Annotated in this window: 54 protein-coding genes, 1 tRNA gene, 2 pseudogenes and 1 riboswitch (2 of these 58 running past the window's edge); of the genes and pseudogenes, 29 read left to right on the top strand and 28 right to left on the bottom strand. The window is 72.6% G+C overall.

All coding sequences use genetic code 11. From position 1 onward, the window contains the following. Positions 1-1,114, top strand: the 3' portion of a protein-coding gene (locus J7F03_RS18225) for a prolyl oligopeptidase family serine peptidase (protein WP_214950648.1). 947 nt of this gene lie to the left of the window's left edge; 1,114 of the gene's 2,061 nt are visible here — the last part of the coding sequence; the start codon falls outside the window, past its left edge; its stop codon occupies positions 1,112-1,114. Positions 1,115-1,138: 24 nt separating this feature from the next. Here the strand turns inward: J7F03_RS18225 and J7F03_RS18230 are convergent, their stop codons facing one another. Next, on the bottom strand, positions 1,139-1,852 hold the full coding sequence (locus J7F03_RS18230; protein WP_308379702.1) for a hypothetical protein: 714 nt from the start codon (positions 1,850-1,852) through the stop codon (positions 1,139-1,141). A gap of 342 nt (positions 1,853-2,194) precedes the next feature. Between J7F03_RS18230 and J7F03_RS18235 the strand changes: the two genes are divergently transcribed. Then, a complete protein-coding gene (locus J7F03_RS18235) occupies positions 2,195-3,094 on the top strand; it encodes an arginase family protein (protein WP_214950650.1) in 900 nt (299 codons plus the stop codon). A gap of 105 nt (positions 3,095-3,199) precedes the next feature. On the opposite strand, the pseudogene J7F03_RS41065 reads toward J7F03_RS18235, so the two are convergent. Further along, positions 3,200-3,289 (bottom strand): annotated as a pseudogene (locus J7F03_RS41065) (DUF664 domain-containing protein); the annotation flags it as partial. Positions 3,290-3,551: 262 nt separating this feature from the next. On the opposite strand from J7F03_RS41065, the gene J7F03_RS18245 reads away from it, so the two are divergent. Next, positions 3,552-5,522, top strand: coding sequence for a DUF5107 domain-containing protein (locus J7F03_RS18245; protein ID WP_214950654.1), 1,971 nt, complete (start codon positions 3,552-3,554; stop codon positions 5,520-5,522). Between the two features lie 47 nt (positions 5,523-5,569). On the opposite strand, the gene J7F03_RS18250 is transcribed toward J7F03_RS18245, so the two are convergent. Continuing rightward, a complete protein-coding gene (locus J7F03_RS18250; protein ID WP_214950656.1) occupies positions 5,570-5,989 on the bottom strand; it encodes a hypothetical protein in 420 nt (139 codons plus the stop codon). Positions 5,990-6,125: 136 nt separating this feature from the next. Continuing rightward, a complete protein-coding gene (locus tag J7F03_RS18255; RefSeq protein WP_214950658.1) occupies positions 6,126-6,566 on the bottom strand; it encodes a nuclear transport factor 2 family protein in 441 nt (146 codons plus the stop codon). Positions 6,567-6,672: 106 nt separating this feature from the next. On the opposite strand from J7F03_RS18255, the gene J7F03_RS18260 reads away from it, so the two are divergent. Together J7F03_RS18260 and J7F03_RS18265 are read left to right on the top strand one after the other, a co-directional pair. Next, on the top strand, positions 6,673-7,242 hold the full coding sequence (locus J7F03_RS18260) for a PadR family transcriptional regulator (protein WP_214950660.1): 570 nt from the start codon (positions 6,673-6,675) through the stop codon (positions 7,240-7,242). Positions 7,243-7,303: 61 nt separating this feature from the next. Next, positions 7,304-8,092, top strand: coding sequence for an SGNH/GDSL hydrolase family protein (locus J7F03_RS18265; protein WP_214950738.1), 789 nt, complete (start codon positions 7,304-7,306; stop codon positions 8,090-8,092). 71 nt (positions 8,093-8,163) lie between these two features. Here J7F03_RS18265 and J7F03_RS18270 read toward each other — a convergent pair whose 3' ends face one another. After that, on the bottom strand, positions 8,164-9,009 hold the full coding sequence (locus tag J7F03_RS18270) for a class I SAM-dependent methyltransferase (protein WP_214950661.1): 846 nt from the start codon (positions 9,007-9,009) through the stop codon (positions 8,164-8,166). Between the two features lie 252 nt (positions 9,010-9,261). Here J7F03_RS18270 and J7F03_RS18275 point away from each other — a divergent pair, with 252 nt between their 5' ends. The 3 genes from J7F03_RS18275 (at position 9,262) to J7F03_RS18285 (ending at position 12,413) form a co-directional block, all read left to right on the top strand. Continuing rightward, complete coding sequence (locus tag J7F03_RS18275; RefSeq protein ID WP_214950662.1) at positions 9,262-9,834, top strand: TIGR03086 family metal-binding protein; 573 nt, start codon at positions 9,262-9,264, stop codon at positions 9,832-9,834. A 111-nt stretch (positions 9,835-9,945) separates the two neighbouring features. Continuing rightward, positions 9,946-11,226, top strand: coding sequence for an aminotransferase class I/II-fold pyridoxal phosphate-dependent enzyme (locus tag J7F03_RS18280; protein WP_214950740.1), 1,281 nt, complete (start codon positions 9,946-9,948; stop codon positions 11,224-11,226). Between the two features lie 35 nt (positions 11,227-11,261). After that, a complete protein-coding gene (locus tag J7F03_RS18285) occupies positions 11,262-12,413 on the top strand; it encodes an MBL fold metallo-hydrolase (RefSeq protein WP_214950663.1) in 1,152 nt (383 codons plus the stop codon). Positions 12,414-12,471: 58 nt separating this feature from the next. Here J7F03_RS18285 and J7F03_RS18290 read toward each other — a convergent pair whose 3' ends face one another. Next, on the bottom strand, positions 12,472-13,107 hold the full coding sequence (locus J7F03_RS18290; protein ID WP_214950664.1) for a DedA family protein: 636 nt from the start codon (positions 13,105-13,107) through the stop codon (positions 12,472-12,474). Continuing rightward, complete coding sequence (locus tag J7F03_RS18295; protein WP_214950665.1) at positions 13,104-13,892, bottom strand: MBL fold metallo-hydrolase; 789 nt, start codon at positions 13,890-13,892, stop codon at positions 13,104-13,106. The genes J7F03_RS18290 and J7F03_RS18295 overlap by 4 nt, the downstream gene beginning before the upstream one ends. Before the next feature lie 125 nt (positions 13,893-14,017). Here J7F03_RS18295 and J7F03_RS18300 point away from each other — a divergent pair, with 125 nt between their 5' ends. From J7F03_RS18300 to J7F03_RS18310, 3 genes are all read left to right on the top strand, one after another. Continuing rightward, positions 14,018-14,422 (top strand): hypothetical protein, encoded by a 405-nt coding sequence (locus tag J7F03_RS18300; protein WP_214950668.1) that lies wholly within the window; start codon positions 14,018-14,020, stop codon positions 14,420-14,422. A gap of 152 nt (positions 14,423-14,574) precedes the next feature. Beyond that, positions 14,575-16,665 (top strand): phage holin family protein, encoded by a 2,091-nt coding sequence (locus tag J7F03_RS18305; protein WP_214950670.1) that lies wholly within the window; start codon positions 14,575-14,577, stop codon positions 16,663-16,665. 108 nt (positions 16,666-16,773) lie between these two features. Beyond that, positions 16,774-17,223: an SRPBCC family protein gene (locus J7F03_RS18310; RefSeq protein ID WP_214950672.1), complete on the top strand. Its 450-nt coding sequence runs from the start codon at positions 16,774-16,776 to the stop codon at positions 17,221-17,223. Positions 17,224-17,403: 180 nt separating this feature from the next. Here J7F03_RS18310 and J7F03_RS18315 read toward each other — a convergent pair whose 3' ends face one another. Together J7F03_RS18315 and J7F03_RS18320 are read right to left on the bottom strand one after the other, a co-directional pair. Next, positions 17,404-18,975: an RNA polymerase sigma factor gene (locus tag J7F03_RS18315; RefSeq protein WP_214950674.1), complete on the bottom strand. Its 1,572-nt coding sequence runs from the start codon at positions 18,973-18,975 to the stop codon at positions 17,404-17,406. 213 nt (positions 18,976-19,188) lie between these two features. Next, the gene (locus J7F03_RS18320; protein WP_214950676.1) at positions 19,189-19,950 is read right to left on the bottom strand and encodes a methyltransferase domain-containing protein; all 762 of its coding nucleotides are present in this window, start codon (positions 19,948-19,950) and stop codon (positions 19,189-19,191) included. Positions 19,951-20,041: 91 nt separating this feature from the next. Continuing rightward, positions 20,042-20,135, top strand: a riboswitch (ZMP/ZTP riboswitch). Positions 20,136-20,163: 28 nt separating this feature from the next. Here J7F03_RS18320 and J7F03_RS18325 point away from each other — a divergent pair. Then, a complete protein-coding gene (locus J7F03_RS18325) occupies positions 20,164-21,078 on the top strand; it encodes a bifunctional 5,10-methylenetetrahydrofolate dehydrogenase/5,10-methenyltetrahydrofolate cyclohydrolase (RefSeq protein WP_285440470.1) in 915 nt (304 codons plus the stop codon). Between the two features lie 182 nt (positions 21,079-21,260). Here the strand turns inward: J7F03_RS18325 and J7F03_RS18330 are convergent, their stop codons facing one another. From J7F03_RS18330 to J7F03_RS18345, 4 genes are all read right to left on the bottom strand, one after another. After that, positions 21,261-22,445, bottom strand: a complete 1,185-nt coding sequence (locus tag J7F03_RS18330; protein ID WP_214950678.1) for an MAB_1171c family putative transporter — start codon at positions 22,443-22,445, stop codon at positions 21,261-21,263. Beyond that, positions 22,442-23,875 carry an NAD(P)/FAD-dependent oxidoreductase gene (locus J7F03_RS18335; RefSeq protein ID WP_214950680.1) on the bottom strand — a complete coding sequence of 478 codons (1,434 nt, stop codon included), beginning with the start codon at positions 23,873-23,875 and terminating at the stop codon, positions 22,442-22,444. Before J7F03_RS18335 ends, J7F03_RS18330 begins: the two co-directional genes overlap by 4 nt. 104 nt (positions 23,876-23,979) lie before the next feature. Next, positions 23,980-24,543, bottom strand: a complete 564-nt coding sequence (locus J7F03_RS18340) for a toxin-antitoxin system, toxin component (protein WP_214950682.1) — start codon at positions 24,541-24,543, stop codon at positions 23,980-23,982. Then, on the bottom strand, positions 24,540-25,721 hold the full coding sequence (locus J7F03_RS18345) for a hypothetical protein (protein ID WP_214950684.1): 1,182 nt from the start codon (positions 25,719-25,721) through the stop codon (positions 24,540-24,542). The genes J7F03_RS18340 and J7F03_RS18345 overlap by 4 nt, the downstream gene beginning before the upstream one ends. A gap of 292 nt (positions 25,722-26,013) precedes the next feature. On the opposite strand from J7F03_RS18345, the gene J7F03_RS18350 reads away from it, so the two are divergent. Further along, positions 26,014-26,436: a hypothetical protein gene (locus J7F03_RS18350; RefSeq protein ID WP_214950686.1), complete on the top strand. Its 423-nt coding sequence runs from the start codon at positions 26,014-26,016 to the stop codon at positions 26,434-26,436. Here the strand turns inward: J7F03_RS18350 and J7F03_RS18355 are convergent. Continuing rightward, entirely contained in the window at positions 26,422-27,210 is a 789-nt protein-coding gene (locus J7F03_RS18355) for a helix-turn-helix domain-containing protein (RefSeq protein WP_214950688.1), read from the bottom strand. The two genes, J7F03_RS18350 and J7F03_RS18355, sit on opposite strands and share 15 nt — an antisense overlap. A gap of 77 nt (positions 27,211-27,287) precedes the next feature. Further along, positions 27,288-29,099, bottom strand: a complete 1,812-nt coding sequence (locus tag J7F03_RS18360) for an FAD-dependent oxidoreductase (protein WP_214950690.1) — start codon at positions 29,097-29,099, stop codon at positions 27,288-27,290. Positions 29,100-29,323: 224 nt separating this feature from the next. On the opposite strand from J7F03_RS18360, the gene J7F03_RS18365 reads away from it, so the two are divergent. Further along, on the top strand, positions 29,324-29,629 hold the full coding sequence (locus tag J7F03_RS18365; protein ID WP_214950692.1) for a 4a-hydroxytetrahydrobiopterin dehydratase: 306 nt from the start codon (positions 29,324-29,326) through the stop codon (positions 29,627-29,629). A gap of 17 nt (positions 29,630-29,646) precedes the next feature. Continuing rightward, positions 29,647-30,387, top strand: a complete 741-nt coding sequence (locus J7F03_RS18370; protein ID WP_214950744.1) for a class I SAM-dependent methyltransferase — start codon at positions 29,647-29,649, stop codon at positions 30,385-30,387. A gap of 3 nt (positions 30,388-30,390) precedes the next feature. Here the strand turns inward: J7F03_RS18370 and J7F03_RS18375 are convergent, their stop codons facing one another. From J7F03_RS18375 to J7F03_RS18405, 7 genes are all read right to left on the bottom strand, one after another. Further along, entirely contained in the window at positions 30,391-30,831 is a 441-nt protein-coding gene (locus J7F03_RS18375) for an RICIN domain-containing protein (protein WP_214950694.1), read from the bottom strand. 68 nt (positions 30,832-30,899) lie between these two features. Continuing rightward, positions 30,900-31,706 carry an aldo/keto reductase gene (locus tag J7F03_RS18380; protein ID WP_214950746.1) on the bottom strand — a complete coding sequence of 269 codons (807 nt, stop codon included), beginning with the start codon at positions 31,704-31,706 and terminating at the stop codon, positions 30,900-30,902. A 187-nt stretch (positions 31,707-31,893) separates the two neighbouring features. After that, positions 31,894-32,667 carry an ABC transporter ATP-binding protein gene (locus tag J7F03_RS18385; protein WP_214950696.1) on the bottom strand — a complete coding sequence of 258 codons (774 nt, stop codon included), beginning with the start codon at positions 32,665-32,667 and terminating at the stop codon, positions 31,894-31,896. Next, positions 32,664-35,402 carry an ATP-binding cassette domain-containing protein gene (locus J7F03_RS18390; protein ID WP_214950697.1) on the bottom strand — a complete coding sequence of 913 codons (2,739 nt, stop codon included), beginning with the start codon at positions 35,400-35,402 and terminating at the stop codon, positions 32,664-32,666. The genes J7F03_RS18385 and J7F03_RS18390 overlap by 4 nt, the downstream gene beginning before the upstream one ends. Positions 35,403-35,418: 16 nt before the next feature. Further along, positions 35,419-36,681 carry an ABC transporter substrate-binding protein gene (locus J7F03_RS18395; protein ID WP_214950698.1) on the bottom strand — a complete coding sequence of 421 codons (1,263 nt, stop codon included), beginning with the start codon at positions 36,679-36,681 and terminating at the stop codon, positions 35,419-35,421. 123 nt (positions 36,682-36,804) lie between these two features. Further along, positions 36,805-38,628, bottom strand: coding sequence for a long-chain fatty acid--CoA ligase (locus tag J7F03_RS18400; RefSeq protein ID WP_214950699.1), 1,824 nt, complete (start codon positions 38,626-38,628; stop codon positions 36,805-36,807). 208 nt (positions 38,629-38,836) lie between these two features. Beyond that, positions 38,837-39,688, bottom strand: coding sequence for a LysR substrate-binding domain-containing protein (locus J7F03_RS18405; RefSeq protein WP_214950700.1), 852 nt, complete (start codon positions 39,686-39,688; stop codon positions 38,837-38,839). A 205-nt stretch (positions 39,689-39,893) separates the two neighbouring features. Here J7F03_RS18405 and J7F03_RS18410 point away from each other — a divergent pair, with 205 nt between their 5' ends. Together J7F03_RS18410 and J7F03_RS18415 are read left to right on the top strand one after the other, a co-directional pair. Then, the gene (locus J7F03_RS18410) at positions 39,894-41,000 is read left to right on the top strand and encodes a bile acid:sodium symporter family protein (protein ID WP_214950749.1); all 1,107 of its coding nucleotides are present in this window, start codon (positions 39,894-39,896) and stop codon (positions 40,998-41,000) included. Positions 41,001-41,009: 9 nt separating this feature from the next. Next, on the top strand, positions 41,010-41,441 hold the full coding sequence (locus J7F03_RS18415) for a (2Fe-2S) ferredoxin domain-containing protein (protein WP_214950701.1): 432 nt from the start codon (positions 41,010-41,012) through the stop codon (positions 41,439-41,441). Between the two features lie 134 nt (positions 41,442-41,575). Here J7F03_RS18415 and fdhD read toward each other — a convergent pair whose 3' ends face one another. Next, positions 41,576-42,409 carry a formate dehydrogenase accessory sulfurtransferase FdhD gene (fdhD, locus tag J7F03_RS18420; protein ID WP_214950702.1) on the bottom strand — a complete coding sequence of 278 codons (834 nt, stop codon included), beginning with the start codon at positions 42,407-42,409 and terminating at the stop codon, positions 41,576-41,578. 205 nt (positions 42,410-42,614) lie between these two features. Here fdhD and J7F03_RS18425 point away from each other — a divergent pair, with 205 nt between their 5' ends. Continuing rightward, the gene (locus J7F03_RS18425; protein WP_214950704.1) at positions 42,615-43,556 is read left to right on the top strand and encodes a beta-ketoacyl-ACP synthase III; all 942 of its coding nucleotides are present in this window, start codon (positions 42,615-42,617) and stop codon (positions 43,554-43,556) included. Positions 43,557-43,657: 101 nt separating this feature from the next. Here the strand turns inward: J7F03_RS18425 and J7F03_RS18430 are convergent, their stop codons facing one another. Further along, positions 43,658-43,810, bottom strand: a complete 153-nt coding sequence (locus J7F03_RS18430) for a hypothetical protein (protein WP_214950706.1) — start codon at positions 43,808-43,810, stop codon at positions 43,658-43,660. Positions 43,811-43,927: 117 nt separating this feature from the next. Here J7F03_RS18430 and J7F03_RS18435 point away from each other — a divergent pair. After that, a tRNA-Leu gene (locus tag J7F03_RS18435) sits at positions 43,928-44,012 on the top strand. A gap of 154 nt (positions 44,013-44,166) precedes the next feature. Here the strand turns inward: J7F03_RS18435 and J7F03_RS18440 are convergent. Beyond that, the gene (locus tag J7F03_RS18440) at positions 44,167-44,889 is read right to left on the bottom strand and encodes a transposase (protein ID WP_251072109.1); all 723 of its coding nucleotides are present in this window, start codon (positions 44,887-44,889) and stop codon (positions 44,167-44,169) included. A gap of 8 nt (positions 44,890-44,897) precedes the next feature. Beyond that, positions 44,898-45,461, bottom strand: a complete 564-nt coding sequence (locus J7F03_RS18445; RefSeq protein WP_214950709.1) for a TetR/AcrR family transcriptional regulator — start codon at positions 45,459-45,461, stop codon at positions 44,898-44,900. 104 nt (positions 45,462-45,565) lie between these two features. Between J7F03_RS18445 and J7F03_RS18450 the strand changes: the two genes are divergently transcribed. From J7F03_RS18450 to J7F03_RS18460, 3 genes and pseudogenes are all read left to right on the top strand, one after another. Further along, entirely contained in the window at positions 45,566-45,874 is a 309-nt protein-coding gene (locus tag J7F03_RS18450; RefSeq protein WP_214950711.1) for a hypothetical protein, read from the top strand. A gap of 85 nt (positions 45,875-45,959) precedes the next feature. Next, positions 45,960-46,682, top strand: a complete 723-nt coding sequence (locus J7F03_RS18455; RefSeq protein WP_214950714.1) for a VOC family protein — start codon at positions 45,960-45,962, stop codon at positions 46,680-46,682. Between the two features lie 49 nt (positions 46,683-46,731). Beyond that, a pseudogene (locus J7F03_RS18460) lies at positions 46,732-46,923 on the top strand (IS5/IS1182 family transposase); the annotation flags it as partial. Positions 46,924-47,134: 211 nt separating this feature from the next. On the opposite strand, the gene J7F03_RS18465 reads toward J7F03_RS18460, so the two are convergent. Further along, positions 47,135-47,530, bottom strand: coding sequence for a helix-turn-helix domain-containing protein (locus J7F03_RS18465; RefSeq protein ID WP_214940178.1), 396 nt, complete (start codon positions 47,528-47,530; stop codon positions 47,135-47,137). Between the two features lie 63 nt (positions 47,531-47,593). Between J7F03_RS18465 and J7F03_RS18470 the strand changes: the two genes are divergently transcribed. The 5 genes from J7F03_RS18470 (at position 47,594) to J7F03_RS18490 (ending at position 51,969) form a co-directional block, all read left to right on the top strand. Next, positions 47,594-48,418 carry an MBL fold metallo-hydrolase gene (locus J7F03_RS18470; protein ID WP_214950717.1) on the top strand — a complete coding sequence of 275 codons (825 nt, stop codon included), beginning with the start codon at positions 47,594-47,596 and terminating at the stop codon, positions 48,416-48,418. A gap of 622 nt (positions 48,419-49,040) precedes the next feature. Then, positions 49,041-49,706: a transposase domain-containing protein gene (locus J7F03_RS18475; RefSeq protein ID WP_214950719.1), complete on the top strand. Its 666-nt coding sequence runs from the start codon at positions 49,041-49,043 to the stop codon at positions 49,704-49,706. A gap of 155 nt (positions 49,707-49,861) precedes the next feature. Then, positions 49,862-50,380 (top strand): MarR family winged helix-turn-helix transcriptional regulator, encoded by a 519-nt coding sequence (locus J7F03_RS18480; protein WP_214950753.1) that lies wholly within the window; start codon positions 49,862-49,864, stop codon positions 50,378-50,380. 148 nt (positions 50,381-50,528) lie between these two features. Continuing rightward, on the top strand, positions 50,529-51,002 hold the full coding sequence (locus J7F03_RS18485) for a hypothetical protein (protein ID WP_214950721.1): 474 nt from the start codon (positions 50,529-50,531) through the stop codon (positions 51,000-51,002). 100 nt (positions 51,003-51,102) lie between these two features. Beyond that, positions 51,103-51,969, top strand: a complete 867-nt coding sequence (locus J7F03_RS18490) for an NmrA family NAD(P)-binding protein (RefSeq protein ID WP_214950724.1) — start codon at positions 51,103-51,105, stop codon at positions 51,967-51,969. A 627-nt stretch (positions 51,970-52,596) separates the two neighbouring features. Here the strand turns inward: J7F03_RS18490 and J7F03_RS18495 are convergent. Further along, positions 52,597-53,391 carry an agmatine deiminase family protein gene (locus tag J7F03_RS18495; protein ID WP_308379707.1) on the bottom strand — a complete coding sequence of 265 codons (795 nt, stop codon included), beginning with the start codon at positions 53,389-53,391 and terminating at the stop codon, positions 52,597-52,599. 321 nt (positions 53,392-53,712) lie between these two features. On the opposite strand from J7F03_RS18495, the gene J7F03_RS18500 reads away from it, so the two are divergent. After that, positions 53,713-54,285, top strand: coding sequence for a TetR/AcrR family transcriptional regulator (locus J7F03_RS18500; RefSeq protein WP_214950726.1), 573 nt, complete (start codon positions 53,713-53,715; stop codon positions 54,283-54,285). 10 nt (positions 54,286-54,295) lie between these two features. Continuing rightward, on the top strand, positions 54,296-54,876 hold the 5' portion of the coding sequence (locus J7F03_RS18505; protein ID WP_214950728.1) for a GNAT family N-acetyltransferase. The gene runs 151 nt beyond the window's last position; only the first 581 of its 732 coding nucleotides appear in the window; its start codon is at positions 54,296-54,298; the stop codon falls past the right edge of the window.

The following is a 54,876-nucleotide window of genomic DNA, read 5'->3' on the forward strand; positions in this document are numbered from 1 at the left end:
TGGTGCCGGTGGTGCCGGTGGTTCCGGGGGAGGGGCCCTCGCCGTCCTGCACGGTCAGGGCTCCTGCGTGCTCGGCGTGCTCGACCCGGAGAGCGGCGACCTGGTGGACGCGGCCGGGCCGTGGACGGCCTGGCAGCCCACCCTCGCCGTCAGCGGCACCCGGGTCTACGGGGTCGCGGCCAGCCCGCGCAGCGGGTACGAGGTGGTGGAGCTGGACACCGCCACCGGGCACGCCCGGGCGGTCGGCGTCCGGGGCTCGCCGCGGACGGACCCGGTGGACCCGGCGTACTACCCGGAGCCGCAGAGCAGGACCTTCGCGGGGCCGGGCGGCCGGGAGATCCACGCCCACGTCTACCCGCCGCACCATCCCGTACTGCGGGCCCGGGCGGACGAGCTGCCCCCGTACGTGGTGTGGGCGCACGGCGGCCCCACCGACCACGTGCCGCCCGTACTCGACCTGCACATCGCCTACTTCACCTCGCGGGGCATCGGCGTGGTCGAGGTCAACTACGGCGGCTCCACCGGCTACGGACGCGCCTACCGGGAGCGGCTGCGCGAACAGTGGGGCGTCGTCGACGTCGAGGACTGCGCGGCCGTGGCGCGCGCCCTGGCCGCCGAGGGCACCGCCGACCCGGACCGGCTCGCGATCCGGGGCGGCAGCGCGGGAGGCTGGACGGCGGCGGCCTCGCTGGCCGCCACCGGCCTGTACGCGTGCGCGGCGATCATCTACCCGGTGCTGGACCTGCTCGGCTTCGCCGAGGAGACCCACGATCTGGAGTCCCGCTACCTCGACGGCCTCGCCGGGCCGCCGCAGACCCTGGCCCTGCGCAACCGCGAGCGCTCCCCGGTGGCCCGGGCGGACCGGATCACCGCGCCGTTCGTCCTGCTGCAGGGCCTGGACGATCCGGTCTGCCCGCCCGCGCAGGCGCGGCGGCTGCTGGCCGCGATGCGCGGGCGGTCGGTGCCGCACGCGTACGTCGCCTTCGAGGGCGAGGGGCACGGCTTCCGGCGCCAGGAGACGATGATCCGGGCGCTGGAGGCCGAACTGTCGCTGTACGCCCAGGTGTTCGGTATCGAGCGGACGGACGTGCCGCTGCTCGCGCTGGAGCCCTGACCGGGCGCGTGAGTTCTCGGGCGGTCAGCCCGTGTGGACCCAGACGAGGAGCGGGCCGATGGCGGTGAAGCCGTGGCGCAGCGCCGTGTCGAGGTCGTCGCCGGACTCGTAGCCGACGACCGCCAGGCCGGGCCAGATCGAGGCGATCAGGGTCAGCGCGCCCGCCCAGGCCTCGTCGTCCGCGGTCCCGTCGGCGCAGAACACGTTCGATACTCCGACGACCTCCCCGGTGCGGTTGGCGGCGGCCCCGGCGACGATCCGCCCCTCGGCGTCCCGGCCCGCGAGGAAGGCGATCTCCCCGTCGTGTCCGGTGAGCAGCCCCGGGTGGAACAGGCCGGTGCTCTCCTCGCCGTCCCAGGCCGTCTCCCAGGACTCCAGCTCGGCGGGGCCGGCGACCCGGCTCCACTCCAGGGCCGGGGCGGCGCCGGGAGCGCCCGCCGGGCGGTGGATCCACTGGGCGCCGAAGAGGACCTCGAAACCGGCCGGGGCCAGGTCGAGCGCGGCGAAGCTGTCCTTGACCGAGGCGCGCGGCGCGGCGGTGTCGATGCCGGCGACGAGCGCGGCCGCGTCGGTGTCCCTGGTGAGGGTCACGGCGTCCGGGTAGTAGAGCGGGGTCGGGCGCGGACTGATCCAGGCCTCGGCGGTGAACGCACCGTCGCGGCAGACGGCGGCGCACCAGGCGGCGTTGTTGTGGGCGGCCGCGAGGAGGAGCTCTTCAGTGTTCGGGGTGATGATCACACCGGGATCCTGCCATAGGCCCTGGCCTGGAACGATGAGACTTTTTCCGTACCTGGCGCAGGGGGTGGGCCGGACCGCGCGGGCGTGCGGCCTGCTCGGGGAGGCGTTCGATCCGGTCATCGGCCGCGCCTTCGCGAAGGAGGGCCCGGATCCGCCCGGGCACAGGCCGGTGCCCAGCCCGGGAACGCCGGCACGATCGCCCTCCCGCGCGGCCGGGGCTTCCGGCCGGAAGGGTCCTCGCCGGGTCGCCCCACGTCGGCGGCGCCCGGCCGGGCCGCGAACGCCGGGCGATCACGGCCGAAATGCCTCGTCCACGGGCCCGGCATCGCACAGGATGAGTGCATGCGAACCCTCGTGCTCCTCGACGCGCCGTCCAACCTCGGGCTCCGGCCGCCCGCGCCGGGCACCGTACCCGGCGTCTACAAACTGGCCGGGGCCCTGCGCGAGCAGGGCCTGCTGGCCCGGCTCGGCGCGCGCGAGGGCGGTGTCGTCGTCCCGCCGCGCTACGACCGGGGCGGCTGGAAGGAGGGCGACGGCGTGTTCCACGCCGGGCAGCTCGCCGCGTACACCGTCGCCCTCGCCGACCGGATCGAGGGCCACCTGCGGGCCGGGGAGTTCCCCGTCGTGCTCGGCGGCGACTGCTCCATCCAGCTCGGCGCCTCGCTCGCCATGCGCCGGCTCGGGCGGTACGGGATCGCCGCGATCGACGGCTCCGCCGATTTCCGCCACCCCGGCAACGAGGCCGTCAACGGGCCCGTCGGCGCGGCGGGCGGCGAGGAGCTGGCCCTGGCCACCGGGCGGGGCCAGGCCGGCCTCGCCGACCTGGAGGGCCTCGGGCCGTACCTGCGCGACGAGGACGTACGGCTCTTCGGGCTGCGCGACGGGGACCCGGACCTCCCCGAGCTGCGCGCCGCCGGGATCTTCGCCGCCACGGTCGGGGCGATCCGGGACCGGGGCGCGGGTCCCGTGGCCCGGACCGCCCTGACGGGGCTGCAGCCCCCGGCCACCGCCGGGTTCTGGGTCCACCTGGACGCCGACGTACTGGACCCGGCGGTGATGCCGGCCGTCGACAGCCCCGACCCCGGCGGGCTGATCCCCGACGAACTCGCCGAACTGCTCGGGGTGTTGATCAGCTCCCCGCGCTGCGTCGGACTCAACGTCACCATCTACGACCCGGACCTGGACCCGGACGGCCGCGCCGGGGCGCTGCTCGCGGACCTGGTCGCGGGGGCGTTCGCGTAGGCCCTGGGCAGGGTGCGCGTCGCGCTGAGGGGGCCGGGGCCGCCCACCGCGACGAGCACCCGGCCCGGATCCCCGACGAGCACCCGGCCCGGATACCGGCTCCGGTCAGACCCCGGTCACGCCGTCGATGCGCTCGCGCAGCAGGTCCGCGTGGCCGTTGTGCCGCGCGTACTCCTCGATCATGTGGATCAGCACCAGGCCCGAGCACTTGAGTTCCAGCGTCGCGCGCTGCGCGCCCAGCATTCCGGCGAGCATCCGCCGTTCGTCACCGGTCGCGGGCATCGCGAACCGGTCCTCGGATCCGGCTGCGTCGAAGACCCCGGCTCTTCTGCTGCGACTGCTCATGCACCCATTTTCAATCAACGACCCGTGCCCCGGCGGGCTTTGCGTAATCCTGACCGGTGGTGATCCGCCGAATCCCTGTGCACCGGCCGCCGTGGCGTGTTCCATTTCCCTCATGGCCACCACCGTCCGCCGCTCCGTACTGACCCTTCCCGCAGCCCCGTCGGGTCCCGAGAACCCACTGCCCGCCCTCCGCGCTCCCGACGGGGTGCACGCGCTGGACGAGCGCTCGCGCGAGGGCCTGCCGCGCGACATGGCACGCCAGATCGGCTACAAGCCGCTGCGCTCGCTGCTGCCCGTCCGGATCCTGGACGGGTACCGGCGGCAGCGGGCCGAGCAGGACATCGAGACGATCGTCATCGAGAACGCGCATCTGCGCGTCACCGTCCTGCCCGGTCTCGGCGGCCGGATCCATTCGCTCGTCCACCTCCCCACGGGACGCGAACTGCTCTACCGCAACCCGGTGTTGCAGCCCGCCAACTTCGCGCTCAACGGCGCCTGGTTCTCCGGCGGCATCGAGTGGAACCTCGGCGCCACCGGCCACACCACCCTCTCCTGCGCCCCGCTGCACGCGGCCCTGGTCCCGGCGCCCGACGGAGGCGTGATGGTGCGGCTGTGGGAGTGGGAGCGGCTGCGCGACCTGCCGTTCCAGGTGGACCTGTGGCTGCCGGAGGACTCGCCGTTCCTCTACGTGGGCGTCCGCGTGCGCAATCCGCACGAGCGGCCCGCGCCCGTGTACTGGTGGTCCAACATCGCCGTGCCCGAGGACGAGGGCACCCGGGTCCTGGCCCCGGCCGACGAGGCCTGGCACTTCGGGTACGAGCGCTCGCTGAGGCGGATCCCCGTACCGCGGTGGGAGGAGGCGGACCGCACGTACCCGCTGCGCAGCACCTACCCGGCCGACTTCTTCTACGAGGTCGAAGCCGGGGCCCGGCCCTGGATCGCCTCACTCGACGCGGCCGGGCAGGGCCTCGTGCAGAGCTCGACGGCCCGGCTGCGCGGCCGCAAGCTCTTCGTCTGGGGCGGGGGCGAGGGCGGCCGGCGCTGGCAGGAGTGGCTGACCGAACCGGGCACGGGCGGGTACGCGGAGATCCAGGCCGGACTGGCCCGCACCCAGCTGGAGCACGTACGGCTGGAGGGCGGGGCGGAGTTCAGCTGGCTGGAGGCCTACGGGCCGCTGTCCGCGGACCCGGCCGCCGTGCACGGGGACGACTGGACCGCGGCGCGCGGCTCCGCCGAGGCGGCGCTGGAGGCCGCGCTGCCCCGGGCGGCCGTGGACGCGGCGTACGAGGCGTGGCGGACCCGCGCCGACACCGAGCCGGGGGAGCGGCTGGCGGCCGGCTCCGGCTGGGGCGCGCTGGAGGTGCTGTGCGGGGGCCACAAGCTGCCCGGCACCCCGTTCGCGGAGGACACGCTCGGCGAGGCCCAGGCGCCGTGGCTGGAGCTGTGGCGCACCGGGGTCTTCCCCGCCCCGCGCAAGGTGGCACCGCCCGGCCCGAGCCTGGTCGCCCCGCACTGGCGGGACATGCTGGAGACGGCCCGGGCGGACCCGCTGACCGAGTACCACCTCGGGGTGGCGCAGTGGCATGCCGGGGACATCGCGCAGGCGGTACGCAGCTGGGAGCGCGGGCTGGCGCTGGCCCCTTCGCGGTGGCCGCTGCTCAGGTGCCTCGCGGTGGCGGACGACCTGGCCGGGGACCCGGCGCGTGCGGCCCGCTGGTATGCCGAGGCCTTCGAGGACCTGACCCAGGAGAGCCGGGGCGGCGCGGGCTGGCTGGCCGCCGAATCGGCGCTGGGCCGCGAGGCGTTGGAGTCCCTGCTGTCGGCGGGACTGCTGCCGCGGGCCCGCGCGGTGTGGGACCGGCTGCGGCCCGCCCTGCGCGACGAGGGCCGCTTCCGGCTGGCCGCGGCCCGCCTGCTGGCGGCGGAGGGACATGTGGGCGCGGCCCGCCGGGTCTTCGAGGAGGGCTTCGAACTGCCCGACCTCCGCGAGGGGGAGGAGATCCTCGCGGAAGTCTGGGCCACCCTCACGGACCGCCCGCTGCCGGCCCCGTACAACTTCCGGATGCGCCCGCCGGGGGACTGACTCCTGGGATCCGGCCGTCCGGTCGGACGGCGGCCCGGGCTGTCCGGCTAGAGCTTCGCGATGTCCTTGTGGGCCAGTTCGGAGCTGTGGTAGACGGCCAAGCGCACCTTGAGCTGGTAGCCCTTCGGCGCCTTGATGATCACGTTGGGCGTCTCCAGCAGATCGCCACCGTTACACGGCGGCTCGGAGTTGAGGCTGGCCCAGCCGTCCACCTCGTCATGCGGGTCGTTCCACTCCACCCACACGCAATCACGCTCGCCGGCGTGGGCCTCCACGGAGAGGATCTCGACCGAGTTCACCGCGCCGTCGACGCGCTCGTAGGTCACCGTCGCGGAACTGTGGTGGAGGCCGGCGCCGGCCTCCAGGTTGACCTTGCTGGCCGAGGTGGTGGCGGCGGCTGGAGCCGCTGCTCCCGCAATCGTCGCGGCCACCACCGCGACGGTGGCAGACAGTGCAGATATGCGCATGATCCGTCTCCACGAAGCTAGTTGAGGAAATCGAACCCTATCCCGTGTGGGGACTCGCGCTCCGACGATCCGTCGATCGGGGGCTGGGACCGGCCATGATCCAAGAGGCCGTTTCCAGGCCGTTTCCAGGCCGTTCCTAGGCCGTCGGGGCGGGGACGAGGCCGTCGGCGATGAGGCCGGCGAGGACCGCCTCGCCGACGGCCAGGACCGCCGTCTGGGGGCGGATCATCACGGTGATCTCGCCGATCAGGCCCCCGGGCGCGAGGTGCAGCATGTCGATGCCGTGCACCTGCCTGCCGTTCACGGTTGTCCGGAAGGGCAGCACGGTCGCCGGGCCCTCGGCCCCGTCGGCGCCGGCCTCGACGCTGCCGTCGAAGTGGCCGACGTAGCGGAAGTCCTCGAAGGTGCGCAGGAGGACGCGGAAGAGGGCCAGTACCGCCGCCTTGCCCTCGAACGGCTTCGACTTCACCGGGCTGTTGAGCCGGACGTCCTCGGTGAACAGCCCGTCCAGCGCGGCGAGGTCCTGGCTGTCGACGGCGTCGCGGAACCGGTCGGCGGTGCTCGTGCCGGTACTCATGAGGTCTCCTCGATAGTCACCGATGTGATTAGTCAGTTTCTTGACTATCATGGCTCGGGCGTCCCTGAGAAGACGCCGTGGTGGACGGACCCGAGGAGGCGGACCGGTGGCTTTGCGTCACGCCGTACTGGCGGCGCTGCTCGACGAGGAGCTGAGCGGCTACCAGCTGGCCAAGGCCTTCGGCACGGGCGTGGCCAACTTCTGGCACGCGCTGCCCCAGCAGCTCTACGCCGAGCTGGCCAAGCTGGAGCAGGAGGGGCTCATCGCCGGCCGGGAGGTCGTCCAGGACACCCGGCCCAACAAGCGCCTGTTCCAGGTGACCGCCGCCGGACTGGCCGAGCTGGAACGGTTCGCGGCCACCTCCACCAAGCCCTCCTTCATCCGCGACGACCTGCTCGTGAAGGTCCAGGCCGCCGATCACGTCGACACGCAGGCACTGATCGCGCAGCTCGCGGAGCGGATCGCCTTCGCCGACTCCAAGATCGAGCTGTTCGGCGCGCTGCTGCGCAAGATGCGCGGAGAGCGCGCCGAGGAGGAGTTCCTGCGCCACGGCGAGCGGATCGGCCCGTACCTCACCTGCCTGCGCGGCCTGGAGTTCGAGCGGGCCAACCGGGCCTGGTACGAGCGCACCACGACCATCCTGAGTGAGAGGCGGACGGACCGTGCCGGTCGATGAGCGCAACCAGCGGGACGAGGGCCGGGAACAACGCGAGCGGAGCGGGAACGGGCCCGGGGACTTGAATAGCGGGACGCGCTACGTGGCGCTCGGCGACAGCCAGACCGAGGGCGTCGGCGACGGCGACGACCGCACCGGGCTGCGCGGGTGCGCCGACCGGCTCGCCGAGCTGATCGCGGCCCACGACCCCGAGGTCCGTTACGCCAACCTGGCCGTACGGGGCCGTCTCGCGGCCGGGGTCCGCGCGGGGCAGCTCGCGCCCGCCCTGGCGCTGCGCCCCGACGTGGCCACCGTCGTCGCCGGGGTCAACGACGTGCTGCGGCCCCGGTTCGACGCCGACGAGGTCGCCGGGCACCTGGAGGCGATGTTCGCCGCGCTCACCGCGCAGGGCGCCCGCGTCGCCACCGTCACCTTCCCCGACATCGCCAAGCTCGTCCCGCTCGCCAAGGGCGCGGCCCCGCGCGTCCACGCGCTCAACGAGCGGATACGGCAGGCGGCACAGCGACACGGTGTGGTCGTCGCCGATTTCGCCCGGCACGAGGCGTCCACCGACCCCCGGATGTGGAGCGCGGACCGGCTGCACGCCGCGCCGCTCGGCCACGCGATGATCGCCGCCGGTGTCGCGCACGCCCTGGGGCTGCCCGGCAGCGACGACTCCTGGACCCGCCCGCTGCCCGGCCCGCCGCCGGCCGCCCAGGCGGGCCTGCGAGCCGTCGCCGGGGAGCTGCGCTGGGCCGTCGGGTTCGCCGGGCCCTGGATCGGCCGGCGGCTGCGCGGGCGCTCCTCCGGCGACGGGCGTACGGCGAAGCGGCCCGGCCTGCTTCCCGTCCGCGGTCCCGAAGCCCCGTAGGTCAAGCCCCGTGGGCCCGAAGCCCCGTCGACCCGCAGAGCCCCAAGGCGGGCGGAGGGCCGCTCCGCACGTCAGGCGCGGGCGATGATCTCGCCGTTCAGGACCGAGAACCAGGCGTCGGGGTCCGCGCCCCACGTGCGCCAGGCCTTCTCGACGGCCGCCAGCTCCGCCTCCGTCGCGTGTCCGCCGCCGGTCGCGATCCCTGCGTACGCCGAGGCCGTCGTACGGTCCGCCCACAGCGAGGACCACCACGCGGCCTCCTCGTCGGTCGCGTAACACCACGAGGTCGCCGTGCAGGTCACGTCCGTGAAGCCGGCCGCGCGCGCCCACGCGCGCAGGCGGCGTCCGGCGTCCGGTTCGCCGCCGTTGGAGCGGGCGACCCGCCGGTACAGGCTCAGCCACTCCTCCAGCCCCGGGGTCCGCGGATACCAGGTCATCGCCGCGTAGTCCGCGTCCCGCGCCGCCACGATCCCGCCCGGCCGGCACACCCGGCGCATCTCGCGCAGTGCCTGGACCGGGTCGCCGACGTGCTGCAGCACCTGGTGGGCGTGGACCACGTCGAAGGAGTCGTCGGGGAAGTCCAGCGCGTGGACGTCGGCCGTCGCGAAATCGACGTTGGCCAGGCCCCGTTCCCCCGCGTACGCGGCGGCCTGCTCGATCACGTCCGGCGCCGCGTCCACCGCCGTGACCCGGCCATGCGGCCCCACCAGCTCCGCCAGGTCCGCCGTGATCGTGCCCGGCCCGCAGCCCACGTCCAGGACGGCCATGCCCGGGCGCAGTTCGCCGATCAGGTAGGCGGCGGAGTTCGCGGCCGTGCGCCAGCGGTGCGAGCGCAGCACCGACTCGTGGTGTCCGTGGGTGTAGACCGCGGTCTCGTGCGCGGCGTCCTTGGTGTCGGTGCTGTCCGTGGCGTTCATGGTCGTGGCTCCTTCGTCGTCGAAGTGCTCTGGAAGTGCTCTCGAAAAGTGCTCTCGAAGCGGTGCCGAAGAGGTGTCGAACCGTTGGTGTCACCGTAAGGGATCAGTTCGTCATCTGAGATCCGTGTTTTGGCATGTGGACACCACCCTTGCGCGCCAAGGGGGTTGGGTAGGTCGGTGGCAGGGCAAGGCAGGTGCGAGGACAGTGAAGCCGGGGGAGGGAAACGACCCCGGTGAAGGACGGTGAGATCGATGCCGGACCCGTTGCTCGACTGGCACGCCGAAGCGCTGCGGCTCTTCGGCGACCACGTGCGCGCCGTCGCGGACACCCAGTGGGACGCGCCGACGCCCTGCAGCGAATGGAGCGTGCGCGACCTGGTCAACCACGTCACCGCCGAACAGCTCTGGATACCGCCCCTGGTCACCGACGGCCGCACCGTCGAGGACATCGGCAGCACCTTCTCCGGTGACGTCCTCGGCACGGACCCCGTCGAGGCGTGGGACCGGGCCTCGGCCGCCGCGCGCGTCGCCTTCGAGATCCCCGGGGCGCTGGAGCGCACCGTCCGGCTTTCCTACGGGCCCGCGCTCGGGTCGGCGTACTGCTCGGAGCTGACGGCGGACTGCGTCGTCCACGCCTGGGACCTCGCGCGGGCCATAGGCGCCGACGACCGGTTGCCGGACGGTCTCGTCGAGTTCTCCATCAAGGAGGTCATGCCCTACGCCGACGGGCTGGCGGCGAGCGGCATGTACGCGGCGCCGCTGGAGGTGCCGGCCGGGGCGAACGCCCAGACCCGGCTGCTCGCGCTGCTGGGACGGGACGGCTGACGCCGGCTGTCCGGCCGTCCGGCTCCGACGGGCAATTATGCGCAAATAACCGTATAAAGGCATGGTCGGTGAGCGGGGGACGGCAGGAAGAGGTGGCGCGCGGTGTCGGGGATCCAGCGCACGACGGCCGAGGGCCGCGGTCCGGTCCGCTACGGCCCGCACGCTCCCCAGCCCGGCCTGCCCGTCCTGCCCGAGCTCACGGCCGTCCTCGCGGCGGCCGCCTGGCGTTCGGCGCCGGAGCCCCCGGGCGGAGGAGTGCCCGTACGGGCCGCCGCGGCCCGGCACTGGGGCCGGCGGGGGCTGGCGACCGACCCCGACCACGTGGCCGCCGGAGCCGGTGCGCCGGCACTGCTGCTCGCGCTGCTCGGCGCGTACGGCGGCGACGTCATGCTGCCCCGACCCTGTCCCGCCTGGTGGACCCCGCAGGTCCGGCTGCTGGGACGGCGGGCGTACCACGTGCCGACCCCGGCCGAGTGCGGCGGCGTACCCGACCCCTACGCCCTGCTGGAGACCGTGCGCCGGGTGCGTGCCGAGGGCGGTGACCCGCGGGTGCTGCTGCTGTCCGTGGCCGACGACCCGACGGCCACCGTGCCGCCGCCCGAGCTGCTGCGGGAGGCCTGCGAGGCCGCCGCGTCGGCCGGGCTGTTCGTCATCAGCGACGAGACCTGGCGGGACACCGTCCACCGCCCCGCGCGCCGCGGCGCGGACGTGGGCGCGGGCCGGGGTGTCGGCGGGGCTGCCGAACGGGCGCACGGCACCCTCGTCCTCAGCCCCGCCGAGATGCTGCCCGACGAGACCGCCGTCCTCCTCGACCTGTCCGGAGCGCTGCTGCCCGCCGGCTGGCCCGCCGCCGTCGTCCGCTTCCCCGGCACCCCGCACGGCACCTGGCTGCGGGCCCGCACCCTCGACGTGCTCACGGCGACCGGCGGATTCGTCGCGGGACCCGTCGCCGGGGCCGCCGCACACGCCCTCGACGAGCCCGCCGCCGTCGCCGGACGCGCCGCCTCGGCCGCCACCCTGCACGGCACGGTGGCGGCCGCCGCGCACCGGGAGCTGCTGGCCGTCGGGGCGCTGGCCCGGCCCCCGCAGGCCGGCCGGCACCTCTACGCCGACCTGACGCCCCTGCGGGCGGGGCTCGCCCGGCAGGGCGTCGGCGACGCGATGGAACTGGAGGACTGGCTGGGCGGCCGGCTCGGCGCGCCGACGCCCGGCGGGCAGCGGTTCGCGGACGAACCGGTGGCCCTGCGGGTCCGGCTGTCCACCGGGCCGCTGCTCGGCGCCACCCCGGAGGAGCGGCTCGCCGCGCTCACCGCGGCCGACCCCCTCGAACTGCCCCACGTACGGGGCTCGCTGGAACGGCTCCGGTCGGTCCTGGCCGGGCTGTCCGACTGAAACCCCGACTCCCGCCGGTGAACGGAGACTTCTCGATGAGGGATCAGGCGGACGCACCCGCGGACTCCGGCGCGCAGGCCCCTGAGGACTCCCGCGCGGCAGGTCCCGTCGCCGAGCGCGCCGCCGTCGGCGCCCGTGCGGCCGGCGCCGTCCGCCACGCACCGGTCCGCCACGCATCGGTCCGTCACGCACCGGTCCGGCCGGCGCCACCCCTGCCGGTGGTGCGCCCGCTGGGCGAACACCGGGTGTGGCCACGCTCGTTCGCGGACCGGCTGACCACACCTCTGCCGGGACTGCGCGCGTTCGCCCGGCTCGCCCGCGAGGGCGCCTTCCGGCCCGGCCCCGAGGGGCTGCGCGGCATCCCGGACCTTCCGTACGAGCCCGCTCCGCTGCCCGTCGTCACCGCCGGGACGGTGTCCGTCACCTGGGCCGGGCACGCCAGCTGGATCCTGTGGATCGGCGGCCTGACCGTACTCACCGACCCCGTCTGGTCGCGGCGGATCCTCGGTACCCCGGCGCGGATGACCCCCGTCGGGGTCCGGTGGGAGGAACTGCCGCCGGTCGACGCGGTGGTGATCAGCCACAACCACTACGACCACCTCGACGCGCCGACGCTGAAACGGCTGCCCCGCCACACCGCCCTCTTCGTCCCGGCCGGCCTCGCCCGCTGGTGCCGACGCCGGGGATTCACCCGTGTCACCGAGCTCGACTGGTGGGAATCGGCCGAACTGCGCGGCGTGCGGTTCGAGTTCGTACCGGCGCACCACTGGTCGAAGCGGTCCCTGATCGACACGTGCCGCACGCTGTGGGGCGGCTGGATCCTCACCGACCCGCTGGCCGGGACGCCGAGGAAGGTCTACTTCGCGGGCGACACCGGTTACGGGCACTGGTTCGGCGAGATCGGCCGCAGGCACCCCGGGATCGACCTCGCGCTGCTCCCCGTCGGGGCGTACGCCCCGCGGTGGTGGCTGCGCGATGTCCACGCCGACCCGGAGGAGGCGGTACGGGCCTGCGTCGACCTGGGGGCCCGGAGGATGGCGCCCATGCACTGGGCGACCTTCGCCCTGTCCGCGGAGCCGGTGATGGAGCCCCTGCACCGGGTGCGGGCGGCCTGGACCCGCGCGGGCCTGCCCCGCGAGTCCCTCTGGGACCTCCCGATCGGCGCTTCCCGCGCGCTCCCTTCTTGACGCCCCGGGCTGCGGGGCGGGCGGGCCCGTCCGGGGTCGGGTTGGACGACCGGCCAGGTCATGCGCGGAGGCGGCGCCACAAGGTCGGGGCCGTGCTGATGGCGAGGGTGAGGGCCACCGCCAGGGCCACGCCCTTCCAAGGCTCCGAGAACAGGGAGCCGCCCAGGATGCCGATCAGGCCGTAGGTCGCCGCCCAGGCCAGGCAGGCGGGGGCGTCGCCGCGTGCGAAGCGGCGGAGCGGTAGCTCCGCGAGGAGGCAGGCCAGCATCACCGGGATCCGCCCCGCCGGGACCAGGCGGGAGACCACCAGGACCAGTACGCCGTGCTCGTCCAGCTTCCGCTGGGCCTGGGTGAGGCGTTCGGGGGTCGCCCGGCGGCGCAAAGCCTCCAGCCGGCGCGAGCCGTTGCGCGAGCGGACCCCGCGCCCGCCCAGCCAGTACAGCGCCAGGTCCCCGGCGAACGCGGCCAGGGCGGCGACGAGGAAGACCAGCGAGAGGGTCAGGGACGGAGTGCCCTGGTGGAGCGCCACGACCGCCGCCGTGCTCACCAGCGCGCCCGTCGGAATGACCGGCACCAGCGCCCCGAGCGCGACCAGGACGAACAACGCCGGGTAGCCGACGGCCTGTTGTGTCGTCTCGGGCGGGACCTGTCCGGCCGTCGCCGCGAGGCAGTGCAGGGGCGAGGGGGTCGTCACGGCAACCGCACCCGCTCGCCGTGCGCGGGCACCCGTACCGTCACCTTCGGCGCCTCCCGCAGCGCACACCGAACGAACTCCTCGCCCGGCGCGTGGAATTCGTGCGGCCGCACCGCGTCCATCCCGATCGGCCAGTACGTCCCCCAGTGCACCGGAACCGCCGCCGCCGGCGCCAGCATGGCCAGAGCCCGCGCCGCGCGCGCCGCGTCGAGGTGGCCCGGACCCAGGTACGGCCCCCAGCCGCCCACCGGCAGCAGGGCCACGTCCACCGGCCCGACCTCGCGGGCCATCGAGTCGAACAGCCCGGTGTCCCCGGCGAAGTAGGTCCGGGCCGAGCCCTCGATCACGTAACCGAGCGCCGGCGCGATCTGCGGGCCGATCGGCAGCCGCCGCCCGTCGTGCCGCGCGCTGACCGCCCGTACCCGTACGCCGCCCGCACCGCCGCCGGCACCGCCCACCGCCACCGCATCGCCCGGCACCATCTCCGAGACCGCCAGCCCCCGCAGCCGTGCGACCCGGGCCAGCCCCGGGACCGCCCGCCGTGCCCCACGGGGCACCAGCAGCCGGGTCCCGGGCGACAGCCGCGCCAGCGACGGCAGATGCAGGTGGTCGGAGTGCAGGTGCGAGACGAGCACGGCGTCCGCGACCGCCGCCTCCGGCGGGGGCACCGCTCCCCGGCGGCGCCGCAGGTGCGCGAGCCGCCGCGCGAACAGCGGGTCCGTCAGCAGCCGGACACCGGAGTCCTCGACGGTGCACGTGGCATGGCCCCACCAGGTGATCTCCACCGGTACCAGGTCTCCCTCCCTCGTCCCGCTCCCGTCGAGCCTAAAGGCTGCCCGCTGGATCCGCCCGGAACCGGCCCTCCACGCCCCCTCCTCCCCGCCGGCGTATCGGAGTAGGGTCGGGCGGCATGGATGAGCTCCGCGTGGCCGCGATCGCCAGCCTGGCCCCGCTAGAGGATCTGGACGCCGATCCCTTCGCCGTCGACACCCGGAGCCAGCACGCCATGTGCGCCCGCTGGGCCGCCGGCCGGGGCTACGTGGTGACCCGGCAACTCCTCGTCTACGGGCTGCGCGCCGACCACTGCGGACTGTGGAACGACGTCGACGCCGGCCGCGTCGACCTGTTCGTCACCGCCAACCACCGGGTGCTGGCCCGCGCGCTGCGCTCCGTGGAGGAGTTCACCGCCGAGTGCGAGCGGCGCGGGGTACGGCTGGAAACCGCCGGTCTCGACGAGCCGAGGTACACCTCCGCGATGAAGGCCGAGGTACACCGCCGGCTCTCCATGCCGACCGCCGGCTACGACGGCACCTAGGCCTGGGCCGAGCGGACCCGGACCGCCGCCTCCCGTACGCACATCCGCCACCTGTGTCATCCGCCCGGGCGGGCCCCGTTGTGCGAGCCTGGATGGGTGGGACGGGGGCCCGGCGGCGCGGTGCGGGCCACGGCGGTGAGGCGGGTGCGGGTGTGTCGCGAGGCCGGTGGCGGAGTGCGGGCAGCGCCCTGGTGCGGGTGGTCATCGTATGGGCGGTGTCCACCCTCACCATGCTCGCCCTGGCCGGCATCCTCCCCGACTTCCGGCTCCAGGCCGACGCCAGCGGCGACCGCGACAGCATCACGCAGATCGGGCTGACGGCCGCCATCGGCGCCGGGGCGTTCGGTCTGCTGAGCGCCCTCGTCTGGCCGGTTCTCGTACGCGCCCTGCTGCTCGTGCCGGCCCTGGTGCTCGGCCTGCTGGTCTTCTTCCTCAACGGCTCCTTGCTGCTCATAGCCCTCAGCCTGATCCCGGCCGGGCGCGGCGCGGCGGCCCCCGAGACGGCGGTGGTCGTCGCCGCGGTGATGTCCGCCGTCGCCTCCGCGACCTCCACCTCGCTGGCCGTACGCGACGACGAGGCCTACCGGCGGCGCCTGTACCGGCTGGCCGACCGGCGCCGGCGCAGGCAGCGCCGCGAGGGACGGCCCGGCGCCGGGGAGGCCGCGCCCGGCCTGGTCTTCCTCCAGCTCGACGGGGTCGGCTACGAGGTGCTGCGCCACGCGTCGGGCAGCGGACTGATGCCGACGGTGGCCGACTGGCTCGACCGCACCCACCGCCTCACCTCCTGGCGGACCGACTGGTCCAGCCAGACCGGCGCCAGCCAGCTCGGCATCCTGCACGGCTCCAACTTCGACGTCCCGGCCTTCCGCTGGTACGAGAAGGACACCGGCGACGTGGTGGTCTGCAACCGGCCCACCAGCGCCGCCGAGCTCCAGCGGCGCGCGATCGAGCGCACCGGGGACGGCGGCCTGCTCACCCTCGACGGCGCCAGCCGCGGGAACCTCTTCAGCGGCGGCGCGGACCAACTGGCCCTCGTCCTGTCCGTATCCGCGCGGCGGGGCCGGGACAACCGTTCCCGCGCGGGCTACTTCGCCTACTTCTCCGACCCGGCGAACGCCGTGCGCACCGCTCTCTCCTTCGTCGCCGAGGTGGTCCGCGAGATCACCCAGTCGGTACGCGGCCGCCTGCGCGGGGACCGGCCGCGCATCGCGCGCGGCGGGCTCTACCCGCTGATCCGGGCCTTCGCGACCGTGGTGGAGCGGGACGTGGTCGTCGCCGCGGTGATCGGCGACATGCTGGCCGGGCGCGCCGCGGTCTACGCCGACCTCGTCGCCTACGACGAGGTCGCCCACCACTCGGGCCCGCGCGCCCGGGACACCGACCAGGTGCTCGCCCGGCTCGACCGCAGCCTCGCCCTCATCGCGCGGGTCGCCGAGCACGCCCCGCGGGAGTACCGGATCGTGCTGCTCTCGGACCACGGCCAGAGCCCGGGGGAGACCTTCCTCGGCTGCTACGGCCTCACCTTGAAGGACCTGGTGCGGGCCGGCTGCGGGCTGCCGGTGTCCCGGCGGGCCGGCCGTACGCACAGCGGGGCGGAGGCGCGCGCCGCCGTACTGGCCGCCCTGCACCGGCCGGTCGAGGAGGCGGCCGAGGAGGCGCACCCCGGGCCCGGCCCGGACCCGGTGGTGCTCGCGTCGGGCAACCTCGGGCTGATCTCCTTCCCGGACCTGCCCGGCCGGGCTTCGCGGGAGCGGATCGACCGCGCGCACCCGGCGCTGCTGGCGACCCTGGCGAACCATCCCGGTATCGGGTTCCTGCTGGTCGACGGCGTGGTGCTGGGGCCGGACGGAGCCGAGGCGCGGCTGGACGAGCCCGGCGCGGCGGAGGAGCTGCTGGCGCGCTTCGGGCCGGGCGCGGCGCAGGCGGTCCGGCGGACCGACACCTTCCCGCACGTGGCCGACGTGATGGTGAACTCGGCGTACGACCCGGTGACGGGCACGGTGCACGCCTTCGAGGAGCAGATCGGCTCGCACGGCGGGCTGGGCGGGGAACAGGGGCACCCGTTCCTGATGTGGCCGGCGGAGCTGTCCGAGCCGGGGCCCCGGCCGGGCGGGGAACTGGTGGGCGCGGAGGCGGTGCACGAGGTCCTGCGCCACTGGCTCCGCGAGGCGGACGGCCCCCAGGTGCCGCTGCCTCCGGCGGTGCCGGCGGCCAAGGCCGCGGAGCCGCCCCCGGCGCCGTAGCCGACGCCCGCGCCGCCCGCGGGGTCCGGTGACGAAGTGACGCGCGGGTGCGGGCCCGGCGGCGTAATTTGGAAGGAGAGGACAGCCAGGGGGGCTCTAAGGGGTGCCATGTCCGCGATCAGCAACAGCATCGACATCGACCGTCGGCCCGAGGACGTCTACGCCTACATCACGGACCCCACGCACCTGCCGGAGTGGCAGGACAGCGCCGTATCCGCCGTTCCCATGGGTGACCTCCCCGTCCACGTCGGTTCGAAGGTGGTCGTCACCCGGCAGATCGGCAAGCGGAGGATGCCCACGACCATGGAGTTCATGGAACTCGACCCGCCGAGGAGCTGGCACATCCACGGCGTCGACGGGCCGGTCCGGCCGGACGTGCGGGGCCGGATCGAACCCCTCGACGGCGGGACCCGCTCACGCGTCACCATTGCCGTCGACTTCGAGGGCCACGGCATGGGCAGGGCGCTGGTCCCCCTCGCGGTCAAGCCCATGGTCCGCAAGGAGATGCCCCGGAGCGAGGAGAAGCTGAAGCACCTGCTGGAGCACTCCGCGGCCTGAACCCGGCCTGAACCCGGCCTCACCGCGGTCGTCCGGGGCCCCCGGCGCCGGTGATCACGCACGGGTGGACCGACACCCTGCGGATCCGGCGCGAGCACGCCTTCCTGGTTCCGCAGGGTGCCTCCCTGCCGTCACGCCACGGGGGCCCGTCTTCCGACCGGCCCGAGGGCGCGGGCCCTGTCAGTCGAGGTAGTCGCGCAGCACCTGCGAGCGCGACGGGTGACGGAGCTTCGACATGGTCTTCGACTCGATCTGGCGGATGCGCTCACGGGTGACCCCGTACACGCGGCCGATCTCGTCGAGGGTCTTCGGCTGGCCGTCGTTGAGGCCGTAGCGCATGGAGACCACGCCCGCCTCGCGCTCCGAGAGCGTGCCCAGGATCGACTGGAGCTGCTCCTGGAGGAAAGTGAAGCTCACGGCGTCGGCCGGGACGACCGCCTCGGAGTCCTCGATGAGGTCACCGAACTCGCTGTCGCCCTCCTCACCCAGCGGGGTGTGCAGGGAGATCGGCTCGCGGCCGTACTTCTGGACCTCGATGACCTTCTCGGGGGTCATGTCGAGTTCCTTGCCCAGCTCCTCCGGGGTGGGCTCGCGGCCCAGGTCCTGGAGCATCTGGCGCTGGACGCGGGCCAGCTTGTTGATGATCTCGACCATGTGGACGGGGATGCGGATGGTGCGCGACTGGTCGGCCATGGCACGCGTGATCGCCTGCCGGATCCACCAGGTCGCGTACGTGGAGAACTTGAAGCCCTTGGTGTAGTCGAACTTCTCCACGGCGCGGATCAGACCGACGTTGCCTTCCTGGATCAGGTCCAGGAAGAGCATGCCGCGGCCGGTGTAGCGCTTGGCGAGGGAGACCACGAGGCGGAGGTTGGCCTCCAGCAGGTGGTTCTTGGCGCGACGGCCGTCCTCGACCAGGATCTCCAGCTCGCGCTTGAAGGCGGGCTTGTGGTCCTCCTCCTCTTCGAGCTTGTACTCGGAGAAGAGACCGGCCTCGATCCGCTTGGCGAGCTCGACCTCCTGCTCGGCGTTGAGCAGCGGCACCTTGCCGATGAGCTTGAGGTAGTCCTTGACGGGGTCGGCGGTGGCGCCGGCGACCATGACCGTCTGCGCCGGGGCGTCGTCCTCGTCGTCGTCGGACAGGACGAAGCCCGCGCTGCCGCCGGTCTTGGGCGTCTCCTTCTCGGCGTCGTCGTCGAGGTCCTCGGCCGCCCAGTCCTCGCCCTCGGCCGCGGCGGGCTCGGCCTCGTCGCCGTCCTTGGTCTTCTTCGTCGCGGCCGTCTTCTTCACGGCCGTCTTCTTCGCGGCGGTCTTCTTGACCGTCCGCTTCTTCGGCGCGGCGGCGGCCTCGGCCGCCACCTCCTCCTCGGTGCCGGAGGCCGACGGGTCGGATATCGCCGCGGCGGTGGCGGGTGCCGCCGTCTTGCGCGCGCCGATGAGGCGCGGCGGGGCGGCGGCCTTCTTGGTGACGGCGCGAGCCGGAGCGGCGGCCGCCTTGCGCGGCTTCTTGGCGGCAACCTTCGTGGCGGGCGCGGCGCTGACGTGCAGCGCGACGCCCTCCTCGTCCAGGACCTGGTTCAGGCTGCGCAGGACCCGCTTCCACTGGTCCACCGGGATGCGGCCGGCCTCGAAGGCCTGGCGCACGTCATCACCGTTGATGTGACCCTGCTCGCGGCCGCGCTCGACAAGCGCGACCAGGGCCTCGGATTCGGCGATCTCCGTGGGGAACGTACGGGACGGGCTGAGCGACACAAGGAGCCTCTCGTTGCGAACAGATAAGGGGTGGCGGGACATCATCGCGCGAACTTGGGAAACAGACCCGAGGGGGGTCTGTATTCCGGGCCGCACGAGGACACCTGTCGGTTCATCGCATGCCCGAGTCGATTCGTTACGCGTTGAATTGAGTGACCTGCGCCACGCTGTGACCGGGCAACCGTTCGGTGGTGGCCGCGTCCGCCCATTTTGTCAGCCCGTTTTGCGGGCCTCGATGAGGAATCGGGCGGTGTGCGCGACGAACGGGCCGTCGCGTTCGATCTGTTCGTGGAGCTCGCGCAAGCGGTCCCGAAAGTGCCCGACTGTGAAACCGGGCACCATCCAGATCACCTTCCGTAGAAAGTAGATCACGGCTCCGATGTCGTGGAACTCCGTCCGCAGCCGCTCCGAGCGCAGATCGACGACCTCCAGCCCGGCCTTCGTGGCGTCGGCGACCGCGTCGTCGGGGTGCCGGCCGCGCCGGACCTCCTGCGGTTGGGGGCCCAGGAAGTACTCGACCAGCTCGAAGACGCTCGCCGGACCGACCTGCTGGGAGAAGTACGTGCCGCCGGGCCGCAGCACCCGCGCGATCTCGTCCCACCAGATCGTGACCGGATGCCGGCTGCAGACGAACTCGAAGGCCTCGTCGCCGAACGGCAGCGGGGGCTCGTCGGAGTCCGCGACCACCACCGCGCCGAGCGGGTGCAGCAGCCGCGTCGCCTTGTCGATGTTCGGCGGCCAGGCCTCGGTGGCCGCCGTCAGCGGGGGCAGGGGCCCGGCCCCGGCGAGCACCTCGCCGCCGCCGGTCTGGATGTCCAGGGCGGAGCGGACCTCGGCCAGGTGCGTCCCCAGGAGGCGCTGGTAGCCCCACGAGGGGCGCTGCTCGCTGGCGCGTCCGTCGAGCCAGGCGAAGTCCCAGCCGTCCACGGACACGGACTCGGCCTCCGCGACGAGATGGTCAAAGGTGGGAGTCATGTCTCGATCGTCCCAGGCGGGACGCCGCTCATCCACCGGATTCCCGGCGCCGGGGGCGCCGCGGGGAGCTCCGGGGGTTCGCCTACACTGGGCGGCGGGCCGTGACTGGCGTTCGGGTGGATCACCACCGGGGAGCGGCCCGGCGTGCCTCCGTACGTCGACTGCCGCGCGCCTGGGCGAACCGCGATCCCGCAGCGACGCTCAGGAGACCCCATGACGACTGCCCAGACCGTTCCCGGCGCCCAGAGCGACCAGCCCCAGCCGGAGCGGACCGCCCGGCTGATGGACGGAACCGCCCTCGCCCGCCGCATCTCGGAGCAGACCGCCGGCTACGCCGCGAAGATCACCGAGCGCACCGGCACCGCGCCCTGCCTGGCGACCGTGCTGGTCGGCGAGGACCCCGCGTCCGTCACCTACGTGCGCATGAAGCAGAACCGCTGCGCCAAGGCCGGGATCACCTCCCGTCACGTGGAGCTGCCGGCCGCGACCACCACGGAGGAGCTGGTGGCCACCCTCACCGCGCTCTCCGAGGACCCGGAGATCAGCGGGATCCTGCTCCAGCACCCCGTCCCGCACCACATCGACGAGCGCGCCGCCTTCGAGGCCATCGCCCCCGGCAAGGACGTCGACGGGGTCACCATGCACTCCTTCGCCGCCATGGGCTTCGGGCTGCCGGGCTTCGTCTCCTGCACCCCCGGCGGCATCATGCGCCTGCTGGAGGCCTACGACGTGGACCTGACCGGCAAGCACGCCGTGGTCGTCGGCCGCAGCGCGATCCTGGGCAAGCCCGCCGGGATGCTCCTCCTGGAGCAGAACGCCACCGTCACCTACTGCCACTCGCGCACCGTGGACCTCCCGTCCATCGTGCGCCAGGCGGACGTGCTCGTCGCCGCCGTCGGCAAGGCCGAGTTCATCCGGGGCGAGGACATCAAGCCGGGCGCCGTGGTCCTGGACGCCGGGTACAACGAGGGCAACGTCGGCGACGTCCACTTCGAGTCGGCCGCCGCCCGCGCCTCGCTGATCACCCCTGTACCCGGCGGCGTCGGCCCGATGACCATCGCGGTGCTGCTGGAGCAGACCGTCCAGGCGGCGGCCGCCCAGGCCGGCCTGGCCCTCGCGGACCTCTGACCCCGGCCGGCGAGCGCCACCAAGGCGCGTTCGCGGGCTCCGACGGCGGCCCAGGTCCCCGGGAACCCGGCCGGCGCCCCCGCAGGGCCCACAGGCCCGCAGGGTCCGCCTGGGGCCCCGCCGGGACCCCGCCGGGACCCCGCGGGGCCGGCCGGACCCCGTAGTCCCCGCCGGGCCCGTGGTCAGGCCCCCGCCGCCTGGCGGCGGGCCTCGGCCACGATCGGGGAGGCGTGGAACTCCCGGGCCAGCTCGGTCAGCGGCCGGGAGTCCAAGCGGTACGGGCCGTCGCGGCCGGGCCCGGCGTCGTCCGCGCGGGCGCCCACCCGGTCGGCCGCCGCCCGGCGCTGGCACGCCGCCGCGAGCATGGCCGCGTCCGCCACCAGGGCGGCCTCCTCCTCGGTCCGGCCCTGGGCGCGCGCGGTCCCGTACGCCTCTTCGCGCACGGCGGCGTCGAACCAGTACACGAGCGCCAGGATGCCGTCGTCGATCACCGATTCGCGGTGGATCAGCCGGATCCCGACCGGCGACCACCAGGTCAGCGGCACGGGCCGCATCCCGCACGGGGAGAACCCGCGCAGCGCCGCCCACAGCGGCCGCAGCCGCCGGTAGCGGCTGTAGTCCCGCCAGGGCGCCGAACCGCCGACCAGCGGCACGATGAACCCGGCCCCCACCAGCAGGGCCGCGGCGGCGCCCAGCGGCGGTGCGACGTAGGTGGACAGGTAGTCCAGGTCCCCGCCGCCCCAGTGCGCGGCCATCGCCGTCCACTTCACGACGAGGAAGGCCAGGTCGAACACGCCGCCGGACATCAGCACGGCGAGTCCCGTGCGCAGCGGGCGCATCGACGGGTCCAGGCGGCGCAGCCACTTCCAGCACAGCACCGTGAGCGCGGTGCTGCCCACGGTGTGCGCCGACAGGTAGCAGATGATCATCTCGCGGATCCACGGCGTGTCGGCGTAGTACGTGTCCATGTCCCGCAGCCGTTCGACCGGCGCCTCGCCCAGGACGAACAGGGCGACGATCGCCACCGTCACGGCTCCGTACGCGGCCACGGTCAGGCGGGTGGCCCGGCGCACGCCCGGGCTCGGGGGGCCGCTCCAGTGCAGGATCAGCACGATGCAGGCGCCGGAGAAGGCGGTGAGCAGGCCGTACACGAGCGGGGCCGAGAAGTTGACGACCCCGGTCAGCCTGTTGACGGCGACGATGGTCGGGGGCGCCGAGAGGAACACGGCGAGCGAGCCCACGACGAGGAGCGTGCACACGGCGCGCATGAGGGGTTGGTCCCAGCCGCGTCGTAACGTCGGCGCCTTGACGATCAGTGCCGTGGCGATCACCACGCCCGGCACGTAGAGGACGAGGCTTTCGATCATCGGGCCTGCCCGGCGGGGGCCGCGGCCGGCCCGTCCTGGTCCAGGCCCGCGACGGTCCGCTCGGCGGCCGTCAGCGGCGCGGCCTTCAGGGCGCCCCGCCGGGAGGCGCGCAGCACCTCCCAGACCACGTCCGGGCGCACCCAGTACGTGGGCGCCCGGTTCATGGTGATGACCTGGAGCAGGGCGGCGGTGAGCGACGCCTTGGTCGTGGCGCCGGTCATCAGCCGCTCCACGTACCCGTTGAGCAGGCCGGCCCCGGCGCGCGGCTTCATGCCGGTGGCGCCCGGGTACAGGATGTCCTGCGAGGTGGCGAGGTCCCAGGCGACGGCCACCTGCGGGGCGATGGCCCGCTGCGCCTCGCGGCCGATGGCCGGGTGCGAGAGGCCCTTGGCGCGCAGCAGCGTACGGACGGCCAGCAGGCCCTGGGCGGCGACCGTCATGCCCTGGCCGTAGAGCGGGTTGAAGGTGGCGACGGAGTCCCCGACGGCGAAGAAGCCGTCGGGGAGGTCGGCCTTCTCGAAGAAGATCCGGCGGTTGGCGGTGCCCTGGGTGACGGAGACGTCGGTCAGCGGCTTCTTGCCTTCGAGGAGCTCGCCGACGATGGGATCGCGGACCCCCTTGGCGAACGGGATGAATGCCTCGGGGTCGGCGGTGGGCTGGCCGCCGCGGGTGCCGGACAGGGTGGCCTGCCAGTGGCCGTTCTCGATCGGGACGATCGTCGCGGTCCGGCCGGGTACGGGCACCCGGGGGTCGGACTGCACGTTGATGATGGGGAAACCCATGGCGTGGGCGCCTTCGGGCGCCTCGAAGATGCGGGTCGCGTAGACGAGCCCGGAGTCCACCCCGGCCTCCTTGAGGCCGCTCACGCCGAGCGCCTCCAGCCAGGTGCGGGCCCGGGATCCGCGGCCGCTGGCGTCGACCACGAGATCGGCGGTGACCAGGCGGTTCTCTCTCCCGCCGGTGTCCACCCGGACCCCGGTGATCCGGTCGGCCGTGCCCTCCAGGCCCCGGACCCGGCTCTGCTGGAGGGTGGTGACGCCGGCCAGCCCGATGACGCGGGAGCGGATCACCGAGTCGAGCAGGTCGCGGCTGCAGGAGATGTTGAACTGCATCTCGCCGTGGCGCGGCAGCCAGCCCTGGGCGGTCTTGCTGACCAGGTCGGTGGGCAGGCTGCGGCGGAAGGCGCCGGCGGCCGTCCAGTCGTCGGTGATGCCGGGCAGGATCTCCTCGATGGCGCGCGCGCCGCCCGACCACAGGAGGTGGGTGTGCCGCGCCTGGGGGAGTCCGCGGCGCGGCTCGGGGCCGTCCGGCAGGGTGTCCGCCTCGATGATCGTGACCGTCGCGTGCTCGGCGAGAACGGCTGCCGCGAGCAGGCCGGACAGGCTGCCGCCGATGACGACGGCGTGCCGGAGCGGGGAAGACTGGGTCATCGTGTGGTGCTCTCTGTCAGGCCGTGCGAAGACGCATCGGCGGAGGAAGGGCGTCGGCGGGGAGGGCAGCGGTCAGCCGCCGGGTGTGGTCACCGGGGCCGCGCTCAACGTCCCCAGCCGAACGAGCTCTTGATCCGTTCGATCGCTTCGGGGACCTGTTCCTCCCGGGGTGGTGGGAGGAATGTTTTGAGGATCTTGCCGAGGTGCAGTCCGAAGGTCTCCGCGCGGACCTCCGCCGGATCCTCCCGGTCGGCACGGGCGGCGGCCTGCCGGACGACCGAGCCCAGCCCCCGCTCGGAGCCCAGCAGCGCGGCGAGGCCGCCGTGGCGGGCCGTCAGCCGGGCGGCCACGGCCATGCCAGGGCCGTGGCGGTCGCAGGTGCCCTCGTCCACGTGCCAGAGCTCGTGGCAGGCGATGACGAGCTGGTGTTCGGGCCGGGTGCGCTCCTCGATGACCAGGAGGTCGCGCTCCTCCAGCCCGAGCCACAGCCCGCTGGCCGTGTCGGGAGGGAAGGAGGCGAACCGGAACTCGACCGGGCGCCCGCCGCGCACGCGCCCGTAGGCGGCGCAGAGCGCCCCGATGATGTCGGCGGCCTCGGCGGGCGGGGTCAGGTCCGCGGCCGCCTGCAGGTCGTCACCGAGCCTCCGCATGGCCCGTGTGGTCCTCATCGCGCTTCCCCCTCGGCGGTTCCTGCGTGGTCGGTGCGGTCGACGGCTTCGTGGCCGTCGGTCACGGCGGCGCCGGCCGCGGCGCCCTTGTCAGCCGTGCCGCCGTCGTCCGCCGCGGCGGCGTCGGTACGGGGGCCGGCGGTTCTGCGGTCGTCCGCGCGGCGCGCCGCGGGCACGGCCGCGCGGGCGAGCTGTCCCTCCCGCGCGAGCAGATCGTCCAGGTGGTCGGCCAGCGACTTCCAGCCGGCCGGGGAGAGCCGGCCGGCCCGGGTGACGATGCTGTGCACGTCGTGCGCCCGCATCACGGCGAGCATCGGATTCTCGGCGGGCCGCTCCGCGGACCGCAGTTCGCGCTCGATCCCGGTGAGGGCCGCGGCCAGCGCCTCGGTGTCGTCGGCCAGCAGGAATCCGCCCTCGACCCCGTAGAAGCGCTGGATCCCGGCGGCCGCCGCGAGGTTGGGCAGCCCCTCGCCCTGGGCGAGGCGGGTCAGGGACTGGCCCGACGCGTCGAAGGAACCGGCTATGGCGGAGAGGGAGTGGGCCTGCCCGTCCTCCCGGGGGCGGGTGCGGCGCAGGTGCTCGAACCGGCTGCGCACCTGCTCTTTCAGGGGGAGCCTGGGCGGGTTCCCGTCGAGGGTGAGCCGGATGTTCTGCGGGGTGATGCCGGTGAGGTACGAGAGGTGTTCGAGGTCGTCGCCGGCGCCTGCCGCCCGGCTGCGGGATCCGGATCCGGACCCGGACCCGGGCTCCGTGAGGGCGAGGGCCCGCTCCACCGCGCTCTTGCTGTCGGCGAGGAGGAAGCCGGCGTAGACCCCGAAGAACCGCTGTACGCCGGCCGCGTGGCCGAGCCGGGGCAGCCCGGTGCCCGCGTTGAGCGGACCGAGGGAGGCGCCGGGGGCGTCGAAGTCCTCGGCGATGGCGGCGAGCGGCCACTCGCGGCCGTGCTTGTCGAGGCGGGTGGCGCGCAACCGCAGGAAACGCTCGTGCACCCGCTCGCACAGCGGCAGTTCGGCGGCGGTGCCGGCCAGCACCCGCGGAATGCGCGCCGGTTCGACTCCGGAAAGGTGACCGAGCCGATCCACGGCGAGCACCTGCTCCGGATCCTGGCCGCGCCGCTCCGCCAACGCCACGACGCGGCCCCAGGCCGCGGTGAGGTCGGGTCTGGAGGCCGCACGCACCGGATGTTTCTCCGTCAGTAGAGAGAAGGTTCGATCTGGTTGCTCTGTGTGAAGCCTAGCCCCCGGTTCCGTGGCGTGACAGGCCGACTCGCAACCTTTCCTTCCCTCCATCTCAAAAAGTGTGGGGACGCCGGGCACCCGTCGACGGGCATGACCTCGGAGGTAATCGACCCGGCCCGGGCCCCGGCGGCACAGTGGAGCCATCGGGTTCCGGGGCCGCGCACTCGGCTCCGGGGCCCGGGCCACCCGTACCCCACCAGCGCATTCGATCCTCGACGGAGGCTGATCCGCCATGTCCGCAGCCCTGCTCACCGCCGTAGCCCGCACCGCCGTCCCGCAGGCGGCGCTGCGCCGCGTGCTCGCCCTCGACGCCGTCGTCACCGCCGGCAACGGCCTCGCCTACGCCGCCTTCTCCGCCCCGCTCGGCCGGCTGCTCGGCGTCGGGCAGGGCCTGCTGCTGGAGCTCGGCGTCCTCCTGGTGCTCTACGGCGCCGGCGTCGGCTGGCTGGCCTCGCGCCGGCAGCCCCCGGCCTTCCCGGTGAAGCTCGTCATCGAGGCCAACTACGCCTGGGCCGCGCTCAGCCTGGTCGCCCTCGTCGTCTGGTTCACCCCCACCGCCGCCGGGGCGGTGTGGATCCCGGCGCAGGCGCTCACCGTCGCCGGCTTCGCGCTCCTGCAGCAGCTCGCGCTGCGCGCCGGCTCAGGGCGCCACTGACCGCAGGTACTTCACCGTCGCCGGGTCCGCCGGCAGCAGGGTCTCGATGGCCAGCTCGGCGACGGTCACGTCCATCGGCGTGTTGAAGGTGGAGATGGAGGAGACGAAGGAGAGCAGGTGTCCGTCGTGCTCGATCCGCAGCGGCAGCGCGATGTACGGCACCGCTTCCTCCGGTTCGCTGTCGCCGGGCCGCTCCGGTACCGGGTACGCGGCCACCTCCTCGTACAGCGCGCGCAGCGGCGCCGAGCGGACCAGCGCGATCTGCCGCTCCATCTGGGCCAGCAGGTGCCCCCGCCATTCCCTCAGGTTGTGGATCCGCGGGGCGAGGCCCTGTGGGTGCAGGGTCAGCCGCATCGCGTTGAGCGGACCGGCGAGCAGGTGCTCGGGCAGCCCCTCCATCAGCATCATGACGCCCCGGTTGGCCGCCACCACGTCGTACCTCGCGTCCACCACCAGCGCCGGATACGGCTCGTAACCGGTGAGCAGCCGCTCCAGCCCCTCGCGCAGCACCCCCATCGAGGGGTCGTCCAGCGGGGTGTGCGCGTACCGGGGCGCGTAACCGGCCGCCAGCAGCAGGGCGTTGCGGTCCCGCATCGGCACGTCCAGCCGGTCGGCGAGCCGCAGCACCATCTCCTCGCTCGGCCGGGAGCGGCCGGTCTCCACGAAACTGATGTGCCGGGAGGAGGAGTCGGCGCGGCCCGCCAGCTCCAGCTGGCTGATCCCGCGCCGCTCCCGCCACGTGCGCAGCAGGGCGCCCACCGTCGCAGTCGTCATGACACGACCTTAGGGGGTGTTTCTCGGATCTCCGCGGCGTCGCGGGCTTCCGGGGAACACCCCCTGTCCCAGCCGGCTCAGCCCAGGTCGAAGGCGTTGCGCAGGCCGAGCCGGTAGCGCCACAGGTCGTTGCGCTTGAAGGCCTCCACCGCCGGGGCCCGGTAGAGCGGCCGGACCGTGCACCGGCCCGCCTTCGAACCGTCGTGGTCCAGGAGGGAGTTGACGGCGGCGCGCGCCGACGCGTTGGCGCCCTCCATCGTCGCGAGGTCGATGTCGACGGACACGTAGTCCCCGCTGAGGAAGAAGTTGGGGATGCGGGTTCCCGCGCTCGGCCGGTTGTGGAAGGTGCCGGTCGGGTGGATCAGCAGCTGGTCCTGGTTGGTGGGGTTCGGCGTGCCGGTCCCGTCCACCCCCGGGTCGAGGAACCACGAGTGCAGCTTCCCGTCCGACAGCAGCGTCTTGCCGGTGTCGTTGAGTGATGCCTTCAGCTGCGCCCACACCTCGCGGGCGATCTCCTCGCGCGTGCACTGCTTGGCCGTCTTCCCGTACAGGATCCCGGGCTTGTCCCATTCGGAGATGTCCACCGACAGGCAGTCCACGGCGACGCCGTCCCCGTAGTCGGCGGGGAAATCGCGCGCAGGCCAGTGCTCGGCCTGCTGGATCGCCGTCAACGACCAAGGCGAGTCGATGCAGTTGAGGTGCCCGTGGACGAGGGGCGCGCGCTCGGTGAGGTAGAACTGGATGCCTGTCATCCAGTCGGTCTCCAGCTTGTCGCACCGTCCCAGCATCGGGTCGGCAGCCCGCAGCGCGGGACTCCAGGTGCGGCGGGCGTGCTCGACGGGCAGCGCGCTGACGTAGTGGTCGGCGGTGACGGTCCGTACGGCGCCTGCCGGGTCCTCGACGACGACCCCGCTCACGCGGCCGTCCCCGTACCGCACCTCGCGCACCGTCCAGCCGATCTGGAACTCGACGCCCAGCGACCGCAGATGGGTCTCCCACGGGTCGATCCACGCCTCGTTGGTCGGCAGGTTCAGGATGCGGTCCGGCGGGCCGTCCGCGCCCAGCCCCAGCAGGTTGAAGACGAAGGCCTCGCCGAGCGCGCCGACGGTACGGGTGGAGGCCTCCTCGGCCTTGGTCGCCACGATGTTGCGCGTGACGCCGATGGCGAGGATGCGCTGGTACTCGCTCGACATCTGCGCGGCCCGGGTGAACTCCCACCAAGGGGTGCGCTCCCACTGCTCGTTGCGCCGTTCGTCGCAGCTGGTGAGGAAGACGAGCGCGCGGTCGACGAAGTACGCCGTCTCGTGGAGCGGGAGGCGGACCAGCGACTGGAGGATGCCGGTGAGGGCCCGGCGCAGCTCGTCGGGGGTCAGCTCGGCGGCGGAGTGGCCGGGCCACGGGATGGGCGCGCGCAGATCCTCGCGGCCGGCCGCGCGGGCGAACATCATCTCGCGCGGGGCGGTCAGGTTGTCCCAGACGCCGTTGGCGTTGCCCGGGAAGGGGATGCGCCGCATCGTGTCGGGCAGGTTGTGGTAGATCCCCGGGATGAAGCGGAAGCCGTGCTCGGCGGGGAGCGGGCGGCGGCCGCCGCGCCCACTGCCGGGGACGTCCATACTGCGGGCCTTGCCGCCGAGCGCGCGGCGCTCGTACACGGTGACGGCGTAGCCGCGTTCGGCCAGCTCGTGTGCGGCGGTCAGGCCCGCGACCCCGCCGCCGAGGACGGCGACGCGGCGCTCGCCCGCCGCGGAGGCGGCGGTCGCCGCCGCTCCGGCGGGGGCGGCCTGGGCGGCTCGGGCGGGGGCCGCGAGGGCCCCGCCGCCGGTTAACGCACCCGCGGTGGCCGCGGCCCCCGCGATGAACGTGCGCCTGGAATTGCCTGTGCGCGTCACGATGGTGTCCCCTCGATACCCGGCTGTATTACCGGCGGTAACAGTCACGTCCGGCGCAGGAGCATATGGGCGGCGCGGTGGTCACGGAAGGCGCGGAAGTACCCGCACGCACTATGGCGCGAAACCTTCCCTGTGGCCCGCGCTGTGCGAACCTTGACTTCACGTCAGGTCAATCGGGCAGTCGCGTACGGGCACGCGTACGCATACGGGGAAGGAGCCTGCGGATGTCGCGAGAGCCGCTTTCGCAGAAGGAGATCGAGGACCGGTTGCGGGAACTCCCCGGCTGGGCCTTCGAGGACGACCGGATCATCCGCACCTACCGGCTGGGCAGCCACTTCGCGGCGAGCGCCCTCGTCACCCACATCGCCGCGGTGCAGGAGGAGCTGAACCACCACTCCGACCTCACCCTCGGCTACAACACCGTCCGCGTCGCCGTGAACACGCACGACGCCGGAGACGCCGTCACCGACGCCGACTTCACTCTCGCCGAGCGCGTCGAATCCCTCGCCCCCGCCCACGGCGCCGCCTGATGCCGATGGCGCGCCCCCTGCTCGACTACGACGCCGAGGCCGAGGCCTACGACGCCACGCGCGGCGGCGCCCCGCGCGCCGAGGCCGCCGCCGCGGGGGTCCTCGGCCTGCTCCCGCCCACCACCCGGACACTGCTCGACCTCGGCTGCGGCACCGGCATCGTCACCACCCGGATCGCCGCCGCCCGCCCCGCGCTGCGCGTCCTCGGCGCCGACGCCTCGTACGGGATGGCCGCCATGGCGTACTCCCGGGGGGTTGCGGTGGTACTCGCCTCCGGGACCCGGCTCCCCGTCCGCCCGGGTTCGCTCGACGCGGTGAGCGCGGTCTGGCTGCTGCACCTGCTGCGCGCACCGGGGGCGGTGGCCGCCGTGGTCGCCGAGGCCGGCCGGGTGCTGCGGCCCGGCGGGGTGTTCGTCACCACCGTCGACAAGGACTCCGCCCACGACGTCGGCAGCGACATCGACGAGGTGCTCGCGCCGCACCTCACCCCCACCCCCGCCGACTCCACGCGGGCCGTCACCGGCTACGCCGCAGCGGCGGGCCTGCGCCCCGCCGGCGAAGCCCGGTTCACCGGGCACGGACAGGGGCGCACCCCGCGCGGGAGCGCCGCCGCGCTGCTCGCCGGGCAGTACGCCTCACGGGTCCGCACGCGCGGGATCACCCCGCGCGAGCTCGCGGACCGGCTGGAACTCCTGCCCGGGCCGGATACCGCGCGGGCGGAGCCGGAGTACCGGCTGCGCGGCTTCGTACGCAGCTGACGGTCAGACGGGCTCCAGGCGCCACCACTGCGAGGGCGAGTCCTCGTCCTCGCACTGGCGGGCACCGCCCTGCGCGTCCGCCTCCAGCGGCAGACCGCTGATTGCGGCGATCAGCGAGACGACACCGGGGTCGTCGAGGTGCTCCTCGACGACCCACTCCTGGGCCCCGAAGGCATTGGCCTTCCACACCTGGACGCGGGTGCCGCTCTCGGTCGACGCGTTCGCGACGTCGAGCCGCTTGCCGTTGTGCACGCTGACCACGTGGAAGATCCCGCCGCCGCTGTGGACCGGCGCGACCTCCCACTGCCGGGACGCGGCCGGCTCGCCGTCCGGTCCGACGCCCACCCGGTTGCCGCTCTCGACCTGGAGCAGCAGCCCACTGGCGACGTTGCGGATCCGGTACACGCCGTCCGGCGGCCGCCGCCGCGCCGAATCGGGGTTCATGGGGCTCACAGGGTTCACGGGGTTCACGGGATCTATGGGGTTCACGGGATCTATGGGGCTCACGCGGCTCAGAAGTCGAACTCGGCCGGGTCGGGACCGATCCGGCGGCCCGAGGCGCCCGCGCCCAGGGCGTCCAGCGCGGCGATGTCCGTCGCGTCCAGCTCGAAGCCGAAGACGTCCAGGTTCTCCCGGATCCGGGACGGGGTCACGGACTTCGGGATCACGATGTTCCCGAGCTGGAGGTGCCAGCGCAGTACCACCTGCGCGGCCGAGCGGCCGTGCTTGGCGGCGATCGCGGTGACGGCGGGCAGCGTGAGGAGGTCCTTGCCCTGGCCGAGCGGGGACCAGGCCTCGGTGGCGATGCCGAGACGCGCGTGCACGGCGCGCAGTTCGGCCTGCGGGAGGAGCGGGTGCAGCTCGATCTGGTTCACGGCCGGGACCAGGGAGCTCTCGGCGCCGAGCCGCTCCAGGTCGGCGGGGCGGAAGTTGGACACGCCGACGGCCTTGGCGCGGCCGCTCGCCGCGATCTCCTCGAAGGCCTTCCAGATGGCGACGAAGTCGTCGCGCATCGGGCGCGGCCAGTGGATCAGGTACAGGTCGATCTCGTCGAGTCCCAGCTTGGCGAGCGAGGCGTCGAACTCGCGCAGCACGTTGTCCCGGCCCCAGGTCTCGGACTTGCCGTTCCACAGCTTCGTGGTGACGAACAGCTCCTCGCGCGGCACGCCGGAGGCGGCGATGGCTTTGCCGGTGCCCGCCTCGTTGCCGTAGATGGCGGCGGTGTCGATGCTGCGGTACCCCGCCTCCAGCGCGGAGCCGACGGCCCGCTCCGCCTCGGCGTCCGGAACCCGCCAGACGCCGAAGCCGAGCTGGGGCATGAGCGTGCCGTTGTTGAGCTTGATGGCGGGTACCTGGTTGGGGACCTGGTTCACGTCGGGTCGTTCCCTCGGTTCGTCGCGTTGGTACGGGGTGCACGTACGACCGGCGACAACCGGACCCCGGGGTGGCCTATTCCCGCCGTACGGGTGAACCAGGCCCCGCCTAGTGCTGCGACCGGCCACGGCACTAGGCACCCAGGTACGCCTCCCGGACCAGCGCGTTGCCCCGTACCTCGGCGGCCGTGCCCTCGGCGAGCACGCTCCCCAGGTCCAGGACGACCACCCGGGTGCAAAGGTCCATCACGAAGGCGACGTTGTGCTCGACCAGCAGCACCGCACAGCCCTCCTCCTCCGCGAGCCGGCGCACGACCGCGGCCAGCCGTTCGCGCTCGGGCGCCGACATGCCCGAGGCGGGCTCGTCCAGCAGCAGCACCCGGGGAGGATCGGCCACGGCGCGCGCCAGCTCCACCATCCGGGCCCGCCCCACCGGCAGACCGCCGGCGTACGAGGCCCCGAGCGCGCCGATGCCGCAGTCCGCCAGTACCCGCGCGGCCCGCTCCCGCCGCTCCCGCTCCCGGCGGCGCCGGGCGGGCGAAGCGACCAGATCGGCGGCGAAACCGCCGCCACCGCCCCGCCACTCCTGGGCGACGAGGACGTTGTCGGTCACGCTGAGCTGCCCGAACAACTGCTGGCGCTGAAACGTCCGGCGCATCCCGTGCCGGGCCCGCCAGACCGGCGAGCGGCGGGTGATGTCCGCCCCGTCCAGCAGCATCCGCCCCTGGTCGGGGCGGCGGATCCCGGACAGGACGTCGAACAGCGTGGTCTTCCCGGCCCCGTTCGGCCCGATCAGCCCGCACACCTCGCCGGCCCGCACCCCGAGGTCGACGCCGGTCAGCGCCTTCACCCCGCCGAAGCGGACACTGATGCCGGAGGCCTCCAGCACGTAGCGCTCCGTCGTCATGTCGCCATCCCCAGATAGGCCTCGGTCAACCGGTCCGTCTCCACCTCGGAGCGCGGGCCGCACCAGGAGACCCGGCCCTGGGAGAGGTAGGCGACGGTGTCGGCGATCCCGAGGATCTCGGCCGCCTTCTCCTCCACCAGCAGCAGCGCGGTCCCGGCGTCACGGAGCTCGGTGAGCAGCCCGTACACCTCGTCCACCACGCGCGGGGCCAGCCCGAGCGAGGGCTCGTCCGCGATCAGGACCTCGGGCGGGCGCTGCAGCAGCGGAGCGAGGGCCAGCATCTGCTGCTCCCCGCCGGACAGCGCGCCGGCGGCGACGGAGCGCCGCTCGCGGAGCCGGGGGAACCGGTCGTAGACGGCGTCCCGCTCGTCCCCGTCCCTCAGATAGAGGGCAAGGTTCTCCTCGATGCTGAGCGCGGGGAAGATCCCCCGCCCCTCGGGCGCGAGCAGCACTCCGGCCCGGGAGCGCCGTACGGCACCGTCGCGCGTGGCGTCCCGCCCGTTCACGTGGACGGCTCCGCCGATGACGGGCAGCGCCCCGGCCGCCACCCGGCAGGCGGTGCTCTTCCCGGCCCCGTTGGGCCCGAGCACCGCCAGGATCTCCCCCCGCCGCACGACGAGATCCACCCCGTGCAACACGAGTCCGCCGTCGTAGCCCGCCGTCACGCCGCGCAGCTCCAGGGCGGGGGTTGGCGCGGCCCCTGCGGGGGGCTCGTCCCCCGCGGGGCCCACCCCGACCCCGCCGCCTGCCCTGGCCGCGGGAAGGACTCCGGCTCCGGCTCGGGCCCCGGCTCCGGCCCCGGCTGCGGTCACGGGACCGGCCGCGGCCGCGGTCCGGCGTTTCGCCAACCGCACCGGAACGGCCGCGCAATACCCGTCCGGATCGTTGGCCAAGGCCAACCCCGCCAGCCCGAACAGGATCACCGGCAGATGCGCCGACTCCGTCACGTAGTCCGCCATGACCCGCGGAGCGACCGCGAAGACCAGCCCCGCCACCACCGCGTACTGCGGCCGCCGGACCCCCGCCGCCACGACCACCGCCAGCCACACCAGCCCGGTCATCGCCGTGAAGTCGGTCGCCGTGACGCGGGTGTTGTACGAGGCGTACATCACGCCCCCGAACCCGGCAAGCCCCGCCGACAGCGTGAACAGCAGCAGCTTGGTCCGCAGCACGGACACGCCGGAGGCCATCGCGGCCGCGGGAGCCGACCGTACGGCGAGCATCGCCCGTCCCGACGGCGAGTTCCGCAGCGCGCTCAGCCCGGCCGCGACGAGGGCGACCAGGACCACGAGTGCCACTCCCAGCGCCCGGTCGTCGGAGAGGTCCACCGGCCCGATCACGGGCCGCGGGATCGACCACCCCGAGTCCCCGTTGCGCAGCCACCGCATCTGGAACAGCACCTGGTCCGCGAGGAAGGCCAGCGCCAGCGTCGCCAGCGCCAGGGACCGCCCGCCGAGGCGCAGCGCGGGCAGCGCGACCAGCGCCCCCAGTACGGCGGCCACGCAGGTCCCGACCGCCAGCGCCGCGATGAAGGGCCAACCGCGGCTCATCAGCAGCCCGGCCACCAGCGCGGCGCCGGTCACGAAGGTGCCCTGGGCCAGCGAGACCATCGCGCCGAGTCCGGTCACCACCGTGAAGGACATGAACACCAGGGCCAGCGCGAGCCCTTGAGCGAGGAGCCCGCTCCAGAACGGCGTGGTCACGGTGTAGAACGCGACGCCCAGGGCCACGCCCAGCGCGGCCCACACCCCCCACCGCCGTCCCCACGCGGCCCCGGCCAGGTGGTCCACCGAGGCCGTGTCCACCGCGGCGGTCCCGGCGGCGCGCGCCCGCCGGGTGAGGACGAGCAGCCCGCCGAAGAGGATCAGGAAGGGCACGGCCGTCCTGAACCCGGTGATGGAGTCGGCGAAGGAGGCGTAGCCGACGACCAGGTTCTGCAGCACCCCCAGACCCAGCCCGCCGGCGAACGCGAGGGGGACGGAGGCGAACCGCCCGATCACGGCCGCCGTGGCCGACACGAACAGGAACAGTGTGAAGTCGTGCGCCGACAGCCCCAGCAGCGGCGTCGCCAGCACCCCGGCCAGCCCGGCCAGTCCCGACGCGATCATCCACGCCACCGACGACAGCCGGTCGGCGTCGATCCCGCGCAGTTCGGTGAGCGAGCGGTTGTCGACGGCGGCCCGCAGCCGCAGCCCCAGCCGGGTGTGCCGCATCAGCACCCACAGGGCCACCGCGACAAGGGCCGTGGCCACCCAGGTGATCAGCTGGTCGGAGTCGATGCCGACGTCGGCGGTGAGCTGCCAGGACTCGGCGGGGCTCGGCCCCACCCCCGGCAGCCCGAACTGGTTCTCCGCCGGCTTGAGCGGGGCGCCCGCCTCGGCCAGCAGTTCCACCGCCCAGAGACCGGCCGCCGGCAGCGCCACCAGCAGGCCGATGGTCGCGACGATCTGCGCCGTTTCGCCGACCTGCGCGAGCCGCCTGAACATCAGCCGGTCCAGCGCCCACCCGAGCCCGGGTGCCAGTACGAGGACCACCAGCAGCGCCGCCGGGACGGCCGGCCAGCCCAGCCCGGAGTGCAGTTCGTAGAAGGTGAGCGCGCACAGGTAGGCGGTGGCCCCGTGCGCGAAGTTGAACAGTCCGGACGCCGAGTACGACAGCACCAGCCCGGTGGCGAGCAGTGCGTACAGGGCGCCGGACACCAGACCGCTCAGTACGAAGGCGAGCAGATCTCCCATGCCGTTTCCCGGCCCGCTACTTGAAGGGGATGGGCTCGTAGCACTTGAACGGTACGGAGACCTCGTACGCGCCGTTCTTCAGCTGGACGAGTGCGCCGCAGCCGAAGCTGTCCTTCTGGCCCTTGGGCTCCGAGCGGTCGCCGACGAGGGTGGCGGTGTCGGAGAAGCCCTGCGCGGCGGCCTGGAAGGACTCGACGGTCAGGTCCTTCCCGGCCTTCTTCGCGATGGACACGAACAGGTCGGCGGACATGTACCCGGTCATCATGTGCATGTTGAGCGGCACGTCCTGCCCGCCGGACGCGGCCTTGATGTCGGCCTTGAACTGGGCCATCTTCGGGTCGGTCGACTCGAAGGGCTCGAACTGCAGCAGGACGTGCACGCCGTCGAGGGCCTGCTTGGTGGCGTCCTTGGCGAGCAGGCCGGGGTCGTAGTCGGTCGGGTCGGAGAGCAGCCCCTTGTACCCGCTGCGCTTGAGCGAGGTGAACAGCCCGATGTTGTTGGGGGTCTGCATGACGGAGACGACCGCGTCCGGGGCCTTGCCGTCGTTGCTCTCGAGGATCTCCTTGACGTAGGCCGACCAGTCGCTCGGCACGGCGGTGCCGGGCACCGAGGCCTTGGCGTAGGCGACCTTGAACCCGGCGCTGGTGAAGCCCTGTTGGAAGGTGCGCACGCCGAACTTCCCGGCGTCGCTGTCGTTGGCGATGATCGCGACGGACTTGCCCTGGGCCCCGCCGAGTACCTTGCCGATGCCCTCGGGCCAGGTCTGGTTGATGGTGCCGCCGGGGGTGGGGACGAGGCAGCCGTTGAACCCGTAGATGTACTTGGGGCCGCAGAAGGACGGGAGCGTGCCCCAGCCGAAGGTGGGGACCTTCTCCTGCTCCAGGAAGTCGGCGCCGGAGAAGGTGACCGAGCTCATGGGGGAGACCGCGAAGACCTTGTCCTGCTGGACGAGCTTGCGGGCCGCGGCCAGGTTCTTGGCCGGGTCCTGGCCGTCGTCCTCGGCGCCGATGTAGTCGATCTTCCGTCCGTTGACGCCGCCCTCGGCGTTGGCTCTCATGTAGCGGGCCTTCGCTCCGAGGTCGGTGTCCTTCTTGCTGTAGCCGCTGGCGCTCGTCATGGACACGATGCCGCCGACCTTGATCGCGTCGGCGCTCACCCCGCGGGAGTTGCCGGTGTTCCCGGGCTTGTCGGGGGAGGAGCCGTTGGAGGCGGAGTTGCAGGCGGAGACGAGTGCGAGAGTCGCCGCCGCGGCGGCCAGGGTGCGGATCGGTCGCAACATGTGTGGATCCCCTCCGGTCGGAATCCCCGCATTCTGTGCGTGACCTGACGCATCGTCAATATCAATGACCAAGTGAAGTGACGATGCGTCAGATGTGAGAGGAGGGAGTCCTCCCGGGTGTGGTCAGGACTGGTAGAGGGCCGCCACCTCCGCCTCGTACGCCTTCTCGATGGCCCGCCGCTTCAGCTTCAGCGAGGGCGTCAGCAGACCCCGCTCCTCCGTGAACTGCTCGGCCAGGACACGGAACGTACGGATCGACTCGGCCTGGGAGACCAGGGTGTTGGCGGCCACCACCGCCCGGCGGACCTCCGCCGTCAGGTCGGGGTCGAGCACCAGATCCGCCGCCGGCAGCTGCGGGCGCCCGCGCATCGCCAGCCAGTGCGCGACCCCCTCCATGTCCAGGGTGAGCAGGGCCGCGATGTACGGCCGGTCGTTGCCCACCAGCACGCACTGCGAGACCAGCGGATGCGAGCGGACCCGTTCCTCCAGGGCGGTCGGCGCGACGCTCTTGCCGTTGGAGGTCACCAGGATCTCCTTCTTGCGCCCGGTGATCGTGAGGTAGCCGTCCTCGTCGAGGCGCCCCAGGTCCCCGGTGGCCAGCCAGCCGCCCCGCAGCACCGCCTCGGTGGCCGGCGTGTCGTTGAGGTACCCGGAGAAGACGTGGGCGCCGTGCAGCCAGACCTCCCCGTCGTCGGCGATGTGCACGGTGGCGCCGGGTATCGGCTTGCCGACGGTCCCGTACTTGGTGGCCCCGGGCGGATTCGCGGTGGCCGCCGCGCACGACTCCGTCAGTCCGTACCCCTCGAACACCGTGACTCCGGCGCCGTCGAAGAACAGCCCGAGCCGGCGCGACATCGCGGAACCGCCCGACATGGCGTGCCGCACCCGCCCGCCCAGCGCCTCGCGGACCTTCCCGTACACCAGCTTCTCGAAGAGCTGGTGCTCCATGCGCAGCTTGGCCGAAGGCCCGGGCCCCATGTCGAACGCCTTCTGCTCGCGCGCCTCCGCGTACCGTACGGCCACATCCACCGCCCGGTCGAAGGGTCCGGTCCTGCCCTCGGACTCGGCCTTGCGGCGGGCGGCGGCGAAGACCTTCTCGAAGACGTAGGGGACCCCGAGCACGAACGTCGGGCGGAACGCGGCGAGATCCGGCAGCAACTCGGCCGCCGCGAGCACCGGTTGGTGCCCGAGCTTCACCCGGGAGCGGACGGCCGCCACCTCCACCATCCGCCCGAAGACGTGGGCGAGCGGCAGGAACAGCAGGGTGGAGGGCTGCTCGCCCGGCCCGGCCTGGAAGACGGACTCCCAGCGGGTGACCATGGTGTCGGCCTCGAACATGAAATTGCCGTGGGTCAGCACGCAGCCCTTGGGGCGGCCCGTGGTCCCCGAGGTGTAGATGACGGTGGCCGTCGCGTCGGGCGTCACCGCCCCCCGGTGGCGGTGCACCACGTCCTCGGAGACCTGCCGGCCGTCCTCGGACAGGGCGTCCACCGCGCCCGCGTCCAGCTGCCAGAGCAGGCGCAGGCGGGGCAGCCGCTCGATGACCGAGCCCACGGTCATGGCCTGGTCCTCGTCCTCGACCACGCAGGCCGTGCACTCGGAGTCGTACAGGATCCAGTGCACCTGCTCGGTGGAGGAGGTGGGGTAGACCGGGACGGGCTGGGCGCCGATCGCCCACAGGGCGAAGTCGAAGAGGGTCCACTCGTACCGGGTACGGGACATGATCGCGACCCGGTCCCCGAAGCGGATGCCGTGCGCGAGCAGCCCCTGGGCCAGTCGCGTGACCTCGGCGGCCAGTTCGCCCGCGGTCACGTCCTGCCAGACCCCGCCGGTCTTGCGGCCGAGCACGACCCGGCCGGGGTCCTCGCGGGCGTTCCGGAAGACGGCATCGGCCAGACCGCCGACGGGTGAGCCCGTGACGACGGGTGGGACGGTGATCTCGCGCAAGGACCCGCTCCTCTCCGCACAGCGCGGTGACGCTACCCCAGCCCTCCCCGTCGTTGATCAACGGGCGAAGACCTCCACAAGACCTCCCCAGCCGGTGGCTCAGGCCGTGACCACGGAGATGTCGAAGCCCGTCCCCGCGCGGCCGCGGTCGCGGGCCGGGGCGTGCAGGCCGGGGCCGGGGCGGAGCTTTGGCGGTCGCGGGCCCCGGCTACGTGGCCCGCGTCAGGCGGTCCGCGCCGGAGAGGATCGCCGCCGCCAGCGCTTCGGCGGCGGCCGATACCCGGGGGCCGCGCAGCAGTGCGAACTCCACCGAGCCGAGGTCCGGCAGGCCGCCCACCCGGACCAGCCCCGGCGGGATCAGGCCCCGGGTGTGGGCCATGACGCCCAGCCCCGCTCTGGCCGCCGCGATCAGACCGCTGAGGCTGCCGCTCGTACAGGCGATCCGCCAGGGCCGGCCGTCGGCCTGCAGTACGTCCAGCGCCCGCGCCCGCGTGATCCCCGGCGGCGGGAAGACGATCAGCGGAACCGGCCGGTCCGGGTCCACCCGCAGGCCCTCCGCCCCGATCCACACCATCCGGTCCCGCCACACCAGCCGTCCCCGCTCGTCGGCGTCCCCGCGCCGCTTGGCGAGTACGAGGTCCAGCCGCCCCGCGTCCAGCCGCTCGTGCAAGGTCCCCGACAGCTCCACCGACAGCTCCAGCTCCACCTCGGGGTGCTCGTGCCGGAACGCCTCCAGGATCTCCGGCAGGCGGGTCAGTACGAAGTCCTCCGAGGCGCCGAAGCGCAGCCGGCCCCGGATCCGGGTGCCCGCGAAGAAGGCCGCCGCGCGCTCGTGCGCCTCCAGGATCGAGCGGGCGAATCCGAGCAGCGCCTCGCCGTCCTCCGTGAGCTCCACGCTGTGCGTGTCGCGCAGGAAGAGCGGCCGGCCCGTGGCCTCCTCCAGCCGCCGTACGTGCTGGCTGACCGTGGACTGCCGGACACCGAGCCGGGCGGCGGCCTGCGTGAAGCTCAGCGTCTGGGCGACGGTGAGGAAGGTGCGCAGCTGGACGGGGTCGTACATGCCGCCCAGCCTAGAGGGTCATCGCGTTTCGTGATGACAGTCACCACGGTGTGCGGGTTTCCCGATCACCGTTCCACCCCCGAACATGGGAAGGACCCCTGCCCGCACCCGGGCGGCAGCATCAGAGACAGCACCGCACCCGCACCCGCACCCGCACCCGCAACAGCAACAGCAACAGCAACAGCAACAGCAAGTGAGCACCCCCATGCGCCGCCCGCACATCCCCGCCTGGCTCCCCGCGGACCCGTTCATCATGGGTCTGCTCGCCACCGTCGCCATCGCCGCCCTGCTCCCCGCCCGCGGCGCGGCCGCCCCGCTGGCCGAGGCCGCCTCCACCGGAGCGGTGGCGCTGCTCTTCTTCCTCTACGGCGCCCGGCTCTCCACCCGCGAGGCCCTCGACGGCCTGCGCCACTGGCGGCTCCACCTCACCGTGCTCGCCTGCACCTTCGTCCTCTTCCCCCTCCTCGGCCTCGCCGCCCACGCCCTGGTCCCCACCCTCCTCACCCCCTCCCTCTACAGCGGCCTGCTCTTCCTCTGCCTGGTCCCCTCGACCATCCAGTCCTCCATCGCCTTCACCTCGATCGCCCGGGGCAACGTCCCCGCCGCGATCTGCGCCGGCTCCTTCTCCAGCCTCATCGGCATCTTCCTCACCCCCCTCCTCGCCGCCGGCCTGCTCGGCAACAGCGCCGGCGGGTTCTCCCTCGACTCGGTGCTGAAGATCGTCCTCCAGCTCCTCCTGCCCTTCCTCCTCGGCCAGGCCCTGCGCCGCTGGGTCGGCGGCTTCCTCGTCCGCAACAAGAAGGTCCTGGGCTACGTCGACCGCGGCTCGATCCTGCTCGTCGTCTACACCGCCTTCAGCGCGGGCATGGTCGCCGGGATCTGGCACCAGGTCAGCGTCGCGCGCCTCGGCGCGCTGATGGTGGTGGAGGCGGTCGTCCTCGCCGTGATGCTCCTGGCCACCTGGTACGGGGCCAAGCGCCTGGGGTTCGACCGCGAGGACCGGATCGCCATCCAGTTCGCGGGGTCGAAGAAGAGCCTGGCCGCCGGACTCCCCATGGCCAGCGTGCTGTTCGGCGCGCAGGCGAGCCTCGCCGTGCTGCCGCTGATGCTCTTCCACCAGATGCAGCTGATGGTCTGCGCGGTCCTGGCCCGGCGTCGCGCCCAGGACACCCAGGACACCCAGAACGCCCAGGACGCCGACGAGGCCGCGGGGGACACCGGCGCCGAACTCCCCGGTGGAGCCGAACTCCCCGCCGACCATGTGGCGGAGGTCTCCCACACCGCTCAACACCCCGCCCCGCAGGCCCGGTAACGTGCGGCGGTGACCTGGATACGCCCGCTCTCCGCCCACGCCGAACGCCCCTGCACCCTGGTGGTCTGCCGGGGCTGCTGCTGCGGCGACCCCCGCAAGAACCCCGGCACCGACCACGCGGGTCAACTGGCCCGGCTGCGCGAGGCCGCCGCGGCCTCCGGGGGCCGCCTGGCCGTCCGTACGACCGACTGCCTCGGGCCGTGCGCACAGGCCAACGTCATCGTGGTGCAGCCCACCACCGAGGCCCGCCGCCGGGGTGCCCGCGCCGCCTGGTTCGGCTGGGCCCTCGACGACACCGCCACCGACGAGATCATCGCCTGGGCCGAGTCGGGCGGCCCCGGAGCCACCCCGGTCCCGCCGACCCTCGACCTCCACCGCATCGACCCGCCGACCCCCAAGCCGGCCAAGCCCGCCTCCCGCCGAGGCCGCAGGGGGCGGTGACGCCACCGTCCGTTGACGCCACCGTCCGTTGACGTCACCGTCCGTTGACGTCACCGCCCGTTGACGTCACCGTCCGTTGACGTCACCCTGCTGCCCGGCACCCTCGCCCTCGGCCCCACCCCCGCGGCGGCGCCTCACGCCGACAGGTCGATCCGCTCCTCGCCCGCGTAGACGTTCATGTCCCCGTCCCGCAGGAACCCGACCAGCGTCAGCCCCGACTCCAGCGCGAGGTCCACCGCGAGCGAGGACGGCGCCGACACGGCCGCCAGGACGGGAATGCCCGCCATCACCGCCTTCTGCGCCAGCTCGAAGGAGGCCCGGCTCGACACCAGCAGCACCGATCCCGCCAGGGGCAGGAGACCGGCCTGCAGCGCCCGGCCGACGAGCTTGTCCACCGCGTTGTGCCGGCCCACGTCCTCCCGTACGTCGATCAGCTCGCCCCCCGCCGAGAACAGCCCGGCGCCGTGCAGCCCGCCCGTGGCGTCGAAGACCTTCTGCCGGGCGCGCAGCCGGTCCGGGAGCTCCCCGAGGAGCCGCGCGCTCACCCGTACGGGATCGTCGGCGACGCCCGGGAACCGGGTCGCCGTGCGCACCGCGTCCAGGCTGGCCTTGCCGCACAGCCCGCAGGAGGAGGTGGTGTAGACGTTCCGCTCCAGCGTGATGTCCGGCACGGGAACCCCGGCGGCCAGCCGCACGTTCACCACGTTGTACGTGTTGGTTCCGTCCTCCGCCGCGCCTTCGCAGTAGGTGACGGCGGCGACGTCCGAGGCCGAACCGAGCACGCCCTCGCTGACCAGGAAGCCCACGGCCAGCGCGAAATCGTCCCCCGGCGTGCGCATCGTGATGGCCAGCGGTTTGCCGTTCAGCCGTATCTCCAGCGGCTCCTCGGCCACCAGCGTGTCCGCCCGGGTGCCCGCCACGCCATTCCGGATCCGGACGACGCGACGGCGTTCGGTGACCCGTCCCATGTGATCAGCCCACCTGTTCTGTCCTCGCTGTACCGTTCGCGCACCCATTCTCGCGGATCCGCTTCGGGCACCGTCCCCGGCTGGAAGATCCTCGGGAAGCTCCAAATTCCGGGCACTGAATCCTGTCGGGTCACGCGCCCTCGTACCCATGGGTAGCAGGCGAAGCTGGGACGTCCTGACTGCCGTACGAGGGGGGAACCCACCCATGACCGGTTCACGCGTGGTGGCGCTAGGGCACTACCAGCCCGCGAGAGTGCTCACCAACGAGGACCTCGCGGCCATGGTGGACACCAACGACGAGTGGATCCGGTCCCGCGTCGGGATCAAGACCCGCCACATCGCCGGCCCCGACGAGCCGGTGGACGAGCTGGCCTACCAGGCAGCGGGCAAGGCCCTCGCCGGCGCGGGCCTGACCCCGGACGACATCGACCTCGTCCTCGTCGCCACCTCCACGGCCATCGACCGTTCCCCCAACATGGCCGCCCGCGTCGCCGCCAAGCTGGGCATGGGCGGCGCTCCCGCCGTCATGGACATCAATGTCGTCTGCTCGGGTTTCACGCACGCCCTGGCCACCGCCGACCACGCGATCCGCGCCGGCGCCGCCACCCGCGCCCTGGTCATCGGCGCGGACAAGATGACCGCGATCACCGACTGGACCGACCGCACCACCTGCGTCCTGACCGGCGACGGCGCCGGCGCGGCCGTCGTCGAGGCCTGCGACGAGCCCGGCATCGGCCCGGTCCTGTGGGGCTCGGTGCCCGAGATGGGCCACGCGGTCCGCATCGAGGGATCGCCGCCGATCTTCGCGCAGGAGGGCCAGTCCGTCTACCGCTGGACCACCAGCCAGCTCCCCCCGCTCGCCCGCAAGGTCTGCGAGAAGGCGGGGGTCACTCCCGAGGAACTGGCCGCGGTCGTCCTCCACCAGGCGAACCTGCGGATCATCGAGCCGCTCGCCGCCAAGATCGGCGCCGTCAACGCCGTCGTCGCCCGCGACGTCGTCGACTCCGGCAACACCTCGGCCGGCTCCATCCCGATGGCCCTGTCCAAGCTGGTCGAGCGCGGCGAGATCCCCTCCGGGGCGCCCGTCCTCCTCTTCGGCTTCGGCGGCAACCTCTCCTACGCCGGCCAGGTCATCCGCTGCCCGTAGCCCCGGCCCCGGCTTCGGCGGCGCCCTCAGGCTCCCCCGAGGCCGGCGGCAGGCGACCCCGCCCGCGAGCGCGAAGGCAGGCGCGGCCCCGACGCCCGGCGTCAGGAATGCGTCCACGGCAGCGGACCCACCCCGATGCCGATCGCGATCCCCGACGCGCCGAACACGATGATGATCGCGGGGAGCACGCCCGCGCCGTCGCCCGTAGTGAGACGCACCGTCTCGCCCGACCCGTGGGCCCGGCCTCCGGACATGCCCGCAGGTCAGCGCGGCGCGTCGAACTCCGGCCGGGCGAAATATCTGGTCGGAACCCCGCCGAACCTTTGCTATTGTTGTCCATGTCGCCGCGGGAAACCGGGGCCGATCACCTAGTCCGGGTGGCGGAATGGCAGACGCGCTAGCTTGAGGTGCTAGTGCCCTTTATCGGGCGTGGGGGTTCAAGTCCCCCCTCGGACACAAAGGTCAACCGACCAAATGGAGCCGGTCAAAGCGACGTATTGTCGCTTTGACCGGCTCTGTTGTTGTGCGTGAACGTGATCTGGCCCCCTGCGGTTCGCAGGGGGCCAGAGTCGTTTGTTCTGGTCAGGCAGGTTTTTGAGGTCGGGGTGGATCAGGACTCAGGACTGGGACCCGGGAGGTAGCCCTTGGGGGTCCAGTGGTGGGGGTTCCGGGGCTTGTGGCGGTTGGAGGGGCGTCGGCGGGCGGGCTGCGGCGAGGCTTGAACCTGGTCGGGGAACTGCTTGGCAAGTCCCCGGTAGCCCGCGTCGACCTTGGCCCTGACCTGGGGGTACTGCTCGAACAGCTCGCAGATTCCCTCGGTCTTCACGGCTGTCTGGTCGTGCATTCGGCCGGGCCGGAAGGCCCCGGCCCACAGGGTGCGGCCCTGCCCGTCAGTGACGACGGTGGCCTTCTTGGTGTTCTGCCGCATCTTGCCCGAGGCGTAGGCGCGACGGCCTGGCTTGTTCGCCCGGTGTCGTCGAACCCGGACCTCCGTCCCGTCCAGCCGCAGCTCGACATCCTCAGCCGCCGCATAGGCGAAGACGTCCGCGAGAGTGCGAAGCCGCCGGTCGCCATGTCCGGGAACGGCGAAGCCACGAGCTGCCAGAAGGGGACGGACTTCGTGGACAGCCCAGGTGATCGTGGAGCGGTCCACTCCGTAGAGCAGGGCCAGAGCCGCGTGCGGGAGCTGGAATCGCAGGACGACCAGTGTGGTGATGACCCGGTCGGTGAACACCAGCTGGTGATTCGGTCCCGCGCCGGCCGCACGCAACCGGCTGCGGCCTCGACGCTTGTGCAGTCGGCCCTCCTCGGCGGCCATCCATGCCTCGGCCAACTCTGCGATCAGCGAAGGCCGGAGAGCAGGGCCGCAGCAGCTCTGTCGAAAGGAGCGATGCTGCCTGCAGCGCGACACAGGATGTGGGCGCCTTCGAGCGTGACGATCATGAGGGTGGCCAGATCAGCGGCCTGGGACGAGCTCATTCCGGCATGGGTGAGTTTCCCGGCGAGCTCGCCGCCCCATCCGGTGAATGCTTCGGCCGCGACAGTGCGCAGGCTGCTCTGGTCGGCAATGGCCGCACCGCCGTCGATAGTGACCGCCGCGATTGCGCAGCCGCCGCCCCCGGCGGACGCCTGCACCACGGGGCGGACGCTGCCAAGGAACGCCTCGACGACTTCGCGTGGCGTGCGGGCCGGCAGTTCGTGCAGGTGGCTGCGGACGTCTTCTGCGTTGCGGCGGGCGGCTTCGAGTGCGAGTTGCTGTTTGCCGCCCGGGAAATGGTGATAGATCGCTCCACGCGCGGCACCACTCTCGGCCAGGACGTCGGTGAAGGACATCGCGGCCAGGCCGTGGCGCTGCAGCAGTCCGATTGCTGCGCTGATCATGCGGGACTTCGTGTCTGCGGCCATCCCGACCCCCTTGACTAGTACGGCCATCCTAGTCCATGCTCACCCCGCTAGGACGCACGTACTAGTAGCGTGGGCTGGACAGCCCCCGAAACCGGAGGTTCGTGATGGGCAAGACGTTTCTCTACACCGAGATCCAGGCAGCAGTGCCGTTTGACCAGTTCGACTGGCACCAGATCAATGCGGCGCTGAAGACCGCGCCGGGCCTGATCCGCAAGACATGGCTGTCCGGCATCGGAACTCACACCCTCGGCGGCTTCTACGAGTTCGACAGCACCCAGAACGCCCTGGCCTTCGCTCAGGGCCCCTTCGCCGAAGAAGCCCGCCGGGCCGGAGCCCCGGCAACGACACGACTGTTCGACGGCGACATCGTCAAAGACGCCAGTATCGACCTGAACTCGCCCTACTACACCTGACACCGCAGGTTGCCGCCGAGTCGGCTCTGAACACCGCCTCGCTCCACCGCCGGGGCGAGGCGGCCTCAACCGGAAAGTCATCTCGATGAACATCACGCGGCACCCCGAGAACACCGTGAGCTGGATCGACCTCGGCACCCCCGATATGGGGACGACGACGGCGTTCTACACCGCGCTGTTCGGCTGGACCGTCGCCCAACCGGACTCCAACGGCTACCGGCTCTGTACGCTGCGCGGACATCTCGTCGCCGCCCTGGGGCCGGCCGAGGATGCAGGCGCACCCTACTGGACGACCAACGTCACCGTGTCGGACGTCCAATCCACCGCCACCCGCTTCACGAACCTGGGCGCCCAGATCATCGTGGCACCAACCCAAGTCGGGACGCTCGGCCACGCCGCCGTCACGATCGACCCCGTCGGCGCACCACTGTCACTCTGGCAGCCCGGAACCCATGACGGCATGCAGCTGAAACACGAACCGGGGACCTTCGCCCGCATCAGCCTTCTCACCGACCACTCCGCGCATGCCGCCGCTTTCTATCGACCAGCACTGCACTGGAACTCCAACCCCCAGCACACCGAGTTCCGGTTGCCGGACAATTCCATCGCCGCCACCGGCAAGCCGCCAGGGAGACCAACGGCGCAGCGATCACTCTGGCTGGTCAGTTTCGCCAGCAACAGACCCACCGCCGACGTCAAGCGGGCCCGACAGCTCGGTGCGACCGAAGTTCGCCAGAACTCCAACAGAGACGTGGTCATGCGCGATCCCACCGGCGCCCTGTTCGGGCTCACCCCGCACGTCCGATAGTCCCGCTCCGCCCGAACGCGTTGCCCCAGGCAATCGCGCACCAAGTTGTAAACGCATCGGGGTGCGGATCGCCAGGAAAGCCATCGAGTCCAGCGAACGATCAGGGTGCCGCCGGTGGGTGACCGAGCGGACCATGTCCTGGCTGACTGGCTACCGTCAGCTGAGCCACCGCTACGAACGCCACCGCAGCAGCTACCTGGCCTTTCTCGGCCCCGCGGCAGCCCTTTGCTGCTACAAGTGACTCGTCCGCCTCGCCGCATAGGACAGGGTCTGAACGTCAAGCGCAGAGACCGCCGTCTCCTCCGTGGCCAACTCGTCAAGCTTCGCCGTCGTCATGCAGCCTGCCGACGGTCTTAGGCACGTGCTGACTCCACTTCGGAGGCAGGTTCGCAGCCGGGTCGCGGTGTCGTCCCGACCGATGGCATTGGACGCTCGCGTCTCGACGCAGACGATCACTTCCTCCGCTCGGCGACGCCTGGGGCGCTTTCATCGAGCCAGCTCGGTCGCGCGGGCGGCCCCGGCAGATCGGGATCGGGATCAGTCCACTCGTTTCCCCAGGCGACCAAGGCTGCGAGCACCGGTACCAAGGCGCGCCCCCTTTCGGTGAGGAGGTACTCGAAGCGGGCGGGTTTGAGGCTGTACTGCGTGCGCATGAGGACGCCCGCGGCGGTCAACTCCGCCAGCCGTCGGGCGAGCGTGTTCTCGCTCATCCGCAACCGATCGCGGAATTCGTCGAACCGGCGGGCTCCACCGAGGGCTTCACGCACCACCAGGAGCGCCCATCGTTCGCCGATCACGTCCAGTGCTCGGGCGGCGGGACAGTTGTCGAGGGCGAGGGGCGAACGCATGTCCTCAGCCTAGCGGCTTCCATGATGGAAGTGAATTGCTAGCATCCCCTAGTGGCTTCCATAGTGGAAGTCGTCAAGGAGGGGTGCTTCCAGATGCAGAGACTTCGTCAGGTCGGTATCGAGGTCGCCCGTGGGGTGTTCCGTTTCGGAGACGGCCATGTCAACTGGTACGTCATCGAGCAGGAGGGCGCGCTGACCGTCGTGGACGGCGGTATGCCCGATCACTGGCCCGCACTGATGGACTGGCTGAAGAAGCGGGGGCAAGGTCTGGACGCGGTTCGGGCCATCGCGCTCACCCATGGACACGCCGATCACCTGGGCATCATCCGCCGGCTTTCCGACGCCACCGGCCGGCCGGTGCACGTACACCCGGACGACGAGGCTCAGGCCAAAGGCGCCGGACTCCACATCCCACCCCGCCGTATTCGACGAAACGTGTGGAAACCTCACGTCTTTGCCCTCACCGTGAACTGGGGACGCGCGGGCCTGTTCACCGTCCCACCGATCCTGCATGCCGAGTCCTACGCCGACGGCCGGCGCCTGGACATACCGGGATCGCCTCAGGTGATCCACACGCCCGGCCACAGTCCGGGCAGCAGCTGCCTGCTGCTCGCCGACCGCGATGTCCTGATCACGGGAGACGCCCTGGTGACCCTCGACGTCGTCACCGGCCGTCGTGGCGTCGGGATCATGCCCGGCACCCTCAACGACGACCCCGAACAGGCATTGGACAGCCTGACCTCTCTGGCCGGAATCACAGCCACGACGCTGCTGCCCGGCCACGGCGAGCCCTACTCGGAAGGCGTGCCCACAGCTCTCGCGGCGGCCCGTCGACACGGCATCGACTGGAGGAAGCCGACGGCAGGCGCCCACGGCCACGCCCATTGACCGCAGTCCGTCCTGTCGAGCCCTCCGAGAGACCACGGATCTCCATCGGGCCATGTGTTGGTTCCGTAGCCGCCTGCACGCCCGCTGGGTGAGGCCGGCGTGGGCGGCGGCGGTTGTGCTCGTCGTTCTTGGCGGTGACGCGGGCGGAGGTCTCCTCACCGAGCTTGAGGTAGTGACCCAGAGTCGCCAGGCGCTTGTGCCGGGACTTGGCTCGGAGGTCTTCCGCGGGCTGGGGTCCCCGTAGTAGGGGTGGGAAACTGGCGGAATACGAGCAAAACGTGCCACACACCAGCGGACAGGTATCACAGGCGCGAATCGGTGTCGTAGGCGGTGGCGAGGACGTCCGCCGACTCGAAGAGACGACAATGTGGACACTGAGGTTGTTTCATAGGTGGTCGCCCAATGCCGCGAAGTTAAGGGTCGCCAGGCAGCTGTTCAAGGAGGGGCGTACACGCGAAGTCCATGCGTCGCGACGTGGGTTCGGCAGGCCGTGGGTAGGTCTGGGTTGTCCGGATCGAGAGTCGAGGCCTCGTTGGACGACCGGTCTGCTGTCCCCTGCCGCACTGCTCTCTCGGTCGAGGGTGACGTATTCGCCCCTGGGCATCTGGGTGAACTGACCCAGGTGGTTCCGTTCGAGCTCGTGGACGCCGTGCTGGAAGAGACGGGCCGCACCGAGTGCCGCCTGTGGATACTGCCCTCGCGAGTGGGGGTGTACTTTGTCCTGGCGCTGGGCTTGTTCGGGCATGTCGGCGCCGGCCTGGTCTGGCGGAAGCTGACCCATGGTCTGAGCGGGCTTGTGGTCCCGGTCCCGTCGGAGAAGGCGCTGCGGGACCTGCGGCGGCGCATCGGTGTGGCCCCGTTGAAGGCACTGTTCGAGACGCTGGCGGTCCCGCTGGCGCAGCCGTCCACGCCCGGCGTCCGCTACCGTCGATGGCGGACCGTCGCCTTCGACGGGTGCGGCTCGTTGAAGGTCCCCGACCACGAACGCAACCGCAACTGGCTCGGCAAGCTGCAGTCCCGGCTCGGCCCGGCGGGTTACCCGACGATGATGCTGATGGCGCTCGTAGAGACCGGCACACGAGGTGTGCTGGGTGCGGCCTTCGGCCCGACCCAGACCAGCGAGACCGCCTACGCCGCGCGACTGCTGCACCTGCTCGACCGCGACATGCTGCTGCTGGCCGCCCGCGGCTTCGACAGCCACTACTTCCTGGAGGCGGTGGCCGCCACCGGCAGCCAGTTCCTACCCGCTGCCGCTCCTACCGACGCCCGCCCGTCCTCGCGGTACTGAGTGACGGCTCCTACCTCACCCAGATCGCGAGCCTGCGACTGCGGGTGATCGAGGCCGAGGTGAAAGCGAACGGCGCCGACGGAAGCACCACCGCCGACCGGTACCGGCTGGTCGCTGCCTTGACAGTCCAAGTGATTAGCCGCCATATTATTTGCATGACGAGGGACGGCATCGATGGCGAGGCGCCCACGCTGGACCAGGCCAGGCGGCAGGTCGAGCACTACGGACTGGAGGTCGATCCGCAGGCGGTGCTGGTCGCGGTGCGGCTGATCTCGGCGGGCGCGAGGGTCGGCCGGGCGGCCGAGGCGCACTTTGCCAGGTTCGGCCTGTCGACGGGGCGCTACCGCCTGCTCGCCGACCTCGAAGACCACGGCGGGGAGAAATCCCCCTCGCGCCTTGCAGTCGACCTCGATGTCTCCAGGGCCACGGTCACCGGCCTGCTGGACGGCCTTGAGCGCGAGGGCCTGATCGCCCGCCGCCCGTCCGCGGAGGACGGCCGGGGCACGGTGGCCGTCCTGACCGCGCGCGGGGCGCAGCGCCTGCGCGACATGGCGTCCGAGCATTTCGGGCGGCTTGAGACGATGGTGGGCGGGCTTTCCGTCGAGGAGCGTGCGGTGTTCCTGGATCTGCTCGCCCGCGTCGTGCGCGGCAGTGCGGCCCTGGCCGCTGACTGACCCGGCTCTCAGCTGGTTTGGCCCCGCCCTCCGGGTAGGGCCCTTTTTGCGAGGCGATAGTTAGCTGCCTAATTATATTGGCGGAGTGGGCCTGACGCCCCCCGCCCCAACCCTTCGCTTCCCTCACACGAACGAGAAAGAGGCCAGCATGCCCGCAACGAAGGACACAACCAGCCGAAACCGGGCAGCCCCCCGGCTATCCCGGCCGTTCACCCTGTGGCGCGAGGTGCTGACCGCCTACGCCGCCCCCGCGTTGATGGCCGGTACCGCCGGAGTCGTCACCGGGCAGCAGGACCTGGCCGTGGCCGCCTGCACCTCCATCGCCGGCACCTCCGCCGTGGTGGCGTTCCTGGTGGGCACCTGGCTTCGGCACGGCGGGCAGCCCCAACGGTGGACCACCACCACGCCGCGCGTCGCCCTGACCGCCGCACTCGTCATCACCGCCGCCGGCGCGGCGGCCCTGCTGGGATGGTTCACCGCCCAATGGCTACCCGCCCACACCCCGATCCCCGCCACTCCGTGGCTGGAGCGCCTGCGCATCGACCTGCCCGTCTCCGCAGCCCTCGCCACCACCATCGTCACCCTGCGCTGGCGCAGCACCACCACGGCATCCCCGACATAGCCCACCCCGGCACCGGGCCCACCCGCCCCACGAGCCCAAGCCCGACCGAGCCCACCCGGCAGCACCCGCCGCCGAGAAGTCGCCAAGGAATGAGCAGACGATGATCGTTGTCATGGGAGCGACCGGAGCAACCGGGAACGCCCTGCTCCACAGCCGCCTCACACTCGGCACCCCCGTCCGCGCACTGACCCGCACCCCGCACAGGCCGATCCCCGGCATAACCGGCGCACACCAACCGCCCGTCGAGGTTCAGTACGCCGACGCCACCGACCCCCACTCCCTGCGCACCGCCTTCAAGGGCGCCAGCCAGCTCTTCCTCGCCATGGCCAACAGCCCCGCACAGGTCGAACTCGAAACCCGCGTCATCGACATCGCCGCCCACGCCGGCATCGGACACATCGTCAAGATCTCCGCACCCGCCGCCGAACCCGACTCCCCGGTCATCATCTCCCGCGGACACCACGCCATCGAGGAACACCTGCGCGCCAGCGGTCTCACCCACACCATCCTGCGCCCCTACGCGTTCACCCAGAACCTCCTGCGCCTGGCCCCCGCCGTCGCCCAGGGCATCATCCTCGGCACGACGGGCGACGCGCCCTGCAACTACATCGACTGCCGCGACATCGGCGACGTCGCCGCCGCCGCCCTCACCAGGCCCGACATCGCCGGCGGCACCTACACCCTGACCGGACCCGAAGCCGTCTCCTACCCCACTCTCGCCTCACGACTGACCACCCTGACCGGCAATCAGATCCGCTACGTCAACCTCACCCCGGACGAACTGCGCGACAACCTCATCCACAACGCCCACATGCCCACCTGGCTCGCCGACCACGTGACGGAGATCCAACAACTCGCCATTACCCGACCCGAAACCCCCACCACCACCGTCATCGACATCCTCGGCCGCCCGCCCCGCACTCTCGACGCCTTCCTGCACGAACACCACGCCCACTTCCGCCGATAAGACGCCGCCTCAAGCCTGGTCACGAAACTGCGAACCGTCCCGCCGCACAAGGCAGATGATCAGTCCTCGGCTCGGCGGTGGGCGAAGCGGGTGAATCTCCGCCCGGCCGGGCACACGTGGAGCCGATACGCCGCTGGAGATCACATACGGTCACCGGCCGGTTGGGTTCCGCGGGGAACTGGTGAAAGTTGAATACGAGAGCCCACCAGTAAACGCCGTACCACCATGCTGTGCGGCGGACAGCACAGTCACGTGCGGGGCACACGGCCTGAGGGGGACGGACTGCTGCCCACGCTGCCGGCCTCCAGGAGCGGCTCAGGCCTCGATCGGATCATGGTCATAGGCCTTGGGAGACCTGTTGGTGGGGAGGAAGCCGCGGCAAACCACCCGGCACGCGGTGGTGACCGTCGCCGAATCGGATTCTCTGTCCTCATCAGGCGGCGGCCTCACCACGCAAGGCCTGATCTGCACAGTGGGAAGTGATCTTGATGCCCATGGGAACGATCACGTGATCGAACCAGAGAACCAGCCGGTCAGAGGATTCCGTCGGTTGGCCACAAAGGTCGAAAGACCGTCTGGCCCCCTGCGAACAGCAGGGGGCCAGACTTGTTTTCGGGCTGATGGCCGTTACGGGACCGGCTGCTGCTGGGTGACGCAGTGGATGCCGCCGCCGCCCGCGCCGAGGTTGTCGATGTCGAGCTGCTCGATCACCCGGCCCGGGAAGGCCCGCTGGAGGGTGGTCCTGGCCGCCGCGTCCGCGCCGCTGTCACCGAACTGCGGGGCGATGACGGCGCCGTTGCACACGTAGTAGTTGGCGTAGGAGCCCACGAAGTCGCGGCTGCGGGAGCGGATCTTGTCGTAGTCCGGGCCCTGCAGTTTGGTGACCGCGACCGGGTGGCCCTGGGCGTTGATGGCGGTGGACAGGATCTGGTATTGCTGGCGCGCGTCGTTCGACCAGGCGTCGGTGTCCTTCGCGAGCGGCATTTGTACGAGTCCCGACCCCTCGGCGAGGAACCGGGACGTCGCGTCGACGTGGTCGTCGGTGATGTCCCGGCCGAGGACGCCCTTGAACCAGACGACCTCGGAGGCGCCGAACGCGGCGCACATGGCCGCTTCCAGCTGCGCCTGGCTGACGCCCGGGTTGCGGTTCGGGTGCAGCAGGCACTGCTCGGTGGTGATCAGGGTGCCCTCGCCGTCGACGGTGATCGCGCCGCCCTCGAGGATCATCCGCGAGTCGATCCGGTCCACGCCGAAGTGCTCCAGCAGGGCCGCGGCGATCTTGTCGTCGGTGTCGTACGGGAAGTGCTTGCCGCCCCAGGCGTCGAAGCGGAAGTCCACGCCGGCCCGCTGCCCGTCCGGGCCGAGGACGAAGATCGGCCCGGAATCCCGGAACCAGGAGTCGTCCAGCGGCAGCTCGATCACCTCGACGCCCGCCCCGCACAGCGCGCGGGCCTCGTCGCCGCCTGCCGGGCAGGGTGACCATGGCCGGCTCGAAGGCGGAGATCGCGGCGGCGACCTGGGCGTACTCGGCCTTGAAAATTCAGTCAACCATTCTGGCCAAGCTGATGCGGAATTGGCCACACCGGGCGGGTCGGGGCGGTCCGGTGCTCGCACTTCAGTCGGGGGTGGGCGGGATCGGGCTTGCGAATGCGCTTGATCACGACATCCCGCCGGGATCGAGCTCCTGACGTTACGGTCAGGAAAAGCCCCAGGTAACGGACCCGGCGGGTAGAGTGACCCCTCGTGTCAGACCGTCGAACCGAAATACTCAGGGCCGCCACGCGAGTCATCGCGCGACGCGGCGTGCGCGGGCTCCGCGTGGGGGAGCTGGCAGCCGAAGCGGGTGTGTCCACCTCGCTGATCTATTACCACTTCACCGACCGCGCCGGGATCCTGCGCCGGACCCTGGAGTTCATCAGCGACCGCGCCGGGCGCTACACCGCCGAGCGCGAAGCCGGCCCGGACGTCCCCGTGAGCCCCCGCGACGAACTGACGCAGGCCTTGCTGCTCGAACTCCAGGACACCCCGGAGGTCCGGGAGAACAGCACGGCCTGGGGCGAGCTGCGAGCCAGCGCCGTCTTCGACCCCGATCTGCGCGAGGACGTGGCCAAGGCCACGCACAGCTGGGTCCACGAGATCTCCTACCTCCTCGCCCAGGCCCGGCCCACCGGCACGGCTCCCGAGCACGCGGCCGCCGCCGAACGCCTGACGGCCCTCCTCGAAGGCCTCAGCGTCCGGTGGCTCAGCGGCTCGCTGCCCTTGGAGCACGCGCGTCGGCTCCTCGCCGACGCGATCGACGGGGAACTGGCCACCTAAGCTGCGGATCATGGACCAGGAGACGACCGGCACGGCCGCCGAGACCGTCACGGCTGCCGAGCGCGCGGATCCGGTGATCGCCGAGCGAGCGGGGCTGGTGATCGACGAGCCCGCGGCTCCGGTAATCGACGAGCGAGCGGAGCTGGTGCTCGCCGAGCCCACAACTCCGGTGATCCTCGACGCCCTGGAGCTCGCGGCCGACCCGGAACGAGCGGCCCGGTTCGCCGCTGCGGCGCACCGGATCCTGGCCGAGCTGGTGGCCGGGGGAGCCGCGCTGGGCTGGGTCGCACCCCCCGCACCGGAGGAGGTGGCGGGCCTCCTCGAAGGAGTCGTGGCCGCCGCAGGGGCCGGGGACGCGGGTCTGCGCGCCGCCTATCTCGGCCGCCGGCTCGTCGGGTTGGGGTACTGGCAGCGCTACGCCCGCCCGACGCACCGGCCGCACGCCGACCTGGAGAAGATCGCGGTCGACGCCGCGGCCCACGGCCGAGGCGTCGGGCGGGCGCTGACCACCGCCCTGATCGAGGATGCCCGGACGGCCGGGATCGAGGTCCTCACACTGGACGCGCGCGGTGACAACACCCGTGCCCTGCG

This window comes from Streptomyces sp. ISL-43, from assembly GCF_018614195.1.
Classification (GTDB): domain Bacteria; phylum Actinomycetota; class Actinomycetes; order Streptomycetales; family Streptomycetaceae; genus Streptomyces.

What these genes read in the sequence shown, in the direction of transcription:
- J7F03_RS18235 (WP_214950650.1), top strand. Translation starts at nt 2,195, where the DNA reads ATGCGAACCCTCGTGCTCCTCGACGCGCCGTCCAACCTCGGGCTCCGG.
- J7F03_RS18245 (WP_214950654.1), top strand. Translation starts at nt 3,552, where the DNA reads ATGGCCACCACCGTCCGCCGCTCCGTACTGACCCTTCCCGCAGCCCCG.
- J7F03_RS18250 (WP_214950656.1), bottom strand. Translation starts at nt 5,989, where the DNA reads ATGCGCATATCTGCACTGTCTGCCACCGTCGCGGTGGTGGCCGCGACG.
- J7F03_RS18255 (WP_214950658.1), bottom strand. Translation starts at nt 6,566, where the DNA reads ATGAGTACCGGCACGAGCACCGCCGACCGGTTCCGCGACGCCGTCGAC.
- J7F03_RS18270 (WP_214950661.1), bottom strand. Translation starts at nt 9,009, where the DNA reads ATGAACGCCACGGACAGCACCGACACCAAGGACGCCGCGCACGAGACC.
- J7F03_RS18275 (WP_214950662.1), top strand. Translation starts at nt 9,262, where the DNA reads ATGCCGGACCCGTTGCTCGACTGGCACGCCGAAGCGCTGCGGCTCTTC.
- J7F03_RS18285 (WP_214950663.1), top strand. Translation starts at nt 11,262, where the DNA reads ATGAGGGATCAGGCGGACGCACCCGCGGACTCCGGCGCGCAGGCCCCT.
- J7F03_RS18300 (WP_214950668.1), top strand. Translation starts at nt 14,018, where the DNA reads ATGGATGAGCTCCGCGTGGCCGCGATCGCCAGCCTGGCCCCGCTAGAG.
- J7F03_RS18310 (WP_214950672.1), top strand. Translation starts at nt 16,774, where the DNA reads ATGTCCGCGATCAGCAACAGCATCGACATCGACCGTCGGCCCGAGGAC.
- J7F03_RS18320 (WP_214950676.1), bottom strand. Translation starts at nt 19,950, where the DNA reads ATGACTCCCACCTTTGACCATCTCGTCGCGGAGGCCGAGTCCGTGTCC.
- J7F03_RS18325 (WP_285440470.1), top strand. Translation starts at nt 20,164, where the DNA reads ATGACGACTGCCCAGACCGTTCCCGGCGCCCAGAGCGACCAGCCCCAG.
- J7F03_RS18330 (WP_214950678.1), bottom strand. Translation starts at nt 22,445, where the DNA reads ATGATCGAAAGCCTCGTCCTCTACGTGCCGGGCGTGGTGATCGCCACG.
- J7F03_RS18335 (WP_214950680.1), bottom strand. Translation starts at nt 23,875, where the DNA reads ATGACCCAGTCTTCCCCGCTCCGGCACGCCGTCGTCATCGGCGGCAGC.
- J7F03_RS18340 (WP_214950682.1), bottom strand. Translation starts at nt 24,543, where the DNA reads ATGAGGACCACACGGGCCATGCGGAGGCTCGGTGACGACCTGCAGGCG.
- J7F03_RS18350 (WP_214950686.1), top strand. Translation starts at nt 26,014, where the DNA reads ATGTCCGCAGCCCTGCTCACCGCCGTAGCCCGCACCGCCGTCCCGCAG.
- J7F03_RS18355 (WP_214950688.1), bottom strand. Translation starts at nt 27,210, where the DNA reads ATGACGACTGCGACGGTGGGCGCCCTGCTGCGCACGTGGCGGGAGCGG.
- J7F03_RS18365 (WP_214950692.1), top strand. Translation starts at nt 29,324, where the DNA reads ATGTCGCGAGAGCCGCTTTCGCAGAAGGAGATCGAGGACCGGTTGCGG.
- J7F03_RS18375 (WP_214950694.1), bottom strand. Translation starts at nt 30,831, where the DNA reads ATGAACCCCGATTCGGCGCGGCGGCGGCCGCCGGACGGCGTGTACCGG.
- J7F03_RS18380 (WP_214950746.1), bottom strand. Translation starts at nt 31,706, where the DNA reads ATGCCCCAGCTCGGCTTCGGCGTCTGGCGGGTTCCGGACGCCGAGGCG.
- J7F03_RS18385 (WP_214950696.1), bottom strand. Translation starts at nt 32,667, where the DNA reads ATGACGACGGAGCGCTACGTGCTGGAGGCCTCCGGCATCAGTGTCCGC.
- J7F03_RS18390 (WP_214950697.1), bottom strand. Translation starts at nt 35,402, where the DNA reads ATGGGAGATCTGCTCGCCTTCGTACTGAGCGGTCTGGTGTCCGGCGCC.
- J7F03_RS18395 (WP_214950698.1), bottom strand. Translation starts at nt 36,681, where the DNA reads ATGTTGCGACCGATCCGCACCCTGGCCGCCGCGGCGGCGACTCTCGCA.
- J7F03_RS18405 (WP_214950700.1), bottom strand. Translation starts at nt 39,688, where the DNA reads ATGTACGACCCCGTCCAGCTGCGCACCTTCCTCACCGTCGCCCAGACG.
- J7F03_RS18410 (WP_214950749.1), top strand. Translation starts at nt 39,894, where the DNA reads ATGCGCCGCCCGCACATCCCCGCCTGGCTCCCCGCGGACCCGTTCATC.
- fdhD (WP_214950702.1), bottom strand. Translation starts at nt 42,409, where the DNA reads ATGGGACGGGTCACCGAACGCCGTCGCGTCGTCCGGATCCGGAATGGC.
- J7F03_RS18425 (WP_214950704.1), top strand. Translation starts at nt 42,615, where the DNA reads ATGACCGGTTCACGCGTGGTGGCGCTAGGGCACTACCAGCCCGCGAGA.
- J7F03_RS18430 (WP_214950706.1), bottom strand. Translation starts at nt 43,810, where the DNA reads ATGTCCGGAGGCCGGGCCCACGGGTCGGGCGAGACGGTGCGTCTCACT.
- J7F03_RS18445 (WP_214950709.1), bottom strand. Translation starts at nt 45,461, where the DNA reads ATGGCCGCAGACACGAAGTCCCGCATGATCAGCGCAGCAATCGGACTG.
- J7F03_RS18450 (WP_214950711.1), top strand. Translation starts at nt 45,566, where the DNA reads ATGGGCAAGACGTTTCTCTACACCGAGATCCAGGCAGCAGTGCCGTTT.
- J7F03_RS18455 (WP_214950714.1), top strand. Translation starts at nt 45,960, where the DNA reads ATGAACATCACGCGGCACCCCGAGAACACCGTGAGCTGGATCGACCTC.
- J7F03_RS18465 (WP_214940178.1), bottom strand. Translation starts at nt 47,530, where the DNA reads ATGCGTTCGCCCCTCGCCCTCGACAACTGTCCCGCCGCCCGAGCACTG.
- J7F03_RS18480 (WP_214950753.1), top strand. Translation starts at nt 49,862, where the DNA reads ATGACGAGGGACGGCATCGATGGCGAGGCGCCCACGCTGGACCAGGCC.
- J7F03_RS18485 (WP_214950721.1), top strand. Translation starts at nt 50,529, where the DNA reads ATGCCCGCAACGAAGGACACAACCAGCCGAAACCGGGCAGCCCCCCGG.
- J7F03_RS18490 (WP_214950724.1), top strand. Translation starts at nt 51,103, where the DNA reads ATGATCGTTGTCATGGGAGCGACCGGAGCAACCGGGAACGCCCTGCTC.